The following is a 55838-nucleotide window of genomic DNA, read 5'->3' on the forward strand; positions in this document are numbered from 1 at the left end:
CATTCCAGTGAAGTCGCGAGGCACACCCGACCCGAACATGCGTTACACCACGCAGGACTGCTGGCAGGTCTTCGTCTATCCACGGATCCGCTCGGGCAATGACGACTTCTTCAAGCTCAGCCAAGACTTGGTGGCGTCAGTTCATTGGCCGCAGACGGGCGCTCGAACGTCATGGGGGGACGCTAGCCTCCAGGAGTGCGCATCCCGCCAGCGGCCTAAGGCTGGCGCTGGCAAAGAGTGGCGGGCTTGGGCGACCTCGCACCATCTTGCTGTGGTCACCAACAGCCTTACGGCGCTGGGGCGACCATGAGCCGACTGAATTTGCACTGATGGTCCGCAGACATGCGCGCTTGTTCGCCGTTGTTCTTTGGCGTTGTCGCGCAGTTAGACACGCACGGGCTCACTTGGCACCTACCCGCCGACGGTCCTCCAACGAGCGCCCTGCGCATTACGGTAGCGTCGTGGGCTCGAGCGAGAATTGCAGGCGTGCTGGTGCCTGGTGAGTCGTCTTGGGGGATGACGTGGATGCTGCTTGGGCCGCAGTGGTAGCAGGTTCGGTCGGCGCCATGATCGGCGGAGCCGCGACCTACTTTGGGCCCATGCAAGCTCAGAAGCGGGCGCTAGAGGCTAGTGCTGCTGCGAAAGCGGCAGATCGTCGAGACGACGCGGTCCGCTGTGTTGCCGAGGTCCGCAGCGAAGCGCAGGCATGGATCATGTATTTGATGCAAGTGCTAGGGGATGTCGGGCAAGGCCGGTTTCCGGATCTTGGCGACTTCGACGCCAAAGTAGCCGAACTGCGTGGGGCGTTCGAGAAGCCTCTGGCTCGCCTACTGACGTACGGGCTAGACGTGTTTTATAGCGCGTTTGCTCGTGAACTGCGCGCCGTGGAGCAAGGAGTACGCCAGATCGTCGCTGACCGAGACTCGGTGATGGCCACTTCGTACATCTCGCAGACAGACTCCTTGGGGACATACTTCTCGGCTCGGGCTGTGGTGACTACGCGGTGGGCGGATGACGTCATCAATGGTCGGTGGAGCGATGAGAACCCTCTACGTGGGACGGTCTTTGACCCCAATCGATGAGCGAACGAGCTGCCTAGCCGTAACCTCAGCTTGGGAAGCTGTGGTCATCTGAGGCTGGTTTGGGCGGTGACGTGTGCGAACGGTCGGAACGCGGTCTCGTTGGGCCCGACCGCGTTCACCGCGATTCCCTACCCGATCTGGTGCGCTTGTGGTGCGAGCCGCAGAGCCGCAGCAGTCCGGCGCTGGCCCAGGCCAGAGCGGGAGGATGAGAGAGATGGTCAGCTGTGGGCGGCCGCTGCCGACTCTCGTCAGCTTCAGACGGTCCAGGGACGGGCCCGAGGCCGAGGCCTGAGCAGCGTGATCACCGCTCCGCCCTTTGGGGCTGACGTGGCAGTCGCGGCCTGGGCCGCATCTAGTGAAAACCGGGACATCCGCGCCAAGTTGGGTGTTCAATCTCGTCATGCCGCGCTGCACCACGCGGGCCGCGCAAAGACGATGCAATGTCAGGAGAACAAATGATTCTGCGCGAGTTTCTCTATGTCGACACTGATAAGGTTCGCGCCCTGCTTGCTCAGCTCGATGGCGGAATTGCGGAGGAATCCCGAGAGACGGAACGCAAGGAGAAGAGGACAACCTTCGGTCCTCGCTCGGCAGCTCAACATCTGCAGGGGTCCGGTAGTGAGAGCTATACCAACAAATCTCTCGGCGATGCGTTATTCCCAACACTGGAAGAAGCTTTGGAGTCGGAACTCCTATTGCGTGACATTTCGGAAGATGCATCGCAGGTGGACCTTTGGGCAACTGGCGAACTTAAGAAGAAATATCCTCCAGGGTCGCTCGTCAGAATTACGGCGCCTGGGTCCCTGTTCGATACAAGGTATGCGGCCTCTGCTTTTGCCGCCTTCGGGCACGTGAATGTCGGGCTCCAAGGTATCGGAGCCTCGCCATCAGACGTGCCGCAGCAGCCAGGAAAGGGTAAGCAGGGCCAGCAGCGCCGCAAGCCGACAAAGAAGGTCGAGGGGGGTGTAGAACAACTGGAGGACGCAATCCCTGACTTCCCATCGGTTGGCGGGACGGACGGGAACACCCTGCGATCATTCGTGCAAATCGCAAAGGGTGTATTCACTCCAGGCTTGCATATCAACTTGACGCCAGCCGAGGGTGCCCTAGTGAGTTCCCGACTCCAGGAGGGGCGTCAGTATCTCGACACTGACGCGGAGATTCTCTTCGCCCGCTACGGCACGGAGCGTCACGAGTGGACACTGGTCGGTAGCATTGGGAGCTACGGGACAGAAGAAGTCGAGTTGCCGGATATGAACTTTTACAATTCGAACGGCAATGTCAATCGCGGCAAGTTCGCCGAAGCGATGAATGCTCAAATGCGGAACTTGGGGAGGATCGGATTTATTGATTTGCCTCAGCATCCAGGTTTCTCTCTAATCCCATTCGCCGTATACCGAACTATTCCTCGCAGTGTCGAGTTGGTGAATGCGCGGTCGTAGGTCGGTGGAGCGGCTTTGGGCTGGAGCTGCTTTGGGGCGAGTGATCATGGCCCCTTAAGCTCACGGCGAGTCGGGCAGTCTGTGGACCTGCCCGTTAAAGCACGACGTTGGGGCCATGATCTTAGAGGCTCGCCCCAAAGTGGCTGCCTAAAGCCGTGGAGCCGACCGCCCCAGCCACAGAGGGTGTCTCCCACTTCATGCCCGCAGCTCGCGAGCGCGCCGCCTGGCGCGGCCAGCCGGGGCGGAGACAGGAGGCAGGCCGCGCCGTCGAGGCGGCGCGCGCCCGCGCTGTGCGCGGGCCTTGATGAAGTAGGGAAAGTTCTATCGCGTCGGCGTCAGGCGCTTGCCGTCGTGGCTTCGCACGTGAGGGCCTGCCCCGTCTAGGGCGTCGAGGAGCCGGATCGCGTAGACCTCGGACATCCACTCGGCTACCTCTTCGGGCGTGAGCCAGTCGACCGCCGTTGATTCGCTGGATGTGCGTTCGGTGCCGCCGACCGGCTTGCAGCGGAAGACCAGCGCCACGATGCCCCGGGTCGTGTTCTTGTAGACCCCGGTGAGCTCGTCCACCTCGATGTGGATGCCCGTCTCTTCCAGGACTTCGCGCCGTACGCCCTCTTCGGGGGTCTCGTCGAGTTCGAGCACACCGCCAGGAAGTTCCCACTTGCCGTTGTCCGCGCGGCGGATTGCCAGGAGTCGGCCGTCCTCGCGAACCACTACTCCGGCTACGGACACGGAGTGCAGTGGCGTTGACTGGCCTTCCTGGGCGCTGTTACTCATATACAGGAGCATAGGAGGAAGAGAAGGACTATGGGAACTGCGGTAGGAGAGGGGAGGGCCGGACCTCGGTACGTGCAGATCGCTGACGACATCGTTCAGCAGATCCGGGCGGGAGTTCTGAAGCCCGGTGACATGGTGCCGAGTGAGTCGGAGCTCGTGGAGCGCTACGGCGTGGCCGGCGGGACGATTCGCAAGGCGATGGTCGAGGTGCGGGCCAGTGGGCTCGTCGAGACTCGGCACGGCAAGGGTTCGATCGTGAAGGATCGGCCGCCGGTACGGCATCGGTCCTCGGATCGCTTCCGGCGCTCGCTTCGGCAGGGTGGCAAGGCCGCGTATCTGGCGGAGTCCGCGCAGTCCGGCGCCACGGCCAAGGTCAGCGTCCTGTACATCGGGCCCATGGAGGCCCCCGCGGATGCTGCTGAGCGGTTGAGCGTCGAGGCCGGTACCCAGGTCCTTGCCCGGCGTCGTCTCTACTTCCGCAACGGCACCCCCGTCGAGACCGCGTCCTCGTATCTACCGTGGGACGTCGTGAAGGACATCCCCGAGTTGTTCGCCGAGAACCCCGGCGGCGGTGGCATCTACGCCCGACTCGAAGACCACGGGCACGAGTTCGCCGAGTTCGTTGAGACGCTGCAAGCACGTCCGGCCTCCAAGGCTGAGGCAACCGAGCTCGCGCTCAGTCCCGGAGCTCCGGTGGTTCATCTGATCCGCGAGGCCCGGACGACCGAAGGCCGTGTGGTCGAGGTCTGCGACACCCTCATGGCCGCTGACCAGTTCGTTTTCGAGTATCGGATCCCTGCCGCAGACTGACGCGCCCTCAACTCTTAGCAGCCCGCCGTGACTTCTCTGTCGCGGCGGGTTGACTCATGTATAGGAGTGATGCACTCTTCTTCATGTCACTCCTATACATGAGTGACGGAGTCCAGCATCTCTAGAGGAGTGATCCGCAGTGCGTCAGATCCCCGTCGACACCTCCACCGCCACCGTGATGGTCGCCAAGGCCCCGCAGCCCAAGGTCAAGGACCGTCGTACCGGTGAGCTCGCCCAAGACATCGAGACTGGAGCCCAGTTGATGACCGTGGACGTGATGTTCGCGGCCAACGACGCGGTGGAGATCCTGTCCGTCACCGTCCCCCAGCCGGGCATCTCCGACGAGCTGGCCATGGGCACCCCGGTCGCCCTCACCGGACTGATCGCCCGCCCGTGGGAGAACGAGTTCAACGGGCAGAAGCGGCACGGCATCGCCTTCCGCGCCGTCGCCGTCACCTCGCTCACCGGTGGTGCCACGAACTCCAAGGCAGCCTGATCATGACCGGCTTCACGGTCGCGCTGCTTCTGCTGGTCGTCGCCTCCGCAGTGATCCTGCGGTGGCGGCGCCCCGCCTGGTACTGGGTGAGCTTCGGCGTCACGTTCGCCGCGGTGCGGGTCCTGGTCCGGTACGCCTCGGTCATGGAGGCCTGCGGGCTCACCGTCCCGCCCTCGCGCTGGCGCCTCTCGCTCGCCCGGATGGCCAACCGCCCGGTGCCCGAGTCGCGAGCTCCGCGCGTCCTGCGGCTGCGGCCCACCCGCACCGGCCTGATCCTCCGCCTCAAGCTCCGCCCGGGGCAGGACGCGTTCGACGTCTCGGCCGCCACCGACCGGCTTCGCCACTCCTTCGGGATGTACGGCGTCACCTCCCGCGAACTGCGCTCCAGCGTCGTCGAGTTGCGCATGACCGGCTACGACGTACTCCAGCGGGTGAAGATGCCCGCCAAGACCGACAGCCGCCCGATGCGCATCCCCGTCGCCCTGCGCGAAGACGGCGCCGTGCACTACCGCGACTACCGGGCCGTACCGCACGGGCTCACGCTCGGCGCCACCGAGTCGGGCAAGTCCGTCTATCAGCGCAACCTCGTTGCCGGGCTCGCCGCTCAGGACGTCGCCCTCGTCGGCATCGACTGCAAGCAAGGCGTCGAGCTTTTCCCGCTCGCCCGGCGCTTCTCCGCCCTCGCCGACAACCCCGACACCGCCCTCGAACTCCTCGACGCACTCGTCTCCCACATGGAGACCGTCTACGAGCTCATACGTGCCGAGCAGCGCATCAGCGTCGGCGTACCCGATGCGGATATCGCCGCCGACATCTGGGATCTGCCTGAGGACCTGCGGCCCGTACCCGTCGTCGTTCTGGTCGATGAGGTCGCCGAACTCGCCCTCTACGCAAGCAAGGACGAGGAGAAGCGGCGCGACCGGATCATCACCGATCTGGTCCGCCTCGCCCAGCTCGGTCGAGCCGCCGGGATCTACCTGGAGATCTGTGGCCAGCGCTTCGGCTCCGAGCTCGGCAAGGGCATCACGATGCTCCGTGCCCAGCTCACCGGCCGTACTGCCCACCGCGTCAACGACGAATCCAGCGCCAACATGGCCTTCGGCGACATCGCCCCGGACGCCGTACTCGCCGCCATCCAGATCCCCACCGAGACACCCGGCATCGCCGTCACCGGCGACTCGACCGGCGGCTGGGCCCGCATCCGCGCCCCGCACACCTCGCTGCGCGAAGCCGTCAACATCTGCAACCGGCACGCCGACCGCACCCCGGACCTGCCCGAGCTGGCACCCTTCCGGCCCGTCGTCGCCCCGCTGCCCTCGGCCCACACGCCGCTCTCCAAGGCCGCCCCCGCCACGGCCTGACCACTCCCGCTCCACGGTCGGCGCGACCGCATCCGCGCCACGTCCCTACCCCGCCCATGCCCAAATCCGGAGGTGAACCAGTGGACGCCCACGAGGACTTCAACCGCACGGTGCAGCTGCTCGGCGCCCTGGCCCTGTACGCCGACCTGCCCGACGCCGACGAGGAGTTCGTAGCCGTCACGGGCTCGGCCGTCGCTGCCTCTCTGCCTCGTCGTGTTCTCCCGCCGCTGCCGCTCGACTACGACCCGACCGACGGTCCGGACTACCCGGGCGAGGGCTCGTAATGGCCCGGCCCGCGATCCGCCTGGACGCCGTCCTCGTGCAGGCCTTCATCGCTGGCGCCCTCTCCTTCGCCCACCTGCACGACCTCGCCGCCGCTGCCGGGCAAGACGGCTGGAAGGCGTGGGCCTACCCGATCAGCGTCGACCTGCTTCTGGTCGCGGCCTGGCGGCGGCTCCGCAGCGACGGCCCGTCCCGGCTCGCCTGGTGCTGGTTCCTGATCGCGCTGGTGGCCTCGCTCGGCGCCAACGTCGCCACCGCCGGGTTCCTCGACCTACAGCACCCGCCGGGCTGGCTCCGGTTCGGCGTTGCCGGTTGGCCCGCCCTCGCCTTCCTCGGCGGCACGCTGCTCGCCCACACCGCCCACACCGCCCACGAGCCCGAGCCCGAGCTCGAGACCGCGCCGGAGCCGGATCGGCCGGCACCCGCAGCACCCGAATCCGCGCCCGAGCCCCCTGCCGTCGCGGAGCCAGAAGCCGCCCAAGTCCCCGCGGCTGAAGTAGCGCCCGCCCTCCCCGCCACCGAAACCGCACCCCCGGTCCCGGCCGCCCTGGTCGACCACGCCCGCAAGGTCGCCGACGACCACCAGGCCCGCACCGGATCCCGCATCGACACCGACACCCTCCGGGCCCGCCTCGGTGTCCCGCCCCAGCTCGCCGCCGCCATCGCCGCCCAACTCGCCTGACCCAAAACCTGACCCGAGAGGAGAACCACCCATGCCCGCCCACGATCGCTTTCACTCCGTGATGCAGATCGGCCCTGTCCAGATCGGCACCCACCGCGATCACCACGGCCACACCAAGCACGCCGCCGTGTGCACCGCCGACCGCTGCGGCTGGTCCTCCGACTACTCCAGCCAGTCGGCCGCCCAGCTCGCCGCCCGCACCCACCGCTGCAAGGCCCGCTGAGGAGCCCCGCCATGGATGTCCCGCTCTGGCTCGCCCTGATCGTCGTCGGCTACCTCGGCCTCAAGCTCATCCGCCCGCCCTGGTGGCTGGTGATCGTGCTCCTGCTCTGTGGCTACCTCCTCGCAGACAGCCTGTTCGCCCCCGCCATCGACTCCACCGTCAAGTAGCAGCCCGCGAAGGGAGATCCACCATGTTCCGCCCCAAGGTCCCGACCAACCCGGCTCCGACCGGCATGGTCACCCCGCCCGCCATCGTCCCGGCCGCCGATGTTCAGCAGGTCCACGCCCCGGCGCCAATGCCCGCTGCCCCGGCTGCTCCCACCCGACCCGCTGTCCAGCTCACGCCCGGCAGTGTCGTCGCCCTCGTCGGTAGCGGCACCGCCGTCGTCCTGGTCGTCGGCGCCGTCCTGGTCTCCATGCTCCTCGCGGTCGCCATCACCGGCGCCTCGCTCGCCATCTGCGCCCTGGTGATCCGCTCCCTCATCACCGCCGAGCAGAAACGGCGCTGACCGGCCCCCGGGCGGCCTCAACCGCCAAGTCTCCGCCGCCCGGGAGCCGCGCCCCTCTCCGAACCAGAAATCCGGAAGGAAGCACCATCATGACCGCACGCACCCGACCGCCGTCCAGCATCTGCCCGGCCTGCGACGGCTTCGGCTCCGCCGCCGTCACCCTCGGAGGCCGCGACCGGCACGGCCACCTGCGCATCATCACCGCCCACTGCCTGGACGGCCACGGCATCGCCACGGTCCGCCGCTCGCTCACGCGGGAGGGCGCCCGTGTCTGACACGCTCCTCGACCCGACCACCCTCGGCGACCTGCTGAGGGTGGCTTCGGCCTCCGACTTCGACCGCTGGCAGGACCAGGTACGCCGCACCGGCGGCTGCTCCGACCCGATCCACCTCACCGGCTGGTCCCTCACCAAGGACAAGACGACCGGCGAGACCCTCCACCACTACTCCACCCAGAACGAGCCCGGCGGACGCCTCCGCCTCGCCTGCGGCAATCGCCGCGCCTCCCGCTGCCCCTCCTGCGCCTGGACGTACGCCGGAGACACCTACCACCTGATCCGCGCGGGCCTGGCCGGAGACGACCGCCGCGACATCCCGTCCACGGTCCGCGACCACCCGCGCGTCTTCACCACCCTCACTGCCCCGTCCTTCGGCCCGGTCCACAACCGACCCGACCGAGGTACCTGCCGCTGCGGCACCCACCACCCCACCGACGACCCGGCACTAGGCACCGCCCTCGACCCGACCACGTACGACTACGCCGCCGCCGTCCTCTTCAACAACCACGCGGGTGACCTGTGGATGAGATTCACGACGCGCCTACGCCGAGAGCTCGCCGCCCGCGCCGGACTCACCCAACGCGAACTGAAGGAGTCCGCCCGCCTCTCGTACGGCAAGGTCGCCGAGTTCCAGAAGCGCGGCGCCCTGCACTTCCACGCGGTCATCCGCCTCGACGGCCCGGACGGCTGCGACACTCCGCCCCCGTCCTGGGCGACCGTCGACCTTCTCGCCGACGCCATCCACGCCGCCGCCACGCACTCGTACACCTCGGTCTCTGTCCCGGCCGCCGATGACCAGCCCACCCGTACGTTCCGCTGGGGCACCCAACTCGACGTGCGCCCGGTCAAGGCCTTCGGTGACGGCTCCGATATCACCGAACAGGCCGTCGCGTCGTACGTCGCCAAGTACGCGACCAAGGCCGCCGAGAACACCGGCACCCTCGACCGCCGGATCACCGAACTCGCCGACCTCGACCGCCACCAGGTCCCCGCCCACGCCCGCCGCCTGATCGAAGCCTGCAAGCTGCTCGATCCGCTCTACCCGGACCGCCGCCTCTGGGCCTGGGCGCACATGCTCGGCTTCCGGGGCCACTTCTCCTCCAAGTCCCGCCGCTACTCCACCACCCTCGGCGAACTCCGCCAGGCCCGCGCCGACTTCCGCGCCGCACAGGAACGCGACGCCCTCGGCCTGGACGACCGCGAGCCGGACACCGTCCTCGTGCTCTCCGACTGGCAGTACGCGGGCCACGGCCACACGCCGGGGGAGTCCGCCCTCGCCGCAACGATCGCCCGGGATCTCCAGATCAACCGTGAAACCGCCCGTGACGCTCTCGCGGATGTCGATACATCGGGGGAGTGGTGACCATGGACCGGTTGCTCACCGTGCACCAGGTCGCTGAACTCCTCGGCACCACTGTGCGCTTTCCCCGTCGATTGATCGAGGAACGGCGGATCACCTTCGTCAGGGTCGGCCGACACGTCCGTATCCCTGAGGACGCACTCTCCGACTTCGTGGCGACCAACACCGTAGAGCCGGTAGCGATCCGGCGTGCATCGCTGAGGAGGGCTGCGTAATGGCCAACGGCAAAGGAAGCCGCCGCCGCTTCGGTTCGGTGCGCCAACTCAAGTCCGGCCGCTGGCAGGCTCGTTACCGGGACCCCGTGACCGGCCAGCTTCGCAGTCTCGATAAGACCTTCGCGACCAAGAAGGACGCTGAGGTTGCGTTGTCGCTGATCGAGGCGGACATCTCGCGTGGGCTGTGGGTTGATCCCGACGGGGGCAAGGTCCCTTTCGGCGATTTCATGACCGACTGGTTCCGGGATCGGAAGCTTGCGGGCCGTACGCGGGAGCGGCACGAATCGGTGATCCGGTTGCACATCATGCCCACCTTCGAGAACCGGGCGCTCGTCTCGGTCAACACGGCGCAGGTACGGGCCTGGCGTACGAGCCTTCTCGCTGCGGAGGTGGGAGAGCCGACCGTAGTCAAGGCGTACCAAATCCTTCGAGCGGCCTTCAACACGGCCGTTGATGATGAGCTGATCAAGCGGAACCCGTGCCGGATCAAAGGTGCCGACAGTTACGACGTGCCGGAACGTCCGGTGCTGAGCGTCGCTGAGGTCTACGCGGCTGCTGATGCGATCAACCCCCGGTATCGGCTTCTGGTCCTGTTCGGGGCCTTCACCACACTGCGCTTCGGCGAACTGGCAGCACTGCGCAGGCGGGATGTCGACGCCGAACACGGCACGGTCAAGGTGCATCGATCCCAAGCCGAGATGCAGACCGGCAAGCTCTTCGACAAGGCCCCTAAGTCGGACGCCGGAGTTCGCCCGGTGGCCTTCCCGGTCGAGCTGCTGCCGGATGTGAAGCGGCATCTTGAGCGGTACGCCGGGCCCGGTCGTGACGGACATGTCTTCATCGGCCCTCAGGGCGGCAAGCTGAGGCGCAGCAACTTCCGCGATGACTGGGTCAAGGCCCGGACCAAAGCGGGCATCGCTGCTGACGTCCACTTCCACGATCTTCGGCACACGGGAAACACCCTCACCGCCGACGGTGCGAGCCTCCGTGAGCTGATGGCCAGGATGGGGCACAGCACCGCGCGGGCGGCGCTGATCTACCAGCACATGGTCGATGGCAGGGACCGCCAGATTGCCGACCGCCTCGGCGAGAGGATCCGCAAGGGGCGGGATGCCAGCAAGAGTGACGATGATCCACCGGAGAGTGGCACGTAAGTGGCACGGACCGGATCATGCAGAAGGGCCAGCCTCGGGGAAAACATCCCTTGAGCTGGCCCTTTTCGCTGTGCCCCCGGCAGGATTCGAACCTGCGACACCCGCTTTAGGAGAGCGGTGCTCTATCCCCTGAGCTACGAAGGCGGGGCTGACTGATGCCGCCACGGATGGCGGTTTCAGACAGGGTAGCGGATGGGGGTGGGGCCGTGCCGCCTGGCCGGGGTGGCGTCAGCCGATGTGGGGTGGGGGTGTCGACTCCGTGTGTTCCTGCTTGCCCGCGGTGATCGCCAGTGCCGTTACCGCCAAGCCCGCCAGGAACATGCACGCCGCCGCTATGAACGCCATCGTGTAGCCGTGCGTCACCGCCTCGCCCGCCCGGGACAGCAGGGGGAAGTCCTTCGTGGACAGGGCGCGGTACAGGGCCGATGCCGCCTCCGGGAGCTTTGCGTTCGCCGTCGAGGTGGAGATCGTCGACAGGACCGCGAGGCCCAGCGCGCCGCCGATCTGCTGTGCCGTGTTCAGGAGCGCCGAGGCGATTCCCGTGTCCTCGTGGGCCACCCCGCTCACCGCGCCCAGCGTCATCGGGACGAAGCTCATCCCCAGGCCCAGGCCCGTGACGAACATCGCCGGCATCAGGTGCGTGGCGTAGGAGGAAGCGGGGGTGAGTGTTGCGAACCAGAGCATTCCTGCCGTTGCCACCAGCAGGCCCGGGCCCGCCAGGAGGCGCGGGGCCACTTTTGCGATCAGCTTGGAGCTGATGCCTGCCGCCGCTGCCATGCCGAAGCTGAAGGGGAGGTATGCGAAGCCCGTCCGCACCGGGCTGTAGCCCTGGATCAGCTGCATGTAGAGCGTCAGGAAGTAGAACGTGGCGAACATGCCCGCCCCGATGAACAGCATCGTCGCGTAACTGCCCCACCTGCTGCGGTCCTTGAACAGTCGCAGCGGCATCATCGGGTGCGCCGTGCGCGACTGCAGGAGCAGGAAGGTCAGCAGGAGTACCGCCGCCGTGCCGAATGATGTCAGCGTCACGGCGTTCGTCCAGCCGTGTTCTCCGCCCCTCGTGATCCCGTACACCAGCGCGATCAAGCCGCCGGTCCCGGTGATCGCGCCCGGGACGTCCAGGCGGCCCCGGTGGCGCTCCGCCTCCACCAGCGTGCGGGTTCCGGCGAGGACGGCCAGGCCGATCGGGATGTTCACGAAGAACACCCACCGCCAGTCCAGTACGTCGGTGAGTACGCCGCCGAGCAGCAGGCCCACCGTCGCGCCGACCCCGCCCATCGCCGCGTACACGCCCATCGCCGTGTTGCGCGGTTTGCCGGACGGGAACGTTGTGGTGATCAAGGCCAGTGCGCTGGGGGCTGCGAGTGCCGCGCCCACGCCCTGGAGGACCCTCGCGCCGATCAGCAAGGCCTCGTTGGGAGCCAGGCCGCCCAGGAGGGAGGCGAGGGTGAAGACGGCGATGCCCAACTGGAACATCCTGCGGCGGCCGAACAGGTCTCCCGCCCTGCCGCCGAGCAGGAGCAGTCCGCCGAAGGCCAGGGCGTAGGAATTGACGACCCAGGCCAGGTTCGCGTCGGTGACGCCCAAGTCGGTCTGGATGCTGGGCAGGGCGATGTTCGTGATCGTCGCGTCGAGGACCACCATCAGCTGGGCCGCGGCGATCACGAAGAGGGCCAGGCCGAGGTGGCGGCCCTTGGGACCTCTTCTGGAAGAGGTTCCGGGGGATGCTTCGGAGGTGTTCCGTGGTGGTGGGAGAGGCGACGTCGTGGCGCTGTCTGCCGACATGGGCGTAGGGCTCCGGAGATGTGTGGAGGCGTGGGCCGCTGTGGCCATGGCTGTGGCCTTGGCCCTGAGCGTGAAGTGATGTGACCGCTTGCAATACGAGCCGGAGCGCCGATACGGCGAGAAACTCCCTGCTCGTGACGAAGGCCAAACCCTAGCAGCCGAATTCCGTCCACCTGCGTGCGCCGAATGTATTTCTCTGTGTGGTCATTGTCGCGTCTCCCCGGCTGGCCAAAGGGGCCGTCTCTGTGGGCACGCGATCGGTCGCAACTTCCCCGTTCCCGCTTGCTTTTTCGGTACGAGTGTGGACACCGCGGGGGTCACGGACGCCCCCTGTGCGCCTCCGCCGTGCCCACACTCTTTCAAGGAATGCAAACCCGTTAGCTTTCGAATTCCCTGCGCTTCTCAGGACTGTGCTTCTCAGGACTGCGCTTCTCAGGAACTCGGAGTCCAATTTCCCAGCCAGTCGCCGATCTCCTGGTCCGCCGCCTGCGCGTCGCTCAATTGCGGGCGGTCGGCGCTCGCCGAGCCCGAGCCCGCGCCCGTGTTCTTGTACTCCGCGAAACGGTCGTCCTTCCAGGGGAAGCCGCCCATGTCCACCCACGGGGTCGCCTTGATGGCGGCGCTCAGGGTCGAGTCGCGCACCGTCGTCTGCGGGTCCAGCGTCGCGTCGCCGCCCGCGTGCCAGTTGCGGCCCAGGTAGAAGCTGCGTGCCGATACGTCGCCGCTCACCGTGGTGTTGGTGATCAAGAAGCCCTTGCGGTCGGCCGGGGTGCTCGGCGCGGTGACGTAGCCCTGCGAGGTGCCGTCCCAGCGCTTCTTGAGGGTGATCACCGAGTGGTCCACCACTGCCGTCGCCCGGCCGAAGACGAAGTCCGTGTTGCCCACGATGTAGGAGTTCTTGATGTAGGCGCGGCCCAGTTTGTCCTTCGCCGCCGTGTCCAGGAGGAGCGTGTCCTGGTCGCCCTCCACGATCACGCTGTCCAGGAATGCATTGTCGGCCGCCGTGCGCAGGGCCACCGCCTGGTGACCGGAGAGGTTCTGGTTCGCCTTCTCGTCGAAGTCGTTGGAGAGGGTCAGGTTGCGCGCCTGGAAGTCGTCGGCCTCCGCGGCGACGGTCGCGCTGCCCGAGGTGCCGTAGGTGCCGGAGCCGTCCGGCTTGGGGGTGCCCGCCGCGTTGTCGTACACGATGACCGTGTCCTTGCGGCTGCTCCCCGAGCCCTGGAGGGTGACGTGCGGCTTGTTGGCCGGGATCTTCACCGTCTCGCGGTACGTTCCCGGCGCGATGGAGATGACCACCCGCGAGGAGTTGTTCGCGGGTACGGCATTGACCGCCGCCTGCACCGTCTTGTACTGGCCGCTGCCGTCCTTCGCCACCGTGAGCGTGGCAGCAGCAGCGGAGGCGGCAGCGGAGGTGCTCGCGCGCGGGCCCGCGCCCGCCTTCACCTTTGACGGGACTTCCGATCCCTTGTCCAGGGTGTAGTCGTAGAACGCCTTCGGATCGAACGCCGTGCCGCCGCTCTCGTTGCGTCCGCTCGTCCCGGCGAAGACATTCCCGCGCTGCACGATCGAGGCCGAACTGTCCTTGGTGACCGGGTTCTTGATGCCCTCGAAGTAACTGTTCTCCAGGACCATCTTCGTGTTGCCGCGCGAGTAATTTCCGTACGAGGACGTGATGTCCGTTCCTGCCACGTCCTGGAGGTAGTTGTTGTAGAGGTGCGCGTGGGCCACGTTGTCCGTGGACGGGTTGCGCTGCTCCGTCTCGCGGAACCAGTTGTGGTGGATCGTGATGTCGGCCGTGGTGTTCTCGGTCCAGCCGATGCCGAACGTCTTGTTGTTGTCGCTCAGCCTGTTCCAGGACACCGTCAGATAGGTGGTGTCCTTTCGGCTGTCTATCAGGCCGTCCGCCATGTGCCGCAGGTCGTTGTGGTCGATCCACACGTGGTGCGCGCCGTCCATCTGTACGGCGTCGAAGTCGTGCTCCTTGTCGTTCCACGTGCCCGCGTACGAGTCCCGGATCGTGAGGTTCCGGATGATTACGTTGTGCACGCCCTGGCCCAGGAAGAAGCCGCCCCCGACGATCTGGCCCGAGGTGCCTGAGCCCACGATCGTCTTGTCCGACGCGACCTTGATCTCCTTGCCCTTGGGGTCCATCGTGATCGTCGCGGCCACGACGATGACGTAGGGGTCGGAAGCCGTCGCGTATTTCTCCAGGTCCGCGAGTGTTCTGACGGTGACTGTCTTTCCGTCGCGTCCGCCGTACGTCCCGTTCTGACCCAGGGCGTCGACCGATGCGAAGCCGTCGGCGATGTCGGCCGCCCGGGTTGCTGCCGCGGAAGCCGCGGAAGCCGCCGAGGCCCGTGGCTGTGCGTCCTCGCCGAAGACTCCGAAAGCCGTGCCGTACGTGAGTCCCGCCGCGGCTGCCACGGCCACCGGGATCCCGACCGTCAGGCTCAGCCGCCGCCTGCGGTGCCGCGCCCCGCGCTCATCGTTGATCGCTCTCATTGCCTCATCCGCCCTGGCGATAGTCGGTATGCGTGTGCGTCTGCGCCTTTGTTGCGCAGGGCAGTCGTCACCAGGGCGAGGAATGGTTGCCGGGTCGGTCAGGAGAGGAAGCCGTGGCGGATCAGGGTGACGCGGTACCGGCGTCCCAGGTGTAGGCGTGCAGGCGCAGAGCCAGCTGGATCTCCAGGGAACGCTCCGGGGACTGCCAGTCGGCGCCCAGCAAGTGGCCGATCCTGTCCAGGCGTTGGACCACGGTGTTCACATGGACGTGGAGCGATTCCTTCGCCTTGGACTGGCTCGTCCCGCAGGCGAAGTAGGCCCGCAGGGTGTGGACGAGTTCGGTGCCGCGCTTGGTGTCGTAGTCAAGGACCGGGCCCAGCGTGCGGCGTACGTACGAGTCGAGATTCGTGTCGTTCGTGTCGTCGCCGAGCAGTACGCCGAGGAAGCCGAGGTCGGGCAGGTCCGCGCCCTGGCCCGTGTGGCCGAGCGCGCGCAGGGCGGAGAGACAGCGCAGGGCCTCGGCGTGGGCCTGGGAGAGGGCCTCGGGGCCGGTCGCGGGGCCCGCCGCGCCGACCGTGACCGGGGCTCCCGCGGCCTGGGTGAGTTCGGCGGCGAGGGCGCGGGCCCTGGCGCCGGTGCCGTCGGCCGGGATCACCAGGACCACGTGGTCGTGGTGCAGGCCGGACAGGCCGTGGTGGGCGCGGGCCGCTCGGGCCGCGGACGAGAGCAGGAGCTGGCGGGACGCCGCCTCGCTGTGCGTGACGAACACCGCGTGGGGGAGCGCCAGATCGACGTCCAGACGGCGGGCCCGCGCGGTCAGGCGGCCCGGGGTGCCGGAGAGGGAGAGCAGATCGCCGAGGAGCTCGCCCCGTACGCGGTCCTCCGCCTCGGCCGCCGAGCGGCGAAGGAGCAGGAGCAGCGCCGTGACGACCCCGGCGCGTTCGAAGAGGCGGCGGTCGGCCTCGCCCAGGTCGGCCCGGTCGGTGAGGGCGATGCTGCCCAGGAGCTCCGGGCCCGCGAGGACCGCGCACACCCAGGTGCCGTCGAGAGGGACGGCACGCCCACTGGCGCGCGAGGCGGCGACGGCCTTGGCCGGGGGCGTACGGGGGGCGGCGTCGACTCGGGCGAGCGGGTCGGCCGGGCCGGCGTCCACGCGGGCCAGTTCCGTGCCGTCCGCGTCGTGGATGAGGGTGCCGCCGTGCAGGAGCGCGCCGATCGCGGTGGCGACCTCGGTGAAGTCGCCGCCGCGCAGGACGAGATCGGTCAGGCGGTCGTGCGCGTCCTCGGCCCTGAGCATGGCCTCGCTGTGCGCGCGGATGGTCTGCGACGCCGCGTTCAGGTCGACGAGCGCGGCCCTCGTCTCCTCCATGCGGCGTGCGCTGTCGATGGCGATCGCCGCGTGGTCGGCGAGCGAGGAGAGTAGTGCGCCCTCGTCCGGGGCGAAGGCACGGGCGGTGCGGTCGGCGGCGTACAGGACACCGATGACGTGGGTGCCCTGGCGCAGTGGTACGCCGAGGATGGCGTGCAGGCCTTCCTCGAGTACGGCGCTGTCGATGGGGGTGGTGTGCTGGAAACGGGGATCGACCTCGTAGTCCCCGGTGGCGTACGGACGGGCCGTCTGGGCGACGAGGCCGCCGAGTCCCTCGCCCATGCCAAGGCGCAGATTCTGGAACGCGGCGGAGACCGAGCCGTCCGTCACGCGCATGTAAGTGTCGCCCGCCGCCGGGTCGTTGAGCGAGAGATACGCGACGTCCGTACGAAGGAGCAGCTTCGCCCGGTGCACGATGGCGCGCAGGACGGCGTCCAGGTCGCGCAGCGCCGCGAGGTCGCCCGCCGTGTCGAAGAGCGCGGTGAGCTCGGCCTCCCTGCGCTGGTGCTGATTCAGGGTGCGGCGCACGCGCAGGGCGGTCTGCGTGGCCTCGTCGATCGCCGTGAGCTCGGCGCCGCCCGCTCCTGCGGCGCGGGCCGCCGCGGCAGGACGGGCGAACTGCTCGGCGGGCGCGTCATCGGCGAGCAGGTCGAGCAGCTCGCGCAGGGCGGAAGCGGTAGCGGTAGCCGTACACGCCTGCTCCCGGTGGGCGGCGTCGGGGGAGCTGGACATACGACGGTCGCCTCCGGGAGCGGGGTGCGCGTGCTGGTGATGCGCGTGCTGAGGGTGCGCTTCAGGTTCGGGGCTCGGGTTCAGGTGGAGATTGTCGCTGAGGCTGTGGCCGTCGGGGAATCCTCGGGCGCGGAATGCCGCTCCTGCGCGAGCGAGCGGCCCCGGGTCTCCTTCGCCACGAGCACGGTGAGCGTCGTGATGATCACCGTCACGCAGACGTACAGAGCCACCGGCGTCGCGGACCCGAAGTCCTTGAGCAGCTCGACCGCGATGATCGGCGCGAGCGCGCCGCCGATGATGGACGCGAGCTGTGAGCCCATCGAGGCACCTGAGTAGCGGACCTTCGTGTCGAACATCTCGGAGATGAAGGCGGCCTGCGGCCCGTACATCGCACCGTGGAAGAGCAGCCCGACCGTGACCGCGAGGGTGATCACCGTGAAGGACTTGCTGTCCACGAGCGCGAAGAACGCGAACGCCCACGCCGCCATGCCGACCGACCCGATCAGAGTGACGGGCCTGCGGCCGATGCGGTCCGAGAGGGCGCCCCAGAGGGGGATCGTCACGAAGTGCACGGCGGAGCCGATGAGCACGGCGTTCAGGGCGGTGCTCTTGGGCAGTTCCAGGTGCACGGTGACGTAGACGAGGACGAAGGCCGTGAGGATGTAGTACGAGACGTTCTCGCCGAGCCGGGTGCCGATGGCGGTCAGGACGCCGCGCCAGTTGTGCCGGAAGACCTCGACGACCGGGGCGTCCTGCTTCTCCGCCGCACCGGCCTTGGCTGCCTCGGCCTCCGCCTTCGCCTGTGCCTCCAGGAACAGCGGCGACTCCGAGACCGAGACCCGTATCCACAGGCCGATGATCACGAGCACCCCGGACAGCAGGAACGGGATGCGCCAGCCCCAGGCGAGGAACGCCTCGTCGGACTGGACCGCGGCCAGGAGCGCGAGGACGCCGGTGGCGAGGAGGTTGCCGCCGGGGGCGCCGGCCTGCGGCCAGGAGGCCCAGAAGCCGCGGTTCTTGTCGTCGCCGTGCTCGGAGACGATCAGGACGGCGCCGCCCCACTCGCCGCCGAGCGCGAAGCCCTGGATCAGGCGCAACACCGTGAGCAGGATCGGGGCGCCGACGCCGAGGGTGGCGTGGGTGGGCAGCAGGCCCATCGCGAAGGTGGCGCCGCCCATCATCATCAGGCTCAGCACGAGCAGCTTCTTGCGGCCGATCTTGTCTCCGTAGTGGCCGAAGACGACGCCGCCGAGGGGGCGGGCGGCGAACCCGACGGCGTAGGTGAGGAAGGAGAGGAGGGTGCCGACCAGGGGGTCGCTGTCGGGGAAGAAGAGGGTGTTGAAGACGAGCGCGGCGGCGGACCCGTAGAGGAAGAAGTCGTACCACTCGATGGTGGTGCCGATGAGGCTGGCGCTGATGATGCGGGCGATACCTGGCTTGCCCGGGGTCCTGCCCGGGGTCTTGCCCTGGGCGCGCGGCGTTGCGGCTGCCATGGCGTGATCCGTTTCTCGATGGGGACGGAGGTGCGGCTGGGTGGGGGCGGGGGAGCGGGGTGGGGTCAGCCGGCGGTCCAGCCGCCGTCCAGGGGCAGCGACGCGCCGGTCACGAAGCCGCTGTGCGGGCCGCACAGCCAGAGCGCGGCGGCGGCGATCTCCTCGGGCTCGATGAGGCGCTTGGCCGCGGAACGACGCAGGAGCACGTCGGTGAGTACCTGCTCGGGGGCGATTCCGTGGGCGGCGGCCTGGGCGCTGATCTGGTCCTCGACCAGGGGCGTACGGGTGTAGCCGGGGCAGAGGCAGTTGCTGGTGACGCCGTGCGTCGCGCCTTCCAGGGCGGTGACCTTGCTCAGGCCCTCCAGGGCGTGCTTGGCGGTGACGTAGGCGGACTTGAAGGGGCTTGCGCGCAGGCCGTGCACGCTGGAGATGTTCACGACGCGGCCCCAGCCCTGGGCGTACATGTGGGGCAGCGTCCGGCGCAGCAGGAGGAACGGCGCGGTGACCATCACCTTCTGGATCAGGTCGAACCTCTCCGGGGGGAACTCCTCTATGGCGGCGACGTGTTGGAGCCCCGCGCTGTTGACGAGGATGTCGACGCGGGTGGGCAGGGTCTGCACCGCCGCCGGATCCGCGAGGTCCACGGCGTGAGCCTCGCCGTCGATCTCGCCCGCGACGTCCTTGGCCGCGTCGGCGTGCTGATCCACGACGTGGACGAAGGCACCGGCGTCGGCCAGCGCCACGGCGCAGGCCCGGCCGATGCCGCTCGCGCCACCGGTGACCAGGGCGGTGCGCCCGGTGAGGTCGGGTCCGGCGGGTCGTCCTGCGGGTCCTGCGGGGGCGTCACCGCGGGGAGTGGGGCCGGGAGCGGGGCCGGGAGTGGGGCTCGTCATGGCCGGAAACGTAAGGGCACGCCGGGCGGGGATCCCATGTGTGGGACCCACATAACGGAGGAGCTGGGTGTGTGGATGGGTGCGGCGGTCCGGGTGCGGTCAGGGTGACCCAGGTCACGCTCGACGGCTCAAGACCTGTGCTACCTTGCAAACAGCACGTGTGTACGCCGCCTTCTGCGGCGCCGGTGCCGATCTTCTTTTCTTCCGCCTCTTCGAGGCCCCCGCAGTTCCGAAGCGGCTTCCGTATTTCTCGAAGCTCTTGCTGCAGTTCGTTTCTCCGCCCGTCGTACGGGACGTGAACACACCGTTCCGCCGGGCCCCTCATTCGCATGTCCGCGAAAGGACCCCATCATGAGTACCGCAACCCTCACCCAGAACAAGACCACCAACAACAACACCCGCACCAGCACTTCTACTTCTGCTGTTGCGACCCCCGTCGTAGCCGTCTCCGGCATCCTCGACGTGAGTCACAACGCCAACGGCCATCTCCGTACCGGCGATTGCCTCCCCACCCCGAACGACGTGACCGTCCCCTCCGCGCTCATCCGCCGACTCGGCCTGCGTGCGGGCGACCTGGTCGAGGGCGCCTGCGGCAAGGCCCGCACCCTCACCGGTGTCGACCGGGTCAACGGACACTCCGCCGAAGCCCTGAGCAGGCGCGCACGGTTCGGTGACCTGACCCCGCTGCACCCCCGTGAGCGGCTGAGGCTCGAAACGCCTGGCGTCGGCGGCGGCAGCGTCGCGACCCGGCTCATCGATCTCGTCGCGCCCGTCGGCAAGGGTCAGCGCGGCCTCATCGTCGCGCCGCCGCGCACCGGCAAGACCGTACTGCTCCAGCAGATCGCCGCCGCCGTCAGCGCGAACCACCCCGAGGCGCACCTCATGGTGGTGCTGCTCGACGAACGGCCCGAAGAAGTCACGGACATGAAGCGTTCCGTGCGCGGCGAAGTCCTCGCCTCGACCTTCGACAAGCCCGCCAAGCAGCACATCGCCCTCGCCGAACTCGCCGTCGAGCGCGCCAAGCGGCTCACCGAGGAGGGCAAGGACGTCGTCATGCTCTTCGACTCCCTCACCCGGCTCTGCCGCGCGTACAACAACGCGGCCTCCAGTGGCGGCCGCACCCTCTCCGGAGGTGTCGACGCCGCCGCCATCCAGGGCCCCAAGCGCCTCTTCGGTGCCGCGCGGCTCGCGGAGGAGGGCGGGTCCCTGACCATGCTCGCCACCGTGCTCGTGGAGACCGGATCGCGCGCCGACGACTACTACTTCGAAGAGCTCAAGGGCACCGGCAACATGGAGCTCCGCCTCGACCGCGGCATGGCCGAGCGCCGCGTCTTCCCCGCCGTCGACGTCACCCCGTCCGGCACGCGCCGCGACGAACTCCTGGTGCCCTCCGACGAGTTGACCGCCGTACGCGGGCTGCGGCGAGCCCTGCACGGCAGGGACGCGCAGAGCAACCTGGAGGCGATCCTCGATCGCCTGCGCAAGACCCCGGACAACGCCGCCTTCCTGCGGCAGGTCCAGCAGACAGTGCCCGGCGCTGGCGCCGGCTCCGGCTCCGTCAAGGTCAAGGTCAACGGCGGCTGAGGATGCCTTTACGGACTGATGATGCTTTTACGGGCGCGTGACGTGCACCCGGTACCGGCCCTCCGCGTCGATGTCCGACACCGTGATGCGTACGCCCGTCTTCTTGTCCGTGAAGGTCTGTCCGGGCTCGTAGGTAGCGTCGGAGAGTTCCGCGTGGACGTTCGGCTGGCGCGTGCAGCCGCCGCTGTCCTTCGTGGAGTCGGAGACGCTGATCGGACCCCGGCCCGTGTCGACCTCCGCGTCCACCCGGTAGATCAGGACGCCGGGCTTGCAGATCGCGTCGTCGTTGCCGCCGCGGGTGCGCACCTCGACGGCGTACCCCTTGGTCGTGCTCAGCGGCACGAAGGCGAGCTTGGTGCCGCCGTTCGTCGCGAGCGGGCTCAGCGTGTGCTCGGTGGTGCCCGCGTTCGACGCGCAGCTGATCTGGTCGTCGTCGAGCCAGCCGAGCTTCCACTTGTGCCAGGCGAGCAGGTCGTTGTTGGCGCCCCAGTCCTCGCTCATGATGTCCCAGTGGCCGACCGCGCCGCCGCCCTCCTGCGTGTAGAGGTCGGGCAGGCCGAAGACGTGGCCGTTCTCGTGCGGGAGCACGCGGTAGCCCGTCTCGCTGTAGTTCCCCGAGCCGTCGTCCTGGCGGCTGTAGACGAAGGACGCGTTGGAGACCGGGACGCCGTCCGCGACGGGCGCCTCGGTGTTGCCAGCGAAAGTCACCGACAGGACCGTGTCGAGCGCGGAAGGGCCCGCGTTCGGCGTGATGAGGATGTTCACCAGGTCGTACTCGCGGAAGTCCACGTCAGGGTCCGCCGCGGCCACGATGTCCCGGACCAGCTCGCGGTAGCCCGGATCGAAGGGTGCGCCGCGCTCTATCCCGTACTCCTTGAAGCTCTTGGGCATCCGCAGCCAGTCGGAGATCGGCGACTCGGGGCGGTAGTCGAGACGTCCGTAGGAACTGGTGCGGAACCAGTCCGACGTCTGCGGGAAGAACTCCGCGAGACGGTCGAGCGCGCTGCCCTCACCGGGGGCGTCGGAGAAGTCGACCATGAGGTTCAGGGCCCGGACGGTGCCCGTGGAGCGGGAGTAGCCGGAAGACGTGGGTACGCCCTCCGACATCTGGACGCCCATCGTGCCGCTGATCATGCACGGGCTGAGTGTCGTCGCGCGGGCCAGGGACACGGGGCCCGCTGCCGTGGGGGACTTCTCCATCAGGCGGCCGGTGCTCGCCGACGTGGTGACCGTGAGGGCGAGGACGGCGCAGGTGGCCAGTGCCGCGCCACGTCGGGCTCCGCGTATCTGCCTGCAGGTCGGCTGCTGCATCCATGGGCCTTCCCCTCGCGGCAGCCGCCGGTCCTGGCTGCACCCTTTCGATCACCCTGTGCCGGTGGGTGCGCGGGCGCTCGCTGGGTGCGACCGATCGTGGGTATTTCGCGTACGGAGGTGTGACGCGGGTCACGGGAAGAAAGTCGGGCGGCGGGAAATATCCGGGGAGTCTTTCCCCGTTTAGACCTGAGTCCGAGCGAAACGGGGAGTGATTCCCCGCATCGCGCATCCGAGGCTCCGACACCGTCCGGAGTCCCGACCACAAGCTTGAGGAGAGCCGCCGTGGAGACCGTGACCGCTGAGCAGCGCCGTACGCCCCGCCCGCGGGCCGACGCCCTGCGCAACCGGGAGCGGATCGTCGCCGCCGCACGCGAGATGTTCGTCGAGTTCGGCCCCGATGTGCCGCTCGACGAGGTCGCGCGCCGTGCGGGCGTCGGCAACGCCACGGTCTACCGGCACTTCTCCGACCGTTCCGAACTGGTCCACCAGGTCGTCCTGCTCGTCACCGACCGCGTCTCGGCACACGCCGAGGAAGCGATCGCGGCGGCAGACGCCGACGCGAGTGCCGCGTTCGACGCCCTGCGCCGGTTCGTACATGCCTCCGCCGACGAGCGCATCGGTGCCCTGTGCCCGATCCTCCAGGCGGCCTTCGACCCTGATCACCCGGATCTGGTCGACGCCCGTGAGCGGCTCGAAGCCGTTATCGGCGGGCTCATGCACAGGGCGCGCGCGGCCGGGCAGCTGCGCACCGACATCGCCGTCGGGGACCTGATGGTCGCTCTCTCCCAGCTCACGAGGCCGCTGCCCGGCACGGCGTGCCCGAACATGGACCGCTTCGTCCACCGGCACCTACAGCTGTTCCTCGACGGCCTGATGGCGCCGGCCCGCTCCGAGCTGCCCGGTGAGGCGGCGACCTTGGAGGGCCTTCGCGAGCGCTGAGTCCCGGCTGAGTCCCGACTGACCTCGCTTCTCTTCTCGCTCGACTTCTCGCTCGACTTCTCTTCTCACGTTTCTTCTCACGCTCGACTTAGCAGTACGCAAGCCGCCGGGGGCGGCATGCGTCGCTTTTCCGTCACTTGTTCACCACTCGTACCGCTAGGTGGCTACTCCCATGTCAGAAACAGATCCGAGGCGCTGGAAAGCGCTGATCTTCATCGCGCTCGCGCAGCTGATGGTCGTGCTCGACGCGACCATCGTGAACATCGCGCTGCCCTCCGCCCAGACGGACCTGGGCATCTCGGACGGCAACCGCCAGTGGGTCATCACGGCCTACGCCCTGGCCTTCGGTGGTCTGCTGCTCTTCGGTGGTCGCATATCCGACCTCTGGGGCCGCAAGCGCACCTTCGTTACCGGCCTGATCGGTTTCGCCGCTGCCTCCGCGCTCGGCGGCGCCGCGACCGGCGAGGCCATGATGCTGGGCGCCCGCGCCCTTCAGGGTGTGTTCGGCGCGCTGCTCGCGCCCGCCGCCCTCTCGCTGCTCGCCGTGATGTTCACCGATGCCAAGGAGCGCGCCAAGGCGTTCGGCATCTACGGTGCGATCGCCGGTGGCGGTGGCGCCGTCGGCCTCATCCTCGGCGGCTTCCTCACCGAGTACCTGAACTGGCGCTGGACGTTCTTCGTGAACATCCCCTTCGCCGCCGTCGCCGCACTGGGCGCGTACTTCGTCATCCGTGAGCCGGCCGGTGGCCGCAACCGCTCGCCGCTCGACATCCCGGGCGTGGTCCTTTCCACCCTCGGTCTCGTCGCCCTGGTCTACGGCTTCACGCGGGCCGAGTCCGAGGGCTGGTCGGACTCCGTGACCATCGGCATGTTCGTCGCATCGGCCGCTCTGCTCGCCGCGTTCGTCCTCACGGAGTCCAAGGTCAAGTCGCCGCTGCTTCCGCTGCGCGTCCTGACCGAGCGCAACCGTGGCGGCGTCTACATGTCGCTCGGCCTCGCGATCATCGCGATGTTCGGCCTGTTCCTGTTCCTCACGTACTACCTGCAGATCGTCCAGGGCTTCTCGCCGGTCAAGACCGGCTTCGCGTTCCTGCCGATGATCGTCGGCATGATCACGGGCTCCACGCAGATCGGCGCCCGCCTGATGACCCGCGTTCCGCCGCGGCTGCTCATGGGTCCCGGCTTCCTGCTCGCCGCCGGCGGCATGCTGTTCCTGACGCAGCTTGAGGTCAACACCTCGTACGCCGCTGTGATCCTGCCCGGACAGCTGCTGCTCGGCCTCGGTATGGGTACGGCGTTCATGCCCGCCATGTCGCTCGCCACGCACGGTGTCGAGGCGCGTGACTCCGGTGTCGCCTCCGCGATGGTCAACACCTCGCAGCAGGTCGGCGGCGCCATCGGCACCGCTCTCCTGAACACCATCGCCGCCTCCGCCACCACCGCGTACATCACTTCGCACGCGGCGGGTGCGAGGACTCCGGCGGCGCAGAAGCTGCTCCAGGCGGAGGCCATGGTCGAGGGCTACACCAGCGCGATCTGGTGGGCCGTCGGCATCCTGGTGGCCGCATCGGCGATCGCCTTCACGCTCATCAACACCGGTGCCCAGGGCGGCGCTCCCGCCGCCTCGGGTGACACCGACGGTGTGGTGGAGGACGAGGTGCGGATCCCGGTGGTCGCGCACTGACCCCCGCTTTCTGACAGGGAGGCGAGGCTCAGCGGAGCCAGGGCAGGTCCGCCCCCGCCTCCTTCGGCTGAAGTCCCTCGGCGACGATCATCATGATCTCGCCGAGGGACTTCTGCTGTTCCGGGGTGAGCCGGTCGAAGAGCGCCTGGCGTACGGCGGTGACATGGCCCGGCGCGGTCCGGCGCAGGACGTCGTACCCGTCCTCGGTGAGGATCGCGAACTGGCCGCGCTTGTCGGAGGGACAGTCCTCGCGGCGCACCCACCCGTTCTTCTCCAGGCGCGCGATGGCGTGCGAGAGGCGGGACCGGGTGATCTTGGAGTTTTTGGCGAGTTCCGTCATGCGCAGCCGCCGCCGCGGGGCGACGGAGAGCTGGACGATGAGTCCGTAGTAGATGTGAGGCATGCCCGCGTCGCGTTGCAACTGGCGATCGAGGTGATCCTCCAGGAGCGTGGTGGCCTGCAAGTACGCAAGCCAGGTGCGCTGTTCCTCGTCGTTGAGCCAGCGCGGTTCCCCGTCGGGGACGTCGAGGACGTCGGGAACGTCAGGGGAAGAAGTGGGTGCCGTGTCCATGTACTCCACTGTACGCAGCCCTTTCTTGAAAGTTAAACAATGCAGGAGTAGGGTCGTCGTCGAGTGGAAGCTTGAGAGTTAAAGTAAATAGTTCCTCGCCCGTTCTCACTCGTTCTCACCCGTTCCTCGCCCGCTCTTCGCACGTTCTCGGTTCTCGGAGGCGCCGTCATGACCGCAACCCAGGAGCGCATGCCCGCCCTGTACCTCAGCCACGGCGCACCGCCGCTCGCCGACGACGACCTCTGGCCGGACCAGCTCCGCGCCTGGTCCGCGGAGCTGCCGCGCCCCAAGGCCATCCTCATGGTCTCCGCCCACTGGGAGGAGGCCCCGCTCGCGCTCGGCGCGACACGGACAGCGCCACTGGTCTACGACTTCTGGGGCTTCCCCGAGCACTACTACCAGGTGACGTACGCCGCTCCCGGCGCCCCTCAACTGGCTGATTCCGTACGGAAACTGCTGCGCGGGGCCGGTACGCCGGTGCAGGACATCCCGGATCGCGGGCTCGACCACGGAGCGTACGTCCCTCTCGTCGAGATGTATCCAGGCGCGGACATCCCCGTTCTCCAGATCTCCCTGCCGACCCTCGACCCGCGGCGCCTGATGGACATCGGACGCAAGCTGGCGCCGCTGCGGGACGAGGGCGTGCTGATCGTCGGCAGCGGCTTCTTCACGCACAACCTGGCGGCACTGCGGCAGGGCGGTACGCCGTCGTGGTCGGTGGAGTTCGACGCGTGGGGGCACGAGGCGCTCGACGCGGGCGATGTGGACGGACTCCTCGACTTCCGGCACAAGTCTCCGGCGGGCGAGCTCGCGCATCCGCGTACGGAGCACTTCGCGCCCCTGTTCGTGACGCTGGGGGCCGCCGAGGCCTCGGGGGATCTGGGCGGGCAGCGGCAGCGGAGCGTGATCGACGGGTTCTGGATGGGGCTTGCCAAGAGGTCGGTGCAGTTCGGCTGACCTGTGTGCTGTGTGGCAGGTCCGCGCTAGGTCAGCGGCTCGCTGATCTCGATCGCGCGCAGGGCCGCCGTCAGGGCCTGCTCGTCGCCCACGTCGAGCGCCGTGTCGGTGAACTTGATGACGTGCTCGTCGCCGTGCGCGAGGGCCCGCTCGAAGACCTCCTCGGGGGCGAAGGTGCCGGGTGCGGTGTACGCGACCGGGGCGTCAGGGGCGTACATCGAGGTCACGGCGGCCGATGCCGTCCAGGCCGCGTGCAGGCTCGGCGCCCACAAGGTGCGGGGCAGTGCGGGCAGGGCGCGCAGAACGGCGTTGGGCGCGGTCGACGCGTGCACCAGCATGGTCTCCTCGCCGTGGCCGTGGGTGGCGTACCGGTGAGTGGCCGCGCGCACCAGCTCGGTGAGCCTGCGGTGCGCCTCGTCGGGGTCGGTCACGTCGGCGGCCCACGTGGGGAGGCCCGCGACCCGGCCGAGCCTGGCGGGGAAGCTGCCGCTGTCCCTGTCGGGGATGGGCTCGACGGCGTCGAGGGCGGCGGCTGCGGTGCCAGTACTTACTGTCAGGAGTGCGATGCCGGTGGTGGGGTGGTGGCGGGCGGCCCAGTAGCCGAGGCCGTGGGCGAGCTCGGTGCGGCGGGGCTGGGTCTCCTCCCCGCGCAGGAGGGTGCGCACCGCGTGGCCCACCCGGATCACCGGGTGCGTCGAGCCGCCGTACATGCCGGGCAGCAGGCGGGGCCACCACGCGGCGAGGACGTCACGCCACGGACGTTCGCCGCTCTCGCCGCTCCCTCCGATCTCTCTTTCGAAATATGCGATCCAGTCCGCCGCGCGGCGCGGATCACCGAGGGCGGCGCGCCAGTTGTCGCCGGTGATTGACTCGATCGCGCTCGGGTACTCCTCCAGCCTCGGCGCGTACAGCTCAAGCCAGCGGTGGATCCCGCCGGTCAGGCCGTGCGCGGCGAGCGCCTCGACGGCCATCGGCGCGTGGTTGGTGAGCCGCCCCAGCCGCTCGGGGCCCGAGGCGTGCAGGCGCTGCAGGGCCTCGTCGAGGGTGCCGGTGGTGTCGGCGGTGGTGTCGGCTGTGGCGTCCATGGGGGGACGGTAGGCGGGGCGCGAGCGGGGCGTAACGGCCTTGCGGACTAGGTCAGGACCTAGGACGGCGCCTGCGGGACCTAGGTCCCGCTTGGCGGCTGAGGGCCGAGGGGACGCTCGTACCAGGCGACGTCCCAGTAGCGGCCGAACTTCCGGCCGACCTCGCGGTACGTGCCGACGTGCCGGAAGCCGAAGCGTTCGTGGAGGCGGCGCGACGCGTCGTTCGGCTGGGCGATCCCGGCGTAGGCGCGGTGCAGGTCCTCACCCTCCAGGGCCTCGAAGAGCGTCTTGTAGAGCAGGGTGCCGATGCCACGGCCCGCGGCATCCGGTGCGCAGTAGACGCTGACTTCCACAGAGGTGGCGTACGCGGGCTTCGTTCGGAAAGGACTACTGGTGGCGTATCCGAGGATCAGTCCGGGACTCGGGCGGCTGGAATCCCGCTCCTGGGCAACCAATAGGCGGTGGGGGCCGTCTTCAGGATGGGAGAGCAGCCAAGGGCGGCGCTCTTCTGGCAGGAAGACGGCTGTGTCGAACGTGATCGCCGTCTCACGTACATAGTGGTTGTAGATATCGGTCAGAGCCCCGAGATCGGCCTCCGTGCCCGGCCTGACCTGCACCTCTGTACGTTCCGACGGCATCTGGCCTCCCCATGTGGCGGCACAGGGTACTGCAACGCCAGGAAAATAGGTGCGCGGCTTGGGAATTCTGTCCGGATTCCAGTCGTTGTTTCCATCGGAAGCAGGGCACCCGCGAGGGTGTGGTTTCCACCACAGAGGCCCGTGAAAAGGGCCGACCAGGACCTCCACACGCAAGGGAGCACGCATGGCAACCCGTGCCGTCGCCCGTCGTAAGTCCGCCTCCACCGGCGAGACCGACGCGGCACGCAGTGTTCGCGCCGTAGGCGGGGAGATCGCCGACCGCGACCTGGTCGGCATGTACCTCGACGAGATCGCGCGTACGCCGCTTCTCGACGCCGCCAAGGAAGTCGAGCTGTCCCAGATCATCGAGGCCGGTGTGTACGCCCGGAAGATAATCGACGGCGAGATCGAGGACTCCGTCTCCGGCGCCGCCGCGTCCCGCGAGGAGCTGGAGGCGCTGGTCGCCGACGGCGAGCGGGCGAAGGACGTCTTCATCCGGTCGAACCTGAGGCTCGTCGTCGCTGTGGCCCGCCGCTACCCGAGGAGCGGTCTGCCCCTCCTCGACCTGATCCAGGAGGGGAACGCGGGCCTGGTGCGCGCGGTCGAGAAGTTCGACTACGCCAAGGGTTTCAAGTTCTCCACGTACGCCACGTGGTGGATCCGCCAGGCCATCACGCGCTCCATAGCCGACCAGTCGCGCACCATCCGTCTCCCCGTCCACCTGGTGGAGGAGCTGGGGCGGATCCGCCGGGTCATGCGCGAGTTCAACCGGAAGAACGGGCGCGACCCCGAGCCGGAAGAGGTCGCCGCGGAGCTCGACTCCACGCCGGCGCGTGTGGTCGACGTCCTGGACTGGGCGCGTGACCCGGTCTCGCTGAACATGGGCGTGGACGACAGCGGGGACACGCAATTCGGTGACCTGCTCGAGGACACCTCCGCGGTCTCGCCCGAGCAGTCCGTCCTGACCCTGCTGCGCAGCGAGGAACTGGACGACCTGATCGGCCGCCTCGACCAGCGCACGGCTTCCATCATCAAGATGCGGTACGGCATCGAGGACGGCCGCGAGCGGACCCTCACCGAGGTCGGCAAGCAGCATGGGCTTACGCGGGAGCGGATCCGTCAGATCGAGAAGCATGCGTTGCTCGAGCTGAAGAAGATGGCTCGGGACACGGGGTTCGACGCGGCGGCCTAGGCGGCCCGCCTCGACCCCGCCCACTGACTGAGCCCCGGTGCCATCCCCCCCCCGGCACCGGGGCTCATTTCTGTTCTCTTGCGGTGGGGTGGGGGGCACTTCCCGCGCTCCGCGCGGAGGTCTCCCGCCCACCCGCCCGATTACCCCGGGTAACGGGTGGTGTGTGGGTGGGAGACCTCCGCGCGAAGCGCGGGAAAGTGTTCCCGCTCCACCGGCCCGCGGTCCTACTCCGGGGGCGAAGACGCCCGCGTCAAGCGGGAGCCCAGGCCCCGCAGGGACGCCACAAGCTCAGGCGGCTCGTGGGCCACGAAATCGCAGCCGGTCATGGCCAGGCGGACGGCCAGCCAGTCGACGGCGTCCGTCACCGTCGAGCGGAGGCGACACGTGGAGTCCGTAAGAGGCTCAGGCGTGCCGAGCGCCGAAGGGAACGCCCCCGCGACGGCCTCCGCGGAGGCAGCGAACGTCACGTCGATCGCGTACGAAGGCTGCCCCCGCCACATGGACCGGCGGATGTACTCCGCGGCATCCCCCGTGGGCAGCTCGCGCGGCACGAAGCGGGCGCCGGTGGCGAAGGGGGACGACACCCGGTCCACCCGGAACGTGCGCCAGTCGTCGCGGTCGATGTCGTACGCGACCAGATACCAGCGCCGCCCCGTCGACACCAGACGGTGCGGCTCCGTCAGACGCCGGGACTCCGTACCGTCGCCGGAGCGGTACGCGAAGCGCAGACGCTCCTGGCCCGCCGCCGCGGACGCCATCACCGTGAGCGTCTCGGGCGCGATACTGGCACCGTCCCCGCTGGTCAGCGGCGTCGTGGCGATCTGGAGCGCCTGGACGCGATGACGTAGCCGCGAGGGCAGCACCTGCTCGAGCTTCGCCAGGGCCCGCACCGACGCCTCCTCCACCCCCTCCACCGCGTGCCCCGCCCCCGCCCGCAGACCCACGGCGATCGCCACCGCCTCCTCGTCGTCCAGGACGAGCGGCGGCATCGCCTTCCCCGCGACCAGGCGATACCCACCCGTCGCCCCCTGACTCGCCTGCACCGGATAGCCGAGGTCCCGCAGCCGGTCGATGTCGCGCCGCACGGTACGGCGGCTGACGCCGAGCCGGTCGGACAGCTCCCCGCCCGGCCACTCGCGCGGGGTCTGGAGGAGCGAGAGGAGTTGCAGCAGCCGCGCAGGGGTGTCCGTACCGCCGGACCTTTCCGAAGCTGTGCCCGAGGTCGTACCCGAAGCTGTGCCCGAAGCCGTGCCCGAAGTCGAAGTCATGTCGTCCAGGATGCCGCGCATCTAGGACACGTACTGGCCTATATGGCTTCTAGTCTCCACTCATGACTTACAGCAGCCCTGCCACAGCACCGACCGGAACGGCGGCAGCCGCCGCCGACCGGCGCCGCTGGTTCGCCCTCGCCATCGTGATGACCGCGGCCTTCATGGACCTCGTCGACGTCACCATCGTCAACATCGCGATCCCTTCCATCCAGCGGGACGCCGGCGCCTCGTACAGCCAGATCCAGTGGATCACCGCGGGGTACGCGCTCGCGTTCGCGGCCGGACTGATCACCGGCGGGCGGCTCGGCGACATCCACGGGCGCAAGCGGATGTTCCTCATAGGGATCGGCGGCTTCACGCTCGCCTCCGCGCTCTGCGGGTTCGCCGCGAACCCGGAGATGCTGGTCGCGTCGCGCATTCTGCAGGGCGGCATGGCCGCGATGATGGTGCCGCAGGTCCTGTCGATCGTGCACGCCACCTTCCCCGCGCACGAGCGGGGCAAGGTCTTCGGGCTCTTCGGGATGATCGTGGGGCTCGGCGCGGTCTCGGGACCGCTGCTCGGCGCGCTCCTCACCCAGTGGAACATCTTCGGTCTCGAGTGGCGGCCGATCTTCCTGATCAACCTGCCCGTCGGTATCGCGGGACTGATCCTGGGGCGCAAGTTCATCACCGAGTCCAAGGCGCCGAAGGCACTCAAGCTCGACCTCGTCGGCGTCGTCCTCGTCACGCTCGGCCTGCTGATGGTGCTCTACCCGCTCACCCGTGGGCAGGAGTTGGACTGGCCGCTGTGGGGCTACGCCATGATGGCGGGCGGCCTCGTCGTCTTCGGCGCGCTCATCGCGTACGAGAAGGCGAAGGCGGCCAAGGACGGTTCGCCGCTGGTGGAGCTGTCCCTGTTCAAGGTGAAGAGCTTCGCGGCGGGCATCGCGGTGCAGACCGTGTTCGGTGTCTCGATGGGCATCTTCTTCCTGGTCTGGACCCTGTACATGCAGGAGGGGCTCGGCTGGAGCGCGCTGCGTGCGGGCACGACCGGGGTGCCGTTCTCGATCGCGGTATCGGCGGCGGCCGGTATGTCCGTGCAGAAGCTCGTGCCGCGCTTCGGGCGCAAGGTGCTGCAGGGCGGCGCGCTCATCATGGCCACGGGGGTGCTGCTCTACATCTGGGAGGCCGACCGGTACGGCAAGGACATCGCGTCCTGGCAGATGGCGCTGCCGCTGGTCGTGATGGGCGCCGGTATGGGGTTCATCGTCGCGCCTCTGACGGACGCCATCCTCTCCGACGTGCCGCGTGAGCACTCGGGGTCCGCGTCCGGTCTCCTGAACACCGTGCAGCAGATGGGCACGGCGCTCGGACTCGGCCTGGTCTCCGTGGTGTTCTTCGGCGCGATCGACGAGAAGGCCGCGCGGAGCCAGGTGCCCATGGAGATCGTGGGCGCGTTCCAGAACTCGCTGTGGTGGGTCGTCGGCGTGCTCGCCGTCATCTTCCTGCTGATGTTCGCCCTGCCGGGCAAGCCGCGTCAGCACGTCGAGGGTGGTGAGGGCGAGGGCGGCGGCAGCGAGGACGTGTCCGCCGGGTCGCCGTCCGGTGAACTCCCCGAGCGTGAGCCCGCGCTGACCTCCTGAGCCGACCTCCTGAGAGGTGTGCGCGGGGCGCGTCCCGGGTGGAGCCTAGAGCTCCGCCCGGGCCGCTTTCGCGTCGAGGGACTTGAGTACGGCACCGGGGTCGCCGCCCTTGGTGACAGCGGCCCCGATCTCCTCGCGGATGGCCGTCCGGACCGTGGGCCACGAGCGCAGGCCGACCGGCTGGAACTGGGCCTGCGGCATCTGGTCGATGAACTTCCACAGCGGACGCTGTGCCGCGTCAGCGCGCAGAGCCGACGACGCGGAGCTGGTCACCGGGAGCGCGGCCTGGCCGCCGCCGTACGCCTTCGCCGACTTGCGGCCGTAGAGATAGCTGAGGAACTTGCCGCAGGCGTCGCTGTGGCCGTTCTGCTTGAACGCCATGAGCCAGTCGCTCAGGCCCACCGGCGCAACCGCCCCGCCTCGGCGCGTGGGGAACGCGGCGTGCGCGTAAGGGAACTTGACCTTGTCGGCGGCGCCCATGAGTACCGGGTGAGCGATCAGCATCCCGATGCCGCCGCGCATGAACTGCTCGTACGCGGCCGTCCTGTTGAGCCCCGCCGGGTCGGCGCCCGCGAGCCCCTTCGCCACAAGTTCGTCCCGCAGCCAGGTCAGCGTCCGGACGTTGCTCGCGGTGTGGAAGTCGTAGCCGGTGGCCAGGGCCGCGTAGCCGCCTTCGTCCGCGAGCATCCAGGACAGGGCCTCGTCCTCGGCGGCCTCGGGGCCCAGTTGCAGCCCGTACGGCGTCTTCACTCCGATCCCCTTCAATGCCTGCGCCGCCGATCGCAGCTCGTCCCAGGAGGTGGGGGCGCCGCTGATGCCGGCCTGCTTGAAGAGGGCCGTGTTGTAGAAGAGGCGTGGGGTGCTTGCGAGGAAGGGGATGCCGTACTGGACGTGCTTGACCGAGCCCGCCTCGGCGTACGAGCGGGTGAAGTCGGCCTCGGTGCGGATGTCGAAGAGGTCGGACGCGCCGTAGAGCTGGTCGTCCTCGGCGTAGGGGGCGAAGACGTTCGACTGGGCGATGTCGGGGGCGCTGCCGTCCTTCACCCGGCGGGCGAGGGTCCGGTCGAGCTTGTCGAAGGGGACGCGTTCCAGGGCGATCTTGACGGCGGGGTGCGCCTTCTCGAAGGCGGTGACCAAGCCGTCCCACTGGTCGCCGATGGAGGAGCCGACGCTTTTGTCGTAGCTGGCGACGAGGAGTTTGAGGGTGGTGGTGTCGTCGCTGCCGGATGCGCAGGCGGTGAGCCCGAGGCCGAGGGCGGAGGCGCCGGTGAGACCGGCCGAGTTGGTCAGGAACTGTCGACGACGCACCGGGCTTGCCACCTTCTTGGACGTACTTGATCTCACCGTATTGATGTGGTGGCAGATTCTGTCACACAGGCAGAATGTGCCTAGACATCTGAGTGGTCGGTCCTCCTGTCCGTCCGCTGGCATAACCTGCCTCGCATGCCCGCAAGTTCACTCAACTCGCCCGATTCGCCTGATTCACTCGGCTCGCCTGATTCGCTCGGCTCGCTCACCGAGCGCCGCAAGGCGGAGACGCGCCTGGACATCGCCCGTACCGCGGCCGCGCTCTTCGTCGAGGACGGGCTGCGGGCCACCCGCGCCGAGGACATCGCCCGCGCGGCGGGCGTCGCGCCCCGCACCTTCTACCGCTACTTCGCGACGAAGGAGGAGGCCGTCGCCCCGCTCTTCGCCGCCGGCGCGCAGCAGTGGGCCGAGGCGGTACGGGCCGCCCCCGCGGGTCTCTCCGTGCGGGACGCGCTGCGGCATGCGGCGGCGCGGGCGCTGGTCCCGGACAGCGACGCCGCGCCGGGGGTCGCCATCGGGGACGCGGAGGCGCTGGAGTGGGTGCGGGCGCTGCTGCGGATGGCGGGGGAGAGTGCCGCTCTCCGCGCGGTGTGGTCGGACGCCTGTCACGCCTCCGAGGAGACGCTGATCTCTGTGCTGGCCGAGCGGGAGGGGCGCGGGGTGCTGCGGGCGCGGGCGCAGGTGCCTTCGCTGGAGCTGCGGCTCGTGGCGGGGGTCGCCAGTGCGGCGGTGCGGGTGGCGGTGGAGACGTGGGCGTCTAGCGACGCCCCGGCCGGGGGTGCGGGCGGGCCTGCGGCCCTGGCGGAACGCTGCATCGAGGCCCTGGAGGGCTTTCGCTGGCCGTAGGCGGGTGTGGGGGTGCGGGTCCTGCGGTGCGGGTTCGTCTTGGGGGCGGGGCCGCGCCGGTATGTCCGTCCTCGCTATCCGCTACTGGTCGTTGCCCGCTTCGGTGGGGGGAGTGCTGTGTGCCGTGCTCCGGGCAGACATACCGGCACGTCCCCTCACGTGCGTTGCCGACTGCGGGTGCGTCGCGCCTTGCTTGCCGAGTCTGCCGACGTCGATTCGCTCAGCCCCCCGCCGGTGCGGATCGCTCGGCTCTGCTGCTCTAGGTATTCCCCGGCCCGCCCCGGCTCGTGGCACCCGTGCTGTCCCGCCCGCCCGTGCCGATCAATCCACCCGCCCACCCCTTGGCGACGCGGGGCAATCGGGCGGGTGGGAGTGGTCCCTTCGCGGGCAACCCTTGTGCCTCGTACTCCCAGGGCGAAAGTCCGTTTGTGTCTGCCGTGCGTCCGGACGTGTTTACTTTGCGGAAATACGGTCGTAGTCTCGGAGGTAATCCACAAGCTCGGGCATCAGGCGGAGGCAAACGGACATGTACGCACCGGAGCGCCAGCAGGAGATCCTGCGGCTCGCGCGCGACGGCGGACGGGTCGACGTGCTGTCGCTGGCCGAGGAGTTCAAGGTCACCGCCGAGACCATCCGGCGTGACCTCAAGGCCCTGGACCGCGCGGGCCTCGTACGCCGGGTGCACGGCGGTGCCATACCGGCCGGACGCCTCGACTTCGAGCCCGACCTCGCGGAGCGAGAGGGAACGGCGGCCGACGAGAAGGACCGCATCGCGCACGCCGCCCTCGCCGAGCTGCCGGCCGAAGGCAGCGTCATCCTCGACGCGGGCTCGACGGTCGCCCGCCTCGCCGCCTCCCTCCCGCTGGAAGCGACCTTCACCGTCGTCACCCACGGCCTCCCCACCGCCGCCCGCCTCGCCGACCACCCCGGCATCCAGCTCCACCTCATCGGGGGCCGCGTCCGAAGCCGTACGCGCGCCGCCGTCGACGCGTGGGCGCTGCGGGCGTACGGGGAGATCCGCGCGGACGTCCTCTTCGTCGCCGCGAACGGCTTCTCCGCGGAAGCGGGCCTGACCACCCCCGACCTCGCCGAAGCGGCCGTCAAGCGCGCGGCGATCGGCGCGGCCCGCCGCGTGGTGCTCCTCGCGGACTCCACCAAGCACGGGCAGGAGCACTTCGCGCGCTTCGGCGGTCTCGACGATGTAGACCTGCTGATCACCGACACCGGGCTCAGCCCCGAGGACGCCGCGGCGATCGAAGGCGGCGGCACGGAGGTGATCCGGGCATGAGCGGCACGGACGAGAACGTGGACAGCAGCAGCAACAGCCATACGCAGGTCGGCAACGAAACGGTACGTACGCGCATGATCCTCACCGTCACCCCCAACCCCTCCCTCGACCGCACCTACGAGGTCCCCTCGCTGGACCGCGGCGAGGTCATACGGGCCACCGGCGACCGGATGGACCCGGGCGGCAAGGGCGTCAACGTATCGAGGGCGGTCGCAGCCGCAGGCGCGGAGACGCTCGCCGTGCTGCCCCTCGGCGGCGCGCCCGGCGCGCTCGTCAACCAGCTCCTCGACGAGCAGGGCATCAAGGTCGCGCCGGTGTGGGTCGCGGGCCAGACCCGCTCGAACATCGCGGTGGCCGAACCGGACGGCACTCTCACCAAGATCAACGCGACGGGGCCCGAACTGACGTCGGTCGAGGCCGAGCTGCTCCTCTCCGCCGTGCGGGAGCGGTCCGCCGGAGCCGACTGGATCGCCTGCTGCGGCAGCCTTCCGCGTGGGCTCGGCCCTTCCTGGTACGCCGATCTCGTGGCCCGCGCGCACGCGGCAGGCGCCCGTATCGCCCTGGACACCTCGGGCCCGGCACTGCTCGCGGCGCTCGCCGAGCGACCCGACGTAGTCAAGCCGAACGCGGAGGAGCTCGCCGAAGCGGTGGGCCGCCCCCTGGCGACGGTCGGCGACGCGGTCAAGGCGGCGGAAGAGCTGCGGGAGCTGGGCGCGCGGGCCGTGCTCGCAAGCCTCGGCGCGGACGGACAGTTGCTCGTGGACGACTCGGGTGCGTACTTCGCCAGCGCACCGGTCGACGCCGTACGCAGCAACGTAGGCGCCGGTGACTCATCCCTGGCCGGTTTCCTCATCGCGGGCGGCACAGGACCCAAGGCCCTCGCATCGGCGGTGGCGCACGGCGCTGCAGCGGTGCAACTTCCCGGCAGCGCGATGCCGACCCCGTCCGACCTCGCGCCCGACGCGGTCACGGTCACGTCGGAGGTCCCCCTGGACCGCGTACTGACGGAGCCGGTGTCATGACTCCCCACCCCTGCGACCCCCGCAAGGTTTTCAGCTCAACCCCCGTCCCCACCCCCGCCCTCCGGGCCATACGCGTGCGAAGGAGCCCGCGATGAGCGAGATGATCACCGCGGAACTGGTCGACCTCGAAATCGACCGGTCCGCCGGAAACAAGGAAGCGGCGGCCCGTGCCCTCGCCGAGCGCATGGTGTCCCTGGGCCGGGTGACCGACCTGGACGGATTCCTCGCCGACGTGGCGGCCCGCGAGGCGCAGATGCCCACCGGGCTCGACGGCGGCATCGGCATCCCGCACTGCCGCAGCGCCCACGTCACCGAGCCGACCCTCGCCTTCGGCCGCTCGGCCGACGGCATCGACTTCGGGGCGCCGGACGGACCCGCCGACCTGATCTTCCTGATCGCCGCTCCGGCCGGTGCCGACGACGCCCACCTGACGATCCTGTCCTCCCTCGCGCGGCAGTTGATGGACGAGGAGTTCACGAGCGCGCTGCGGGCAGCTGAGGACGCGGCGACGGCTGCGGCTCTGATCGCAGGGGAGCCCGCTGCTCGTAGCGCGGCGGAAGAACCCACCGACCCGCAGTCGGCAGACGACCCGGCCCCGGCGGAGCCGTTCCGCATCGTGGCGGTCACCTCCTGCCCCACGGGCATCGCGCACACCTACATGGCAGCCGAGTCCCTGGAGAACGCCGCCCGCGAGGCAGGCGTAGAGCTGACGGTGGAGACCCAGGGCTCCGCGGGCTTCACCCGCCTCGACCCGGCGGTCATCGCCGCCGCGGACGGCGTCGTCTTCGCGCACGACGTCCCCGTACGGGAGAAGGACCGTTTCGCCGGTAAGCCCACCGTCGACGTCGGCGTGAAGGCGGGCATCAGCAGGCCCGCCGAGCTCATCGCGGAGGTCAGGGCGAAGGCGGCCCGTGGCGAGACCACCGCGGACGTCGGCCCGAGCCCCGTCGACAACGCTGGTGACAGCGGCGACGGCTACGGCACCAAGCTGCGCAAGTGGCTCATGTCCGGCGTCAGTTACATGGTCCCGTTCGTCGCGGCGGGCGGCCTCCTCATCGCGCTCGGCTTCGCCATCGGCGGCTGGAAGATCGACAAGGCGCCGTCCGTCGCCGAGCACTTCGTGTGGACGGACACCACCAGCTGGGCCGCGCTCCTCTTCCAGATCGGCGGGCTCGCCTTCGCCTTCCTGGTGCCGGTCCTCGCGGGCTACATCGCGTACGGAATGGCCGACCGGCCAGGACTCGTCCCCGGATTCGTCGGCGGTTCTGTCGCCGTCACCATCAACGCGGGCTTCCTCGGCGGTCTCGCGGCGGGCCTGATCGCGGGCGCGGTCGTCATGGGCATCCAGCGCGTGAAGATCCCCACCGTGCTTCGCGGGATCATGCCCGTGGTCGTGATCCCGCTGATCTCGTCGGCGGTCGTCGGCTTCCTGATGTTCCTCGTCATCGGAAAGCCCATCGCCTCGCTGCAGAGCGCGCTCACGGACTGGCTCGAGGGCCTCTCCGGCGCCAACGCCATCATCCTGGGCGTCATCCTCGGCCTGATGATGTGCTTCGACCTCGGCGGTCCGCTGAACAAGGTCGCGTACGCCTTCGCCGTCGGCGGCCTCGCCAACCCGACCGAGGGCAGCCTCAAGGTCATGGCCGCAGTGATGGCGGCCGGCATGGTCCCGCCGCTCGCCATGGCCCTCGCCACCACGGTCCGCGGCCGGCTCTTCACCAAGACCGAGCGCGAGAACGGCAAGGCGGCCTGGTTCCTCGGCGCCTCCTTCATCACGGAGGGCGCGATCCCGTTCGCCGCGGCCGACCCGCTGCGGGTGATCCCCGCCTCGATGGCGGGCGGCGCCGTCACCGGCGCCCTGTCGATGACCTTCGGCTGCACGCTGCGGGCTCCGCACGGCGGCATCTTCGTGGTGCCGCTCATCGGGCAGCCGCTGCTCTACCTCGTGGCGATCCTTGCCGGTGTCGGCGTCTCGACCGTGTCGGTCATCCTGCTCAAGGGCACCCGGAAGCAGGCCCCTTCGGAGAGCGGCGCCACGGCTGAGGAAGCTGTGACGGAGGAGCGCGTACCGGCGGCTGTCTGAGCTGCTGACTGGGCTCTTATCTGGGCTTCTGTCTGAGCTCTGACTGTTCGGCCCCTATGAGGGGGGTTGTGCGACATGCGTCACTTCGGGACGTAAGTCCTACAACCCCCCTGTCGTAAGCCCCGGATCGTGTTGTCTACTGTGCGGCATGCTCCAGAATGTCTCGATCCTCCAGCAGGCAGGCGTGGCCGTCCTGGCCGTGGCGACCGCAGTCTGGGCCGTGGGCCTGGTGCGGGTGCTGCGTCGCGACCGAGTCGACGTGGACGTCTGGCGTCAGTCCCAGGCGCTGCGTGCGCTGCCCGCGCAGACGGGCCCTCCGCGCGCGGAGACGGTCGAGCTGACGGCCGCCGAGCGGGCCGCCTTCGCCGTCCTCGTGCGGCAGTTCGGCGACGGCAGGTCGTAGACGACGGCCGGTCCTGGGCTACTTCGTACGCTGCTGCGGAATGCTCCGCGCGCGCTGGTCCATCGCCGCGCGGGCCGCTTCCTCGGAGACGTACACCTCGCACCGGTGCTGCTTGTCGGGCGTGACCGTGTGCTCGACCTCCCAGAGGCTGAGCTCGCTGCCGTCGAAGAGCAGGAACGCGTGCTCGTAGAGCGAGAAGCAGAGGCGCGCCTCGCCCGCGAGGCAGGGGCGGCCGAAGGCCTGGGTGATCTGGTGCGCGAACGCCGAGCGCAGTAACCGCCCGATGTCCTCACCGGGCCGCCCCTCGACCAACGAGTTCTCCGCGCGGCGCAGCAGCCTGCGCGCGTGGTCGGCGGAGTCGTCAGGGACGTACGTGTGCCGGGGTTCGTCGGCGACCGGGAGCTGGAGCACGACCGGCTGCTCGCAGGAACCGGCGGGCGTGTCGGGCGGGAGCGGCAGGCGCGCGGTGGCGATACCGGCCTCGTCCTCGTCCGCGTACAGCTCGTACTGGGCGTGGCTGCCGGGGCCCGTGTTGTGCACGAGCTCCCAGAGGGTGAGCGCGCAGGCGTCGGCGAGCAGCCACGTGTGGCGGTAGGTCTCGCGGTGCAGGCCCGCGCTGTGATGCGCGGAGTGCAGCGAACTGTCGTACGCGAGAGCCGATTCCAGGCGTCCTATGGTCTCGTCCGGCAGGTCGAAGGAGTTCAGGGCGCGGCGAAGAAGCCGCTCGAGATGCTCCTGCGGAGAGTGCGGAGACTTCTGCTCGGCCGACTGTGGCTCGCACGCCGTCTCGTACTCATACGGAACGCTCAAGGTTTCTCCCGGCGTTGCTACATGTCACCTTGTGAGTGCATACCGTAGCCCCTGAGTCGGACATCATGCCCGGGAACGGGAAAACGCACGAGCCGCACGGCAAGTTCCCGTGCGGCTCGCGGTGTTGGCGCTGGTGAGAGGGCTGGACCCGGCGGCTGAAAAAATCAGCCGGCGCTGCCCGCCGTCCACTCGCTCCAGGACATGTTCCATCCGTTGAGGCCGTTGTCCGGGGCGACGGTCTCGTCCGGGGAGCCCTTGACGGTCACGACGTCACCGATGAGCGAGTTGTCGTAGAACCACGCGCCCGGCGTGCTGGAGTCGCCCGCGCCCTGTGCGTCCTGCAGGCCGACGCAGCCGTGGCTGGTGTTGGAGCTGCCGAAGATCGAGGGCGAGCCCCAGTAGTTGCCGTGGATGAAGGTGCCGGAGGACGAGAGGCGCATCGCGTGCGGGACGTCCTTGATGTCGTACTCCCCGCCGAAGCCGACCGTGTCGCCGTTCATCCGGGTCTGGGTGAACTTCTCGGCGATCACCATCTTGCCGTTGTACGTCGGGTTCGAGGGGCTGCCCGCGGAGATCGGGATGGTCTTGATGACCTTGCCGTCCCGCTCGACCGTCATCGTCTTGGCGTTCACGTCGACCGTGGAGACCTGTGCGCGGCCGATGGTGAAGCTGACGGTCTTGTTCTGCACGCCGGTGGCGCCTTCGGCGCCCTTCACGCCCTCCAGGGCGATCTTCATCGTGACCTTGGAACCGGCCTTCCAGTACTCCTCGGGCCTGAAGTCGAGGCGCTGGTTGCCGAACCAGTGGCCCACGATCTTCTGACCGCTGTCGGAGGTGACCGTGATGTGCGACTGGACGGACTGCTTCGCGGTGATCGCCTTGTCGAAGTTGAAGGAGACCGGCATGCCGACGCCGACCTCCTTGCCGCCGTCGGGGGTGTAACTCCCGATGAAGCTGTTGTCCTTCGAGACGGTGGTGAAGATCGAGTTCTCGGTCGCTTCCTTGCCCTTGGAGTCCTTCGCGTCGGCCGAGATCTTGTACTTCATCCCGCGCTCGAGCTGGGCCTTGGGCTTCCAGCTCGTGCCGTCGCCGGAGAGCGTGCCGTCGACCGCGGCCCCGGTGGAGACCAGGGTCATCTTCACCTCGGTCAGCTTGCCGCCCTCGACCTTGACGTCGGTGGCGTTGATGGAGGCGCCGGTCGAGCCGTCCTTCGCCGAGATGGTGATGTCGGCGCCCTGGGACTTGGACTTGCCGTCCTTGCCGTCACCGTCGGCGTCCGCGTCGCCGCCGCAGGCCGTAAGGGAGAGTGCGCCCACGGCGGCAAGCGCGGTGGCCGCCAGAAGGGTGCGCCGCCGGGGCTTGGCTATGTGCGACGTTGTCACGGGGTGCTCCATCTTTATGCGAAGTACGCGTTCTGATCCAGTAGGTGATAAGAGCGGCCTGCGAGCGGAAAGGTTCCGTCCGCTTGGTGTGAGGGTGGGCACAGCGGCATGGCCCGTCGGCGGCCCAACGGGCTGTGGTCTGTGGGTATTTGTAGCCGTACTTCCTGGGAATTGCCTTAGATGGCGCTTTGGGGCGCCTGAGAGCTCTGGCGGGGCTGCTCGCCGTGAAGGTCGTAGAGGTCGCGGTACGAGGGGAAGTTGCCGCCCGGCGTCTCCACCGATTCCGCGGTCAGGAGCGCCCGGACGATCGCCGCCGTCACCATGTCCGCGCCCGCCGCGAGGATCTCGTTCAGGGCGAGCGGGTTCTGCGGGGCTCCCGGCAGGGGGCGCTCGCCGGTCGCCAGGGCGAAGACGGTGTCCCCGTCGTTGAGGAGATGAACGGGGCGCACGGCCCGCGCCATACCGTCGTGCGACGTTCCGGCGAGCTTCTGCGCCTGCGCTTTGGTGAGTTCGGCGTCCGTGGCGACGACGGCGAGGGTGGTGTTCAGCGTAGGAGGACCACTCTCGGAGGCGGAGCTCGATCCCGATGCGGCGGACGCGGCTGCTTCGGCGAGGCGTCGCGTTGCCTCGTCGTGGGCCTCCGGAGCGGGATAGTCCACCCGCCGCCCCTCGAAGTACCGCCCGTACAACGCGCCCGTCTCCGGATCGACCCCCGAACCCGCCGCGTTCGCCACGACAAGCGCGGCGACCGTGACCCCCGATTCCAGCTTGACGCTCGCGCTGCCGATGCCGCCCTTGACCTTGCCGACCACCGCACCGGTGCCCGCGCCCACGTTCCCCTCCTCGACCGGGGTGAACGGCTCGGTGCCCGCGGCGGCCTCCACGGCGGCGCGGCCGGTCGTGGCGTCGGGGCGCGCCGTGAAGTCACCGCCGCGGCCGAGGTCGAAGACGCAGGCGGCCGGGACCACGGGGACGACGTGGGAGGGATCGGGGCCGACCCGTACCCCGCGCCCCTGCTCCTCCAGCCACGCCGTCACGCCGCTCGCGGAGTCCAGGCCGTACGCGCTGCCGCCGGTCAGCACGACGGCCTCGACGCGCTGCACCAGGTTGCGCGGGTCCAGGGCGTCCGTCTCGCGGGTGCCGGGACCGCCGCCGCGCACATCCACGGCCGCTACTGCGCCGCCCACCGGGGCGAGCACGACGGTGGTTCCGGTGAGATGGCCTTCGTGTGTCGGGGCGGTACGGGTGGCGTGGCCCACGCGGAGGCCGGGGACATCGGTGAGGGAGGAGGGGGAGGAGGGGGAGGAGGGGGAGGCGGTGGAGGCGAGGGAGCGGGAGGAATCCATGCCGACTTGCGTATCACGCGCCGGAGTTGGCGCGAGGCAGCGAGAGCTACGTGGCTGCCTCCCTGCGGGCCATGCGGCTGGTGAGCGTCGTGCCGGTCGCGACGGTGGCCGTCGCCACGAGCCCCGCGACCAGGACGGCCCAGCTGCCCGCGAACGTACTCGCGAGGGTCACCACCGCGCTGACGGGCAGAACGAGCTGCTGGGCGAGGCCCACCTTGTAGTAACGGGAGTGCAGCAGCCAGACGGTGAGGAGATACAGCGCCATCGGAACGGTCACGGCTGCGGACGCGGCGAGCGTCGAGATGTGCGCCTTGCCGACGGCCTCCTCGACCGCGACCTCGATCCCGGCCCCGATCGCGGCGGCAGCGCCGAGGATGAAGTAGTGCCCGTAACCCCAGAGGAAGGATTTCCGGTTGGTGGTGCTCAGGTGGCCGTGGATGGGCACGACGAAGTAGATCCACCATGCGGCGAAGACCATCAGGAGGCCGCCCGCCGCGATGGGCAGGACCTCGCCGAGCGCGTCGTGCTCCTCGGCGCCTGACTTCACGGCGACGGTCGCCGCGGCGATCGTCTCGCCGAGCACGATGATCGTGAACAGGCCGTACCGCTCGGAGATGTGGTGCGGATGCCAGGCCGTGGTGTAGCCCCGCTCCGCGAACACCGGCACGCACATCTCCACGACCGCCATGGCGAGGAAGAGCCAGAGCCGTCCGCCCTCGGGCAGGAACAGCAGTCCCGACCAGCCGATCTGACAGATCAGCACACCGCACGCGTACCGCAGTGCGGTGGTGCGCTCGACGCCCGTGGCCGACTTGGCCACGCGCAGCCACTGGGAGGAGAGGGCGACCCGCATGATCAGGTAGCCGAGCCAGATGAGGAGGAAGTCGTGCTCCTCGAACCCCTTGGAGACCCCGGCGGCGAACACGAGCACACCGGCGATCTGTACGAGCGTGACGACCCGGTAGAGCACGTCGTCGTTGTCGTACGCCGACGCGAACCACGAAAAGTTGACCCAGGCCCAGAACAGGGCGAAGAACACCATCGCGTAATTGAGCACGCCCTCGCCCGCGTGCCCCTCGGCGACGGCGTGCACGAGCTCGACCCCGGCCTGCGCGACCGCCACGACGAAGCAGAGGTCGAAGAAGAGCTCCAGCGGAGTCGCGGCCCGATGCGCCTCCTCGCTTCCCCGCGGGCGGAGGGCCCGCAGGGCGGCGGGGGGTGCGGGGCGTGGGGACGGCGCGGGAGGTGGGGACGGCGCCGGAGGTGGGGCCGGTGCCGGCTCGGGAGGTGGTGTGGACGTCATGGGACCAGCACAGCAGATAGTTCCCGCCGCTTCGGGCTGCGGCGCCCAGCGGGTCGGCGGTGACACTCGGCCGCGGCGTGGCGGACTGCCGGGGCCCGCTCGCGCGCCGAGGCGGCCCACGAGGTCCGAAGGCCCCCTGGACTTGGTGTCTTTGGGCCGGTCCGCGCATGTCCTACGCCTCTGCCTCTGAAGAGGCGCGCGCGGGAGCGTGGAGTCGTCAGGCCCCGGAGCAAGGTCGGGACCCGTAGCGAACTGGGAACCAACATGACATCGCCTGCCGCCCAAGAAGCGCCGACCGCACCAGCGGGCACGACGTACGATCTGGCGCAGTACCGCCCCGGCAAGACCGTCACCGACTGGGAGCCGGAGAACGAACTCTTCTGGAAGTCCATCGGCAAGAAGGTCGCCACCCGCAACCTGTGGATCGCTGTCCCCGCGCTCCTGGTCGCGTTCGTCGTCTGGCAGGTGTGGTCGGTCACCGCGACCAACCTCTCGGACGTCGGCTTCGGCTTCTCCACCTCGCAGCTGTTCTGGCTGACGGCCGTCCCCGGCATCACCGGCGGCACGGCGCGCGTCTTCTACACCTTCCTCGGCCCGATGATCGGCCAGCGCCGCTTCACCGCGCTCTCCACGATCGTCCTGGTCGTGCCGCTGATCTGGCTCGGCATCGCGGTCCAGGATCCGAACACCTCGTACGGCGTGATGGTCGCCATCGCGGCTCTCTGCGGCGTCGGCGGCGCCAACTTCGCCTCGTCCCTCGCCAACATCGGCTTCTTCTTCCCCAAGCGCGACAAGGGCAACGCCACCGGCATCAACGGCGGCCTCGGCAACCTCGGTGTCTCCGTCGTCCAGCTGGTCACCCCGATCGTCATCACCAGCTCGGTCCTCGCGGTCGGCTCGGCCCAGCACAAGGCCGACGGCACACCCGTGTGGCTGCAGAACGCCGCGTTCCTGTGGGTGCCGGTCCTGGTGATCCTGGCCGTCGTCGCGTGGTTCGGCCAGAACGACCTGAAGGTCGCGTCGACCCCGTTCAGCCAGCAGAAGATCATCTTCAAGCGCAAGCACAACTGGCTGATGACCTGGCTCTACGTCGGCACGTTCGGTTCCTTCATCGGATTCGCGGCAGCGCTGCCGATGCTCATCAAGACCACGTTCACGCCGATCGACGCGGCCTACTCCGCTGCGACGTACGCCTGGATGGGTCCGGCCGTGGGCGCGCTCGCCCGCTGGGCCGGCGGCTGGATCGCCGACAAGATCGGCGGCGCGAAGGTCACCATCATCTCGTTCGCCGGTATGGCGCTCTCGATCATCGGTGTCATCAACTTCCTGCCCTCCGGCGGCGACAACGGCAACTTCTGGGGCTTCTTCGCCTGCTTCCTGTGCGCGTTCTTCTTCTCCGGCATCGGCAACGGCTCTACGTTCCGCCAGATCCCGGTGATCTTCCGCGACCAGCACCTGAAGGGCCTGACGCAGGACACGCCCGCGTACACGAAGGCGCTGAAGCAGTCCGAGATGGAGGCGGGCGCCGTCACCGGCTTCACCTCCGCCATCGCGGCCTACGGCTTCTTCTTCATCCCGGCGATGTTCGCCAACTTCGCCGTCACCAGCGCGATGTGGGGCTTCGTGGCCTTCTACGCCAGCTGTATCGCGGTGTGCTGGTGGTTCTACGCCCGCAAGGGCGCGGAGTCGCCGAGCTGACGCCCCGCCTCTGAGCGGCGTGGGCGGAGTGGGCCGGGTGTGGGAGCACCCGGCCCACTCGTATGTCCTTGCCCGGTACCACGAGAGGTCCGGGAAATTCTTGTGAATGCATTCACAAGCGAACTTGGGTCCAAAGTCCCGAGAGAAAAGGCAGGTCAGGTTGGGTGCGTCCGGTCGCAGAGGCGGAGAGAAGGGACCTTGGGCCCTGAAGTGGGGACCATTGCGCGGCCCCTGATCGATCAAATGGGAGTGCAATGGAGGCATAGCGAAAAGGCGACTCGGAAGGTGCCGGCGATGACTGCCACTCCCGCGGAAACGACAGCGCACGGTCAGGCATGGGACGGCTTCAAGGGCGGTCTGTGGCGGGACGCCATCGACGTCCGCGACTTCGTGCAGCAGAACTACACCCCCTACGAGGGCGACGACTCCTTCCTGACCGGCGCGACCGAACGCACCGCCCAGGTCTGGCAGAAGCTCCTCTCGATGTTCCCCGCGGAGAACGAGCGCGGCATCTACGACGTGGACGTGAAGACCCCGTCCCGCATCGACGCCTTCAAGCCCGGCTACATCGACGACGATCACGACCTGATCGTCGGCCTCCAGACCGACGCCCCGCTCAAGCGCGCCATCATGCCCAACGGCGGCTGGCGGATGGTCGAGAGCGCACTCAACGCCTACGGCTACGAAGCGGACCCCGAGGTCAAGGAGGTCTACACCCACCTCCGCAAGACCCACAACGAAGGTGTCTTCGACGCCTACACGCCCGAGATCCGCGCCTGCCGCTCCTCCGGCATCATCACCGGCCTCCCCGATGCCTACGGCCGGGGCCGCATCATCGGCGACTACCGCCGCGTCGCCCTCTACGGAGTCGACCGCCTCATCGCCGCGAAAGAGGCCGACAAGGCCCTGCTCGGCGAGGAATGGGCCACCGAGGACGTCATCCGCGCCCGCGAGGAGACGTCCGAGCAGATCAAGGCCCTGGGCGAGCTGAAGGCCATGGCGATGTCGTACGGCTACGACATCTCCGCTCCCGCAACCACCGGCCGCGAGGCCGTCCAGTGGCTGTACTTCGCCTACCTGGCCGCAGTGAAGGAGCAGAACGGCGCGGCCATGTCGATCGGCCGCATCGACAACTTCCTCGACGTCTACCTCCAGCGCGACATCGAGTCCGGCCTCATCACCGAGACCGAGGCCCAGGAGTTCATCGACGACTTCGTCATCAAGCTCCGCATCGTCCGCTTCCTGCGCACCCCCGAGTACAACGAGGGCTTCTCCGGGGACCCGACCTGGGTCACCTGGTCGATGGCCGGGATCGGCGAGGACGGCCGCCCGCTGGTCTCCCGCACCACGTTCCGCGCCCTGCAGACCCTCTACAACCTGGGCCCGGCCCCCGAGCCGAACCTCACGGTCTTCTGGTCGCGGGAACTGCCCAGGGGCTTCAAGGACTTCGCCGCCAAGGTCGCCATCGACACCTCGGCCCTCCAGTTCGAGTCCGACGACCTGATGCGCCCCAAGTACGGCGACGACACCGCGATCGCCTGCTGTGTGTCGGCGATGGCCGTCGGCAAGCAGATGCAGTTCTTCGGAGCCCGCGTCAACGTCGCCAAGGCCCTGCTCTACGCGATCAACGGCGGCCGCGACGAGGTGACAGGACGCCGCGTCGTCGAGGGCTTCGAGCCCGTCGACGGCGAATACCTGGACTACGACACCGTCGCCGAGCGCTACGACGCGATGCTCGGCTGGCTCGCCAAGACGTACGTCCACGCGCTGAACGTCATCCACTACATGCACGACAAGTACGCCTACGAGCGCGTCGAGATGGCGCTGCACGACCAGGAGATCCTGCGCACCATGGCGTGCGGCATCGCGGGCCTCTCGGTCGCCGCCGACTCGCTCTCCGCCGTCAAGCACGCCAGGGTCAAGGTCATCCGCGACGAGACGGGCCTCGCCGTCGACTACGAGATCGAGGGCGACTACCCCGCCTACGGCAACAACGACGAGCGGGCCGACGCCATCGCCAAGCGGATCGTCTCGGACTTCATGGGCAAGATCCGGCAGCACCCGACCTACCGGAACGCGGTGCACACCCAGTCCGTCCTGACGATCACCTCGAACGTCGTCTACGGCAAGAAGACCGGCAACACCCCCGACGGCCGCCGCGCGGGCGAGCCGTTCGCCCCCGGCGCCAACCCGATGAACGGCCGTGACGAGCACGGCTACATCGCCTCCGCGCTCTCGGTCGCCAAGCTCGACTACGACGACGCCGAGGACGGCATCTCGCTCACCAACACCATCACGCCGGACGGTCTGGGCCGCACGCCCGGAGAGCGGATCCACAACCTCGCGGGGGTGCTCGACGGCTTCATGGCGAGCGACGGCTTCCACATGAACGTCAACGTGCTCGACAAGGCGACCCTTCAGGACGCCATGGAGCACCCGGAGAACTACCCGCAGCTGACCATCCGGGTCTCCGGCTACGCGGTCAACTTCATCCGCCTGACCCGCGACCAGCAGCTCGACGTCATCAACCGCACCTTCCACAGCTCTCTCTGAGCCACCTGGAGCTCTGCCATGACTGCTCTGCTCGACACGGCGACCCCGGAGATTTCGGCGACCTCGGTGACCTCGGCGACTCCGGCGGCCGCGGTCACCCGGCGCCCCGTCACCGGCTCCATCCACTCCTGGGACCTGTCCACCGGCGTCGACGGCCCCGGCAGCCGCTTCGTCACGTTCCTCTCGGGCTGCCCGCTGACCTGCCTGTACTGCCACAACCCCGACACCTGGCGAATGCGCGACGGCAAGCGGACCACCGCCGACGACGTGATCGCGGAGGCCGCCAAATACACCAGGTTCATCTCGGCGGCGGGCGGTGGAGCCACCGTCAGCGGTGGTGAACCCCTCCTCCAGCCCGTCTTCACCGGCGAACTCCTGCACCGCCTCAAGCACGAACTGGGCCTGCACACCGCCCTCGACACCTCCGGCTTCCTCGGCGTGCGCGCCACCGACGCCCTGCTCCGCGACGTCGATCTCGTGCTCCTCGACATCAAGTCCTGGGACCGCGAGACGTACAAGAAGGTCACCGGACGCCCGCTGCGGCCCACCCTCGACTTCGCCCACCGCCTCGCCGACCTCGGCAAGGACGTCTGGGTGCGGTTCGTCCTCGTCCCCGGCCTGACCGACGACCCGCGCAACATCGAGGGCGTCGCCCGCTTCGCCGCCTCGCTCGGCAACGTCTCGCGCGTCGACGTGCTGCCCTTCCACAAGCTGGGCGAAGCGAAATGGGAGGCTCTCGGCAAGGACTTCACCCTGCGCGACACCCCCTCGCCCACGCCTGGCCAGGTGGCCGCCGCCAAGGAGATCTTCGCAGCTCAGGGCCTCGAAGCGGTCTGAAAGCGGCCGCCGACGCAGGGCCCGGCACCACCCGAACGGCCCAGCGGCCGAGCGGTCCCGATGCGCCCTACCTACGGTGGCTCCATGAGCGCTCCCACCAGCCACAGGCGGACGGGCGACACCTACCGTCCCGGATCCACCATCGAGGACTGGCGCCCCGAGGACGACGAGTTCTGGCGGCCCACCGGCCACAAGGTCGCGGTCCGCAATCTGTGGGTGTCCATCCCGGCGTTGATGCTCGGCTTCGTGGTCTGGCAGGTGTGGTCGGTCACCGCCGTCCGCCTCAACGACGTCGGATTCGGCCTCTCCACCTCGCAGCTGTTCTGGCTGACGGCCATCCCCGGCCTGACCGGCGGCACCTTCCGGATCCTCTACACCTTCATCGGGCCGATCTTCGGCGAGCGGAAGTTCACCGCGTTCTCCACGATCATCCTGATCGCGCCGATGCTCTGGCTCGGTTTCGCGCTCCAAGACACCGGAACGCCCTACTGGGAGCTCGCCCTGATCGCCGCCGTCTGCGGCATCGGCGGTGCCAACTTCTCCTCGTCCATGGCCAACATCGGCTTCTTCTTCCCCAAGAGGGAGAAGGGCAGCGCCAACGGACTCAACGGCGGTCTCGGCAACCTCGGCGTCTCCGTCGTCCAGCTCGTCGCCCCGCTGGTCGTCACTGCTGCCGTGCTCGGCGCCCCGGCCGGCGGCTCCCAGCGCGACACGGTCAAGAACCAGGACGTCTGGCTGCAGAACGGCGCCTTCCTCTGGGTGCCGCTCCTGGTGATCGTGGCGCTGCTCTCCTGGTTCCTGATGAACGACCTCAAGGTCGCCGCCGCCCCGTTCAGCCAGCAGAAGATCATCTTCAAGCGCAAGCACAACTGGCTGATGACCTGGCTCTACGTCGGCACGTTCGGCTCGTTCATCGGGTTCGCCGCGGGACTGCCGCTGCTCATCAAGAACAACTTCGCCGCGTCCGGCTACCAGGCCACCACCTACGCCTGGGTCGGCCCCTTCATCGGCGCCCTCACCCGCTGGGCGGGCGGCTGGCTCTCGGACAAGATCGGCGGGGCCCGGGTCACCATGGTGTCCTTCGTGGGCATGGCCGCCTCGCTGGTCGTCGTGATCAACGCCCTGCCGTCCGGCGGCGACAAGGGCAGCTTCTGGGCCTTCTACATCGGCTTCCTCTGCGCCTTCGCCTTCTCCGGGGTCGGTAACGGCTCGACGTTCCGGCAGATCCCGGTGATCTTCCGGGAGCAGCACCTCAAGCAGGCGGAGGGCAAGGGCCTTGAGGCGCAGCAGGCCGCGCTCAAGCAGGCCGAGATGGAGGCGGGCGCGGTCACCGGCTTCTCCGCGGCGATCGCCGCCTACGGCTTCTTCTTCATCCCGGCGATGTTCGCGAGCATGGCCGTCACCAACTCGCTCTGGCTGTTCATCGGCTTCTACGCGACGTGCCTCGTCGTCTGCTGGTGGTTCTACGCCCGCAAGGGCGCGGAGGCACCGAGCTGAGCGGGAGCACCGGGCTGAGCGGAGGCACCGGGCTGAGCGGAGGCACCGGGCTGACCGGGGGAGGGACCGTGCCCCACGGACGTACTCTGGAGGCATGAGCACCGCCCCCGCACCCGAACCGCACGACCCGAAGGAATCGGAGACCCCGAAGGGTTCCACGGCGCCGAAGAAGCCGAAGAGCGCCCTGGTCTTCGACGACCCTCTGTCGCAGCAGTCCTCGGACGACACGGACCGCGGGTGGGGCGAGCGGCCCGCGGGCGGCGGCGACAGCGCCGCCGACCTGGCACGCTTCCTCGACGAGAAGCCGCCCCACCACCTCTGAGCCCGCGCTACAGCCCGCTCGGCCCCGGACCTGAAACCGGACCCGCACCCGAGTCCGGGCCCGATCCCGTGCCCCGCTGCGCGACCAGGGCGTCGCGGATCTCCTTGAGGACCTCCAGCTCCGAGATCTCGATGACCTCCTGCGTGCCCTCCTTCTCGGCCTTCCGGGCGGCCTGCCTCGCCAGGTACTTGGCCATGGGCAGCACCATCAGGAAGTAGACGACGGCCGCGGTGATGACGAAGCTGAGGGTCGAGCTGAGGACCGTGCCCCACATGATCGGGATGCCGCTCTCGACCGTGCCGTCGGCGTTCGTCACACACGGATCTTTCAGACACGAGCTGTAGCGGTCGAGATCCTTCGTACCGAAGGCACCGACCAGCGGGTTGATGACACCCTTGACGACGGAGTTCACGACGTTCGTGAACGCGGCGCCGATGACCACCGCGACCGCCAGGTCGATGACATTGCCGCGCATCAGGAAGGCTTTGAAGCCCTCCCAGAGACTCGGTCCGTTCTTCTCGCTCACCAGAGAGCCTTCCCTCGCACCTGCAATTGACTGCCCCATTAGGCCTGGTAGGACAGGCCCCAGTCCAATCTGCAGACACGATCAGGTGATTTGATGGAGGTTCAAGGGAGGGTCGCTTGCCCTGCATCTGTCGGCCTCGCGGACCGTCACCCCTGAATTATCCACGCTCAGGCAAGTTGATCTCCACTGGGTGCTCCGGTACGGTCGGCTCCCCTTCGGCTTTCGACCTGCCGTAGGCGGCTTCAAAGCGGGGAGAGTGAAAATTGCCTACCAAGATCGCCAAGGTGATTCCGTTGGCGGCAGTGCTGGTGTTGGTTGTGGCTGCACCGGCTGCGGCAGACTCAAACGGGAAATTCAGCGTCAAGAAGGCCGGTTACTCGAAAGCCTCCGGTAGGTATTCAATCAATGAGCGCTTTGGTGACACTCGAGTTTGGTTCAAGGGCTCGATTACGAAGACTAGGTCGGGCGGTTGCGACTACCTGCAGGTCAACCAGAATGGTCACTGGTCGAAGATCAAGGGGAAGTGTGGATCCAAGGGGACTAGGAAGATGTACAAGTACGTCACCATGGGTGTCCTTGATAGCTCTCTCGACATTCGCATGTGCCACAAGTTTGATGACTATGTGCGATGTGGGAAGAAGCAGCACATCAAGTGGTAGGTCCGTGCGATTTAAAATTATCGTTGGCATGGCAGAGTCTCCGATTCGCCATTCCGCGCTCAGTGCTGTGATCTGAGCACGGAATGGCGAAGTGGCTCAGTAAAGCGTCACCGCAAGTCGTGCGGAGGCACTAGCTCCCGTGAGCCGTGCCGCCGTCGCCCGGGGCACGGAGAGCACCACCAACGCCCCGGCCTCGGCAGTGCTTTCGGCCGCGCCCTCCCGGGGCTCGGGTACCTCGGTCACTCTGGCCCCGGCAGCCACCACCCGTGACGCGGAGCTGTCGGAGGCGACGACATCGACCCGGTCGCCCCGGTGCAGCAGACGCACCGTCTCCGCGTCAGCGATCCGCACCGGCGCCGTCACCAGGGCCGCGGCTCGACGTTCCCGCTCTGACTCCCGCGTGGGCGCGGCAGCGGCGGCGGCCGGATGCTCCCGCGGCCGCACCCGCTCGGCATCCCGCGGCCCCGCGGCAATGAGCGCCGCCGCCGTCACCGCGAGCCCCACGGCCATCGCCCGCCGTCTGTGCCGCAGCAGCCTTCGCAGCCGGTGCCGCACGTCTCCGCCACCGCGGACGCGCACGGGGTCGAAGTGCGGTACCGGACACAGCGGGGGAGGGGGAGGGGAGGAGATGTCTGAGGAGGAAACATGCGCCACGACGGCCACCGCCTGCGGAGAGTCGAGAGAGCTGAGGATCTTGCCTTCCGCTCTCACGATGCAGGCCCGCGCCGAATCCCGCTGAGCCCCGTGTACTACTCCCCGGTTGTGGACAACTCCCTCACCCGAAGGGGGAGTTCCGGAGCTCCGGCCTCACATGCGTTCCGGAAACCTCACGGCAGCCGAATTCCCGGCTCCATCCCACCCAGTGCCCCCGCACACGCACAGTCCCGCCCGTCCTGCGCAGGCAGCCCCGCCACCGCGTCGAACAGCACTGTCCGCAGCCGGTCCACGTTCGCCGCGAACACCTGGAGCACCTCTTCGTGTGAGACGCCCTCGCCGCTCTCCGCACCCGCGTCCAGGTCCGTGACCAGCGTCAACGACGTGTAGCAGAGCTCCAGTTCACGGGCGAGAACGGCCTCGGGGTGTCCGGTCATGCCCACCACCGACCAGCCCTGCGCCGCGTGCCAGAGGGATTCGGCCCGCGTCGAGAACCGGGGTCCCTCGATCACGACCAGCGTCCCGCCGTCCACCGGCTCCCACTCCCGCCCGCGTGCCGCCTTCAGCGCGGCGCCGCGGCCCACGGGGCAGTACGGGTCGGCCAGCGACACGTGCACGACGTTCGGCACGCTCCCGTCCGGCAGCGGCACCCCGTCGAAGTACGTCTGCGTACGCGTCTTGGTGCGGTCCACGAGCTGATCGGGCACCAGCAGCGTTCCCGGCCCGAACTCGGGCCGCAGCCCGCCCACCGCACACGGGCCGAGCACCTGCCGTACGCCCACGGAGCGCAACGCCCAGAGGTTGGCGCGGTAGTTGATGCGATGCGGCGGCAGATGGTGTCCGCGGCCGTGCCGGGGCAGGAACGCGACCCGCCGCCCGGCGATGTCACCGATGAAGAGGGAGTCGCTCGGCGCTCCGTAGGGGGTGTCGACCTGGAGCTCGGTCACGTTGTCGAGGAAGGAGTAGAAGCCGGATCCGCCGATGACACCGATCTCGGCCCGCATCGCGTTCGCCGTACTCGCATTCGCCGTATTCACCATGTCCAGCACAGTAGCCGGGCCCGAAAACGACGAAATCCCACCAACGCCGAAGTCCCCGCCGTCGAAGGACGGCGGGGACCTGGAGGAAACTGCAAGAAAGACGTGCGCGGGGCGCTCTGCCCGGAAGCTAGGCGGCCGACGAGCTCGAGGAGCTGGACGAACCGGCCGACGAACCCGACGAGGAGCCGGAGGACTTCGAGTCCGACTTCGAGGAGGACGACGAGGCGTTCGCCGAGGACTTGGAGTCCGAGCTCGAGGAGTCCGAAGACTTGGAGTCCGACGACTTCGACGCGGACGCCGGGGACGGCGTGCTGCTCGACGACGAGCCGCGGCTGTCGTTGCGGTAGAAGCCGGAGCCCTTGAAGACGATGCCGACGGCAGAGAACACCTTCTTGAGGCGTCCGTCGCAGCTGGGGCACACGGTCAAGGCGTCATCGGTGAACTTCTGCACCGCCTCGAGGCCCTCGCCGCATTCGGTGCACTGGTACTGGTACGTCGGCACTTGCTTCCTCCTGGCACTCTTACTCGTTGAGTGCTAACGACGGTCCATAGTGACCTATTCCGCGAGATCAGTCCACTGTGACCGGCTCGCGGTGACCCACGCCACGTGCCACGGTGCGCCCGGCGGACCGCGGCACGAGCCGCGAGCGCAGGGTCACGAGCACCAGGAGGGCCAGCGCTGTACCGCCAAGCGGCACCAGGAATCCGGCGCCGTCCCAGAAGCGGTCCTCCAGCTGTCCCGCGACCGTGACGGCGGCAGCCTGGCCGAGCGCGACGGCGCCGGTGAGCCAGGTGAACGCCTCGGTCCTGCCGGTCGGGGCCACGAGACGGTCCACCAGCGTGTAGCCGGTGATCAGCGCGGGTGCGATGCAGACGCCGACCAGGAGTCCGATCCCGGCGAGCAGCACCACGGAGTGCGCGGCCCAAAGACCGGAAGCCATCAGGGTCAGGGCCGAGTACCCGACGAGGAGCCGCCGTTGCGGGGCGATCTTCCAGGCGATGGCGCCGCAGATGAGACCGGAGAGCATGTTGCCCGCCGCGAACGTGCCGTACAGGACGCCGTTCAGGCCGGGTTCGCCGATGGACTCGGTGAAGGCGGCAAGCGAGACCTGCATGCCGCCGAAGACGGCGCCGATGCCGAGGAAGGTCGCCATGAGCACCCGCACCCCGGGGATCCGCAGTGCGGAAACGTGCTCCACGCGCGCGTGCTCCTCGCGGGAGGCGGGCTTGGGCTGGGTGCTCTTCTGCGCGGCGAACAGCAGGCCGCCCACCAGGGTGAGTCCGGCCTCCGTGAAGAGTCCGGCCGCCGGGTCGATGGTCGTGCACAGCGCCGTCGCGAAGAGCGGGCCCAGGACGAACGTCAGCTCGTCCGTGACCGACTCGAAGGCGGCGGCGGTGCCCGCAAGCGGGGAGTCCTGGAGCTTGACGCCCCAGCGGGCCCGCACCATGGGGCTGATCTGCGGCTGTGAGGCGCCGGTGGGCACCGCCGCCACGAAGAGCGCCCACAAGGGGGCGTCCGAGAGCGCGAGCACCGTCAGGGAGAGCACCGACACCGTGTGCACGAGCACGCCCGGCACCAGGACGGCGCGCTGGCCGAACCGGTCGGCGAGCTTGCCGCCGAAGGGGGCGAACACGGCCATGGAGACGCCGGTGACGGCCGATACGGCGCCCGCGACGCCGTACGAGCCGGTGGTGTGCTGCACAAGGAGGACGATGGAGATGGTCAGCATCGCGAAGGGCTGTCGCGCCGCGAAGCCGGGCAGGAGAAACGTCCAGGCGCCGCGGGTGCGCAGCAGCTGTCCGTATCCCGGGCGGGAGGTGACCGTGGATGCCACGGCCCGTGCCTTTCTGCTGCCTGGTAGCGCGCCCGTGCGGGGGCGCCGAGAGCTGTCCTCTTGCGCGGAACTGCGGTAGATGCCGGTTGCCCACTGCGAGGACACGCGGCCGCCATACGGTCGGC

General features: G+C 68.9%; 53 protein-coding genes and 1 tRNA gene (1 of these 54 cut by a window edge). 32 read left to right on the top strand and 22 right to left on the bottom strand.

Going from position 1 to position 55838, the window contains the following annotated elements; translation table 11 throughout:
- From ACWFRJ_RS21135 to ACWFRJ_RS21145, 3 genes are all read left to right on the top strand, one after another.
- On the top strand, positions 1-310 hold the end of the coding sequence (locus tag ACWFRJ_RS21135; protein WP_453532833.1) for a beta family protein. The gene continues 740 nt to the left of window position 1, outside the view; only the last 310 of its 1050 coding nucleotides appear in the window; its start codon lies off the left edge, out of view; its stop codon occupies positions 308-310.
- Between the two features lie 289 nt (positions 311-599).
- Positions 600-1082: a hypothetical protein gene (locus ACWFRJ_RS21140; RefSeq protein WP_453532836.1), complete on the top strand. Its 483-nt coding sequence runs from the start codon at positions 600-602 to the stop codon at positions 1080-1082.
- Between the two features lie 455 nt (positions 1083-1537).
- Positions 1538-2524 (top strand): DUF6414 family protein, encoded by a 987-nt coding sequence (locus ACWFRJ_RS21145; protein ID WP_453532839.1) that lies wholly within the window; start codon positions 1538-1540, stop codon positions 2522-2524.
- 321 nt (positions 2525-2845) lie between these two features.
- Here ACWFRJ_RS21145 and ACWFRJ_RS21150 read toward each other — a convergent pair whose 3' ends face one another.
- The gene (locus tag ACWFRJ_RS21150) at positions 2846-3313 is read right to left on the bottom strand and encodes an NUDIX hydrolase (protein WP_453532842.1); all 468 of its coding nucleotides are present in this window, start codon (positions 3311-3313) and stop codon (positions 2846-2848) included.
- A gap of 18 nt (positions 3314-3331) precedes the next feature.
- Here ACWFRJ_RS21150 and ACWFRJ_RS21155 point away from each other — a divergent pair, with 18 nt between their 5' ends.
- The 12 genes from ACWFRJ_RS21155 to ACWFRJ_RS21210 all read left to right on the top strand — a co-directional run bounded on the left by ACWFRJ_RS21155 (position 3332) and on the right by ACWFRJ_RS21210 (position 10670).
- On the top strand, positions 3332-4111 hold the full coding sequence (locus tag ACWFRJ_RS21155) for a GntR family transcriptional regulator (protein ID WP_453532845.1): 780 nt from the start codon (positions 3332-3334) through the stop codon (positions 4109-4111).
- Between the two features lie 139 nt (positions 4112-4250).
- Entirely contained in the window at positions 4251-4607 is a 357-nt protein-coding gene (locus tag ACWFRJ_RS21160) for an SCO3933 family regulatory protein (protein ID WP_453532848.1), read from the top strand.
- A 2-nt stretch (positions 4608-4609) separates the two neighbouring features.
- On the top strand, positions 4610-5968 hold the full coding sequence (locus ACWFRJ_RS21165) for an FtsK/SpoIIIE domain-containing protein (RefSeq protein WP_453532850.1): 1359 nt from the start codon (positions 4610-4612) through the stop codon (positions 5966-5968).
- An 80-nt stretch (positions 5969-6048) separates the two neighbouring features.
- Positions 6049-6252 (top strand): hypothetical protein, encoded by a 204-nt coding sequence (locus tag ACWFRJ_RS21170; RefSeq protein WP_453532853.1) that lies wholly within the window; start codon positions 6049-6051, stop codon positions 6250-6252.
- Positions 6252-6932 carry a DUF2637 domain-containing protein gene (locus ACWFRJ_RS21175; protein WP_453532856.1) on the top strand — a complete coding sequence of 227 codons (681 nt, stop codon included), beginning with the start codon at positions 6252-6254 and terminating at the stop codon, positions 6930-6932. The genes ACWFRJ_RS21170 and ACWFRJ_RS21175 overlap by 1 nt, the downstream gene beginning before the upstream one ends.
- Positions 6933-6963: 31 nt before the next feature.
- Positions 6964-7155, top strand: a complete 192-nt coding sequence (locus ACWFRJ_RS21180) for a mobile element transfer protein (protein ID WP_453532859.1) — start codon at positions 6964-6966, stop codon at positions 7153-7155.
- An 11-nt stretch (positions 7156-7166) separates the two neighbouring features.
- Entirely contained in the window at positions 7167-7322 is a 156-nt protein-coding gene (locus ACWFRJ_RS21185; protein WP_453532862.1) for a hypothetical protein, read from the top strand.
- Positions 7323-7345: 23 nt separating this feature from the next.
- Positions 7346-7663: a SpdD-like protein gene (locus ACWFRJ_RS21190; RefSeq protein ID WP_453532865.1), complete on the top strand. Its 318-nt coding sequence runs from the start codon at positions 7346-7348 to the stop codon at positions 7661-7663.
- A gap of 89 nt (positions 7664-7752) precedes the next feature.
- Positions 7753-7938 carry a hypothetical protein gene (locus tag ACWFRJ_RS21195; RefSeq protein ID WP_453532868.1) on the top strand — a complete coding sequence of 62 codons (186 nt, stop codon included), beginning with the start codon at positions 7753-7755 and terminating at the stop codon, positions 7936-7938.
- Positions 7931-9304, top strand: a complete 1374-nt coding sequence (repSA, locus tag ACWFRJ_RS21200) for a replication initiator protein RepSA (protein WP_453532871.1) — start codon at positions 7931-7933, stop codon at positions 9302-9304. Before ACWFRJ_RS21195 ends, repSA begins: the two co-directional genes overlap by 8 nt.
- 2 nt (positions 9305-9306) lie before the next feature.
- Positions 9307-9516, top strand: coding sequence for an excisionase family DNA-binding protein (locus ACWFRJ_RS21205; RefSeq protein ID WP_453532874.1), 210 nt, complete (start codon positions 9307-9309; stop codon positions 9514-9516).
- The gene (locus ACWFRJ_RS21210; protein WP_453532877.1) at positions 9516-10670 is read left to right on the top strand and encodes a tyrosine-type recombinase/integrase; all 1155 of its coding nucleotides are present in this window, start codon (positions 9516-9518) and stop codon (positions 10668-10670) included. Before ACWFRJ_RS21205 ends, ACWFRJ_RS21210 begins: the two co-directional genes overlap by 1 nt.
- Positions 10671-10741: 71 nt before the next feature.
- On the opposite strand, the gene ACWFRJ_RS21215 is transcribed toward ACWFRJ_RS21210, so the two are convergent.
- From ACWFRJ_RS21215 to ACWFRJ_RS21240, 6 genes are all read right to left on the bottom strand, one after another.
- A tRNA-Arg gene (locus ACWFRJ_RS21215) sits at positions 10742-10814 on the bottom strand.
- A gap of 84 nt (positions 10815-10898) precedes the next feature.
- The gene (locus tag ACWFRJ_RS21220) at positions 10899-12455 is read right to left on the bottom strand and encodes an MFS transporter (RefSeq protein ID WP_453532879.1); all 1557 of its coding nucleotides are present in this window, start codon (positions 12453-12455) and stop codon (positions 10899-10901) included.
- Between the two features lie 432 nt (positions 12456-12887).
- Positions 12888-14957: a pectinesterase family protein gene (locus ACWFRJ_RS21225; protein WP_453532882.1), complete on the bottom strand. Its 2070-nt coding sequence runs from the start codon at positions 14955-14957 to the stop codon at positions 12888-12890.
- A 121-nt stretch (positions 14958-15078) separates the two neighbouring features.
- A complete protein-coding gene (locus ACWFRJ_RS21230) occupies positions 15079-17058 on the bottom strand; it encodes a helix-turn-helix domain-containing protein (RefSeq protein WP_453532885.1) in 1980 nt (659 codons plus the stop codon).
- Between the two features lie 80 nt (positions 17059-17138).
- On the bottom strand, positions 17139-18551 hold the full coding sequence (locus ACWFRJ_RS21235; protein WP_453532888.1) for an MFS transporter: 1413 nt from the start codon (positions 18549-18551) through the stop codon (positions 17139-17141).
- A 65-nt stretch (positions 18552-18616) separates the two neighbouring features.
- Positions 18617-19444: a 3-hydroxybutyrate dehydrogenase gene (locus tag ACWFRJ_RS21240; RefSeq protein WP_453532891.1), complete on the bottom strand. Its 828-nt coding sequence runs from the start codon at positions 19442-19444 to the stop codon at positions 18617-18619.
- Positions 19445-19795: 351 nt separating this feature from the next.
- On the opposite strand from ACWFRJ_RS21240, the gene rho reads away from it, so the two are divergent.
- Positions 19796-21028: a transcription termination factor Rho gene (gene rho, locus ACWFRJ_RS21245; protein ID WP_453532894.1), complete on the top strand. Its 1233-nt coding sequence runs from the start codon at positions 19796-19798 to the stop codon at positions 21026-21028.
- A gap of 27 nt (positions 21029-21055) precedes the next feature.
- Here the strand turns inward: rho and ACWFRJ_RS21250 are convergent, their stop codons facing one another.
- On the bottom strand, positions 21056-22339 hold the full coding sequence (locus ACWFRJ_RS21250; RefSeq protein WP_453532897.1) for a M6 family metalloprotease domain-containing protein: 1284 nt from the start codon (positions 22337-22339) through the stop codon (positions 21056-21058).
- 285 nt (positions 22340-22624) lie between these two features.
- Between ACWFRJ_RS21250 and ACWFRJ_RS21255 the strand changes: the two genes are divergently transcribed.
- Both ACWFRJ_RS21255 and ACWFRJ_RS21260 read left to right on the top strand, forming a co-directional pair.
- Positions 22625-23281: a TetR/AcrR family transcriptional regulator gene (locus ACWFRJ_RS21255; RefSeq protein ID WP_453532900.1), complete on the top strand. Its 657-nt coding sequence runs from the start codon at positions 22625-22627 to the stop codon at positions 23279-23281.
- A gap of 172 nt (positions 23282-23453) precedes the next feature.
- Complete coding sequence (locus tag ACWFRJ_RS21260; RefSeq protein ID WP_453532903.1) at positions 23454-24965, top strand: MFS transporter; 1512 nt, start codon at positions 23454-23456, stop codon at positions 24963-24965.
- 28 nt (positions 24966-24993) lie between these two features.
- Here the strand turns inward: ACWFRJ_RS21260 and ACWFRJ_RS21265 are convergent, their stop codons facing one another.
- Positions 24994-25545, bottom strand: a complete 552-nt coding sequence (locus tag ACWFRJ_RS21265) for a MarR family winged helix-turn-helix transcriptional regulator (RefSeq protein WP_453532906.1) — start codon at positions 25543-25545, stop codon at positions 24994-24996.
- Between the two features lie 159 nt (positions 25546-25704).
- Between ACWFRJ_RS21265 and ACWFRJ_RS21270 the strand changes: the two genes are divergently transcribed.
- Positions 25705-26493 (top strand): dioxygenase family protein, encoded by a 789-nt coding sequence (locus ACWFRJ_RS21270; protein WP_453532908.1) that lies wholly within the window; start codon positions 25705-25707, stop codon positions 26491-26493.
- A 26-nt stretch (positions 26494-26519) separates the two neighbouring features.
- On the opposite strand, the gene ACWFRJ_RS21275 is transcribed toward ACWFRJ_RS21270, so the two are convergent.
- Both ACWFRJ_RS21275 and ACWFRJ_RS21280 read right to left on the bottom strand, forming a co-directional pair.
- A complete protein-coding gene (locus ACWFRJ_RS21275; RefSeq protein ID WP_453532911.1) occupies positions 26520-27578 on the bottom strand; it encodes a questin oxidase family protein in 1059 nt (352 codons plus the stop codon).
- Between the two features lie 80 nt (positions 27579-27658).
- Positions 27659-28216 (bottom strand): N-acetyltransferase family protein, encoded by a 558-nt coding sequence (locus ACWFRJ_RS21280; RefSeq protein ID WP_453532914.1) that lies wholly within the window; start codon positions 28214-28216, stop codon positions 27659-27661.
- Positions 28217-28400: 184 nt separating this feature from the next.
- Between ACWFRJ_RS21280 and ACWFRJ_RS21285 the strand changes: the two genes are divergently transcribed.
- Complete coding sequence (locus tag ACWFRJ_RS21285; protein ID WP_453532917.1) at positions 28401-29408, top strand: sigma-70 family RNA polymerase sigma factor; 1008 nt, start codon at positions 28401-28403, stop codon at positions 29406-29408.
- 224 nt (positions 29409-29632) lie between these two features.
- Here the strand turns inward: ACWFRJ_RS21285 and ACWFRJ_RS21290 are convergent, their stop codons facing one another.
- Complete coding sequence (locus ACWFRJ_RS21290) at positions 29633-30676, bottom strand: helix-turn-helix transcriptional regulator (protein ID WP_453532920.1); 1044 nt, start codon at positions 30674-30676, stop codon at positions 29633-29635.
- Positions 30677-30738: 62 nt separating this feature from the next.
- Between ACWFRJ_RS21290 and ACWFRJ_RS21295 the strand changes: the two genes are divergently transcribed.
- On the top strand, positions 30739-32301 hold the full coding sequence (locus ACWFRJ_RS21295) for an MFS transporter (protein WP_453532923.1): 1563 nt from the start codon (positions 30739-30741) through the stop codon (positions 32299-32301).
- 45 nt (positions 32302-32346) lie between these two features.
- Here ACWFRJ_RS21295 and ACWFRJ_RS21300 read toward each other — a convergent pair whose 3' ends face one another.
- Entirely contained in the window at positions 32347-33609 is a 1263-nt protein-coding gene (locus tag ACWFRJ_RS21300) for an extracellular solute-binding protein (RefSeq protein ID WP_453532925.1), read from the bottom strand.
- A 135-nt stretch (positions 33610-33744) separates the two neighbouring features.
- Between ACWFRJ_RS21300 and ACWFRJ_RS21305 the strand changes: the two genes are divergently transcribed.
- From ACWFRJ_RS21305 to ACWFRJ_RS21325, 5 genes are all read left to right on the top strand, one after another.
- On the top strand, positions 33745-34455 hold the full coding sequence (locus tag ACWFRJ_RS21305; protein ID WP_453532928.1) for a TetR/AcrR family transcriptional regulator: 711 nt from the start codon (positions 33745-33747) through the stop codon (positions 34453-34455).
- 526 nt (positions 34456-34981) lie between these two features.
- A complete protein-coding gene (locus ACWFRJ_RS21310) occupies positions 34982-35743 on the top strand; it encodes a DeoR/GlpR family DNA-binding transcription regulator (RefSeq protein WP_453532931.1) in 762 nt (253 codons plus the stop codon).
- A 74-nt stretch (positions 35744-35817) separates the two neighbouring features.
- On the top strand, positions 35818-36765 hold the full coding sequence (gene pfkB, locus ACWFRJ_RS21315; protein ID WP_453533521.1) for a 1-phosphofructokinase: 948 nt from the start codon (positions 35818-35820) through the stop codon (positions 36763-36765).
- A 91-nt stretch (positions 36766-36856) separates the two neighbouring features.
- The gene (locus ACWFRJ_RS21320; protein ID WP_453532934.1) at positions 36857-38848 is read left to right on the top strand and encodes a PTS fructose transporter subunit IIABC; all 1992 of its coding nucleotides are present in this window, start codon (positions 36857-36859) and stop codon (positions 38846-38848) included.
- Positions 38849-38996: 148 nt separating this feature from the next.
- Entirely contained in the window at positions 38997-39251 is a 255-nt protein-coding gene (locus ACWFRJ_RS21325) for a hypothetical protein (RefSeq protein ID WP_389904848.1), read from the top strand.
- Positions 39252-39269: 18 nt separating this feature from the next.
- Here ACWFRJ_RS21325 and ACWFRJ_RS21330 read toward each other — a convergent pair whose 3' ends face one another.
- The 4 genes from ACWFRJ_RS21330 to ACWFRJ_RS21345 form a co-directional block, all read right to left on the bottom strand.
- Positions 39270-40061, bottom strand: a complete 792-nt coding sequence (locus ACWFRJ_RS21330) for a DUF6227 family protein (protein WP_453532937.1) — start codon at positions 40059-40061, stop codon at positions 39270-39272.
- Positions 40062-40225: 164 nt separating this feature from the next.
- Positions 40226-41455, bottom strand: coding sequence for a L,D-transpeptidase (locus ACWFRJ_RS21335; RefSeq protein WP_453532940.1), 1230 nt, complete (start codon positions 41453-41455; stop codon positions 40226-40228).
- A gap of 164 nt (positions 41456-41619) precedes the next feature.
- Complete coding sequence (locus ACWFRJ_RS21340; protein WP_453532942.1) at positions 41620-42789, bottom strand: P1 family peptidase; 1170 nt, start codon at positions 42787-42789, stop codon at positions 41620-41622.
- A 46-nt stretch (positions 42790-42835) separates the two neighbouring features.
- Positions 42836-44092 carry a low temperature requirement protein A gene (locus ACWFRJ_RS21345; protein WP_453532944.1) on the bottom strand — a complete coding sequence of 419 codons (1257 nt, stop codon included), beginning with the start codon at positions 44090-44092 and terminating at the stop codon, positions 42836-42838.
- A gap of 264 nt (positions 44093-44356) precedes the next feature.
- Here ACWFRJ_RS21345 and ACWFRJ_RS21350 point away from each other — a divergent pair, with 264 nt between their 5' ends.
- From ACWFRJ_RS21350 to ACWFRJ_RS21370, 5 genes are all read left to right on the top strand, one after another.
- Positions 44357-45790 (top strand): NarK family nitrate/nitrite MFS transporter, encoded by a 1434-nt coding sequence (locus tag ACWFRJ_RS21350; RefSeq protein ID WP_453532947.1) that lies wholly within the window; start codon positions 44357-44359, stop codon positions 45788-45790.
- 294 nt (positions 45791-46084) lie between these two features.
- Positions 46085-48343 carry a formate C-acetyltransferase gene (pflB, locus tag ACWFRJ_RS21355; RefSeq protein WP_453532950.1) on the top strand — a complete coding sequence of 753 codons (2259 nt, stop codon included), beginning with the start codon at positions 46085-46087 and terminating at the stop codon, positions 48341-48343.
- Positions 48344-48361: 18 nt separating this feature from the next.
- Positions 48362-49180 carry a pyruvate formate-lyase-activating protein gene (pflA, locus tag ACWFRJ_RS21360; protein ID WP_453532953.1) on the top strand — a complete coding sequence of 273 codons (819 nt, stop codon included), beginning with the start codon at positions 48362-48364 and terminating at the stop codon, positions 49178-49180.
- 84 nt (positions 49181-49264) lie between these two features.
- Positions 49265-50677: a NarK family nitrate/nitrite MFS transporter gene (locus ACWFRJ_RS21365; protein ID WP_453532955.1), complete on the top strand. Its 1413-nt coding sequence runs from the start codon at positions 49265-49267 to the stop codon at positions 50675-50677.
- Between the two features lie 94 nt (positions 50678-50771).
- Positions 50772-50999: a hypothetical protein gene (locus ACWFRJ_RS21370; protein ID WP_453532958.1), complete on the top strand. Its 228-nt coding sequence runs from the start codon at positions 50772-50774 to the stop codon at positions 50997-50999.
- A gap of 7 nt (positions 51000-51006) precedes the next feature.
- Here ACWFRJ_RS21370 and mscL read toward each other — a convergent pair whose 3' ends face one another.
- Positions 51007-51564 (bottom strand): large conductance mechanosensitive channel protein MscL, encoded by a 558-nt coding sequence (gene mscL / locus ACWFRJ_RS21375; RefSeq protein WP_453532961.1) that lies wholly within the window; start codon positions 51562-51564, stop codon positions 51007-51009.
- A 224-nt stretch (positions 51565-51788) separates the two neighbouring features.
- On the opposite strand from mscL, the gene ACWFRJ_RS21380 reads away from it, so the two are divergent.
- Entirely contained in the window at positions 51789-52184 is a 396-nt protein-coding gene (locus ACWFRJ_RS21380) for a hypothetical protein (protein WP_453532964.1), read from the top strand.
- Between the two features lie 96 nt (positions 52185-52280).
- On the opposite strand, the gene ACWFRJ_RS21385 is transcribed toward ACWFRJ_RS21380, so the two are convergent.
- From ACWFRJ_RS21385 to ACWFRJ_RS21400, 4 genes are all read right to left on the bottom strand, one after another.
- Complete coding sequence (locus ACWFRJ_RS21385; protein ID WP_453533524.1) at positions 52281-52814, bottom strand: hypothetical protein; 534 nt, start codon at positions 52812-52814, stop codon at positions 52281-52283.
- Between the two features lie 197 nt (positions 52815-53011).
- Complete coding sequence (locus ACWFRJ_RS21390; protein WP_453532967.1) at positions 53012-53878, bottom strand: S-methyl-5'-thioadenosine phosphorylase; 867 nt, start codon at positions 53876-53878, stop codon at positions 53012-53014.
- Positions 53879-54005: 127 nt separating this feature from the next.
- Positions 54006-54380 carry an FmdB family zinc ribbon protein gene (locus ACWFRJ_RS21395; RefSeq protein WP_453532970.1) on the bottom strand — a complete coding sequence of 125 codons (375 nt, stop codon included), beginning with the start codon at positions 54378-54380 and terminating at the stop codon, positions 54006-54008.
- Between the two features lie 67 nt (positions 54381-54447).
- On the bottom strand, positions 54448-55713 hold the full coding sequence (locus ACWFRJ_RS21400) for an MFS transporter (RefSeq protein WP_453532973.1): 1266 nt from the start codon (positions 55711-55713) through the stop codon (positions 54448-54450).
- Positions 55714-55838 lie beyond the last annotated feature (125 nt).

Source organism: Streptomyces sp. NPDC055239 (assembly GCF_053606205.1).

Bases quoted from the DNA above. Each gene is read 5' to 3' on its own strand.
- ACWFRJ_RS21335 (WP_453532940.1), bottom strand. From the start codon at position 41,455: ATGGAGCACCCCGTGACAACGTCGCACATAGCCAAGCCCCGGCGGCGC.
- ACWFRJ_RS21260 (WP_453532903.1), top strand. From the start codon at position 23,454: ATGTCAGAAACAGATCCGAGGCGCTGGAAAGCGCTGATCTTCATCGCG.
- ACWFRJ_RS21370 (WP_453532958.1), top strand. From the start codon at position 50,772: ATGAGCACCGCCCCCGCACCCGAACCGCACGACCCGAAGGAATCGGAG.
- ACWFRJ_RS21190 (WP_453532865.1), top strand. From the start codon at position 7,346: ATGTTCCGCCCCAAGGTCCCGACCAACCCGGCTCCGACCGGCATGGTC.
- ACWFRJ_RS21165 (WP_453532850.1), top strand. From the start codon at position 4,610: ATGACCGGCTTCACGGTCGCGCTGCTTCTGCTGGTCGTCGCCTCCGCA.
- ACWFRJ_RS21195 (WP_453532868.1), top strand. From the start codon at position 7,753: ATGACCGCACGCACCCGACCGCCGTCCAGCATCTGCCCGGCCTGCGAC.
- ACWFRJ_RS21230 (WP_453532885.1), bottom strand. From the start codon at position 17,058: ATGTCCAGCTCCCCCGACGCCGCCCACCGGGAGCAGGCGTGTACGGCT.
- ACWFRJ_RS21275 (WP_453532911.1), bottom strand. From the start codon at position 27,578: ATGGACGCCACAGCCGACACCACCGCCGACACCACCGGCACCCTCGAC.
- ACWFRJ_RS21270 (WP_453532908.1), top strand. From the start codon at position 25,705: ATGACCGCAACCCAGGAGCGCATGCCCGCCCTGTACCTCAGCCACGGC.
- ACWFRJ_RS21205 (WP_453532874.1), top strand. From the start codon at position 9,307: ATGGACCGGTTGCTCACCGTGCACCAGGTCGCTGAACTCCTCGGCACC.
- ACWFRJ_RS21240 (WP_453532891.1), bottom strand. From the start codon at position 19,444: ATGACGAGCCCCACTCCCGGCCCCGCTCCCGGCCCCACTCCCCGCGGT.
- ACWFRJ_RS21295 (WP_453532923.1), top strand. From the start codon at position 30,739: ATGACTTACAGCAGCCCTGCCACAGCACCGACCGGAACGGCGGCAGCC.
- mscL (WP_453532961.1), bottom strand. From the start codon at position 51,564: ATGGGGCAGTCAATTGCAGGTGCGAGGGAAGGCTCTCTGGTGAGCGAG.
- ACWFRJ_RS21175 (WP_453532856.1), top strand. From the start codon at position 6,252: ATGGCCCGGCCCGCGATCCGCCTGGACGCCGTCCTCGTGCAGGCCTTC.
- ACWFRJ_RS21320 (WP_453532934.1), top strand. From the start codon at position 36,857: ATGAGCGAGATGATCACCGCGGAACTGGTCGACCTCGAAATCGACCGG.
- ACWFRJ_RS21365 (WP_453532955.1), top strand. From the start codon at position 49,265: ATGAGCGCTCCCACCAGCCACAGGCGGACGGGCGACACCTACCGTCCC.
- ACWFRJ_RS21250 (WP_453532897.1), bottom strand. From the start codon at position 22,339: ATGCAGCAGCCGACCTGCAGGCAGATACGCGGAGCCCGACGTGGCGCG.
- ACWFRJ_RS21185 (WP_453532862.1), top strand. From the start codon at position 7,167: ATGGATGTCCCGCTCTGGCTCGCCCTGATCGTCGTCGGCTACCTCGGC.
- ACWFRJ_RS21340 (WP_453532942.1), bottom strand. From the start codon at position 42,789: ATGGATTCCTCCCGCTCCCTCGCCTCCACCGCCTCCCCCTCCTCCCCC.
- ACWFRJ_RS21225 (WP_453532882.1), bottom strand. From the start codon at position 14,957: ATGAGAGCGATCAACGATGAGCGCGGGGCGCGGCACCGCAGGCGGCGG.
- ACWFRJ_RS21145 (WP_453532839.1), top strand. From the start codon at position 1,538: ATGATTCTGCGCGAGTTTCTCTATGTCGACACTGATAAGGTTCGCGCC.
- ACWFRJ_RS21210 (WP_453532877.1), top strand. From the start codon at position 9,516: ATGGCCAACGGCAAAGGAAGCCGCCGCCGCTTCGGTTCGGTGCGCCAA.
- ACWFRJ_RS21140 (WP_453532836.1), top strand. From the start codon at position 600: ATGCAAGCTCAGAAGCGGGCGCTAGAGGCTAGTGCTGCTGCGAAAGCG.
- ACWFRJ_RS21180 (WP_453532859.1), top strand. From the start codon at position 6,964: ATGCCCGCCCACGATCGCTTTCACTCCGTGATGCAGATCGGCCCTGTC.
- ACWFRJ_RS21220 (WP_453532879.1), bottom strand. From the start codon at position 12,455: ATGTCGGCAGACAGCGCCACGACGTCGCCTCTCCCACCACCACGGAAC.
- ACWFRJ_RS21310 (WP_453532931.1), top strand. From the start codon at position 34,982: ATGTACGCACCGGAGCGCCAGCAGGAGATCCTGCGGCTCGCGCGCGAC.
- pflB (WP_453532950.1), top strand. From the start codon at position 46,085: ATGACTGCCACTCCCGCGGAAACGACAGCGCACGGTCAGGCATGGGAC.
- ACWFRJ_RS21235 (WP_453532888.1), bottom strand. From the start codon at position 18,551: ATGGCAGCCGCAACGCCGCGCGCCCAGGGCAAGACCCCGGGCAGGACC.
- ACWFRJ_RS21350 (WP_453532947.1), top strand. From the start codon at position 44,357: ATGACATCGCCTGCCGCCCAAGAAGCGCCGACCGCACCAGCGGGCACG.
- ACWFRJ_RS21285 (WP_453532917.1), top strand. From the start codon at position 28,401: ATGGCAACCCGTGCCGTCGCCCGTCGTAAGTCCGCCTCCACCGGCGAG.
- pflA (WP_453532953.1), top strand. From the start codon at position 48,362: ATGACTGCTCTGCTCGACACGGCGACCCCGGAGATTTCGGCGACCTCG.
- ACWFRJ_RS21290 (WP_453532920.1), bottom strand. From the start codon at position 30,676: ATGACTTCGACTTCGGGCACGGCTTCGGGCACAGCTTCGGGTACGACC.
- ACWFRJ_RS21150 (WP_453532842.1), bottom strand. From the start codon at position 3,313: ATGCTCCTGTATATGAGTAACAGCGCCCAGGAAGGCCAGTCAACGCCA.
- ACWFRJ_RS21305 (WP_453532928.1), top strand. From the start codon at position 33,745: ATGCCCGCAAGTTCACTCAACTCGCCCGATTCGCCTGATTCACTCGGC.
- ACWFRJ_RS21390 (WP_453532967.1), bottom strand. From the start codon at position 53,878: ATGGTGAATACGGCGAATGCGAGTACGGCGAACGCGATGCGGGCCGAG.
- ACWFRJ_RS21280 (WP_453532914.1), bottom strand. From the start codon at position 28,216: ATGCCGTCGGAACGTACAGAGGTGCAGGTCAGGCCGGGCACGGAGGCC.
- ACWFRJ_RS21345 (WP_453532944.1), bottom strand. From the start codon at position 44,092: ATGACGTCCACACCACCTCCCGAGCCGGCACCGGCCCCACCTCCGGCG.
- ACWFRJ_RS21325 (WP_389904848.1), top strand. From the start codon at position 38,997: ATGCTCCAGAATGTCTCGATCCTCCAGCAGGCAGGCGTGGCCGTCCTG.
- rho (WP_453532894.1), top strand. From the start codon at position 19,796: ATGAGTACCGCAACCCTCACCCAGAACAAGACCACCAACAACAACACC.
- pfkB (WP_453533521.1), top strand. From the start codon at position 35,818: ATGATCCTCACCGTCACCCCCAACCCCTCCCTCGACCGCACCTACGAG.
- ACWFRJ_RS21155 (WP_453532845.1), top strand. From the start codon at position 3,332: ATGGGAACTGCGGTAGGAGAGGGGAGGGCCGGACCTCGGTACGTGCAG.